Origin of the sequence: Rhizobium sp. ZPR4 (genome assembly GCF_040215725.1) — a bacterium.
GTDB lineage: Bacteria > Pseudomonadota > Alphaproteobacteria > Rhizobiales > Rhizobiaceae > Rhizobium > Rhizobium rhizogenes_D.
This window is the reverse complement of record NZ_CP157967.1, coordinates 2650271-2707081: the sequence shown is the minus strand read 5'-3', so window position 1 is coordinate 2707081 and position 56811 is coordinate 2650271. Positions and strand designations below refer to the sequence as shown.

53 protein-coding genes (2 of these 53 only partly in view) are annotated in these 56811 nt (G+C 60.5%); 31 read left to right on the top strand and 22 right to left on the bottom strand.

The annotated features are described in order from the left end of the window. Positions 1 to 31, bottom strand: the 5' end (the start) of a protein-coding gene (gene lysS, locus ABOK31_RS13250) for a lysine--tRNA ligase (RefSeq protein ID WP_349956330.1). It extends 1466 nt beyond the left edge of the window; 31 of the gene's 1497 nt are visible here — the first part of the coding sequence; its start codon is at positions 29 to 31; the stop codon falls past the left edge of the window. Between the two features lie 15 nt (positions 32 to 46). Next, on the bottom strand, positions 47 to 1504 hold the full coding sequence (gene gltX / locus ABOK31_RS13245) for a glutamate--tRNA ligase (RefSeq protein WP_349956329.1): 1458 nt from the start codon (positions 1502 to 1504) through the stop codon (positions 47 to 49). Positions 1505 to 1863: 359 nt separating this feature from the next. Here gltX and ABOK31_RS13240 point away from each other — a divergent pair, with 359 nt between their 5' ends. After that, a complete protein-coding gene (locus ABOK31_RS13240; protein ID WP_174176996.1) occupies positions 1864 to 2274 on the top strand; it encodes a hypothetical protein in 411 nt (136 codons plus the stop codon). 46 nt (positions 2275 to 2320) lie between these two features. Here ABOK31_RS13240 and ABOK31_RS13235 read toward each other — a convergent pair whose 3' ends face one another. The 3 genes from ABOK31_RS13235 to ABOK31_RS13225 form a co-directional block, all read right to left on the bottom strand. After that, positions 2321 to 3064, bottom strand: coding sequence for a TerC family protein (locus ABOK31_RS13235; RefSeq protein WP_349956328.1), 744 nt, complete (start codon positions 3062 to 3064; stop codon positions 2321 to 2323). A 131-nt stretch (positions 3065 to 3195) separates the two neighbouring features. Beyond that, the gene (locus tag ABOK31_RS13230; protein WP_349958945.1) at positions 3196 to 4035 is read right to left on the bottom strand and encodes an AraC family transcriptional regulator; all 840 of its coding nucleotides are present in this window, start codon (positions 4033 to 4035) and stop codon (positions 3196 to 3198) included. Between the two features lie 109 nt (positions 4036 to 4144). Continuing rightward, positions 4145 to 4831 carry a TetR/AcrR family transcriptional regulator gene (locus ABOK31_RS13225; protein WP_174177187.1) on the bottom strand — a complete coding sequence of 229 codons (687 nt, stop codon included), beginning with the start codon at positions 4829 to 4831 and terminating at the stop codon, positions 4145 to 4147. A 163-nt stretch (positions 4832 to 4994) separates the two neighbouring features. Between ABOK31_RS13225 and ABOK31_RS13220 the strand changes: the two genes are divergently transcribed. The 5 genes from ABOK31_RS13220 to xylA all read left to right on the top strand — a co-directional run bounded on the left by ABOK31_RS13220 (position 4995) and on the right by xylA (position 12038). Further along, positions 4995 to 6215, top strand: coding sequence for an HlyD family secretion protein (locus ABOK31_RS13220; RefSeq protein WP_174176990.1), 1221 nt, complete (start codon positions 4995 to 4997; stop codon positions 6213 to 6215). A 24-nt stretch (positions 6216 to 6239) separates the two neighbouring features. Continuing rightward, positions 6240 to 7844, top strand: coding sequence for a DHA2 family efflux MFS transporter permease subunit (locus tag ABOK31_RS13215; protein ID WP_174176988.1), 1605 nt, complete (start codon positions 6240 to 6242; stop codon positions 7842 to 7844). Between the two features lie 150 nt (positions 7845 to 7994). Next, a complete protein-coding gene (locus ABOK31_RS13210; RefSeq protein WP_349956327.1) occupies positions 7995 to 9020 on the top strand; it encodes a LacI family DNA-binding transcriptional regulator in 1026 nt (341 codons plus the stop codon). Positions 9021 to 9057: 37 nt separating this feature from the next. Next, positions 9058 to 10515: a xylulokinase gene (gene xylB / locus ABOK31_RS13205; RefSeq protein ID WP_349956326.1), complete on the top strand. Its 1458-nt coding sequence runs from the start codon at positions 9058 to 9060 to the stop codon at positions 10513 to 10515. A gap of 212 nt (positions 10516 to 10727) precedes the next feature. Further along, the gene (xylA, locus tag ABOK31_RS13200) at positions 10728 to 12038 is read left to right on the top strand and encodes a xylose isomerase (protein WP_349956325.1); all 1311 of its coding nucleotides are present in this window, start codon (positions 10728 to 10730) and stop codon (positions 12036 to 12038) included. On the opposite strand, the gene ABOK31_RS13195 is transcribed toward xylA, so the two are convergent. Together ABOK31_RS13195 and ABOK31_RS13190 are read right to left on the bottom strand one after the other, a co-directional pair. Beyond that, positions 12029 to 12433 (bottom strand): VOC family protein, encoded by a 405-nt coding sequence (locus tag ABOK31_RS13195; protein WP_349956324.1) that lies wholly within the window; start codon positions 12431 to 12433, stop codon positions 12029 to 12031. The genes xylA and ABOK31_RS13195 overlap by 10 nt on opposite strands. A gap of 12 nt (positions 12434 to 12445) precedes the next feature. After that, the gene (locus ABOK31_RS13190; protein ID WP_349956323.1) at positions 12446 to 13471 is read right to left on the bottom strand and encodes a LacI family DNA-binding transcriptional regulator; all 1026 of its coding nucleotides are present in this window, start codon (positions 13469 to 13471) and stop codon (positions 12446 to 12448) included. Between the two features lie 167 nt (positions 13472 to 13638). Between ABOK31_RS13190 and ABOK31_RS13185 the strand changes: the two genes are divergently transcribed. The 5 genes from ABOK31_RS13185 to ABOK31_RS13165 all read left to right on the top strand — a co-directional run bounded on the left by ABOK31_RS13185 (position 13639) and on the right by ABOK31_RS13165 (position 20046). Then, positions 13639 to 15162, top strand: a complete 1524-nt coding sequence (locus ABOK31_RS13185) for a sugar ABC transporter ATP-binding protein (RefSeq protein WP_174176976.1) — start codon at positions 13639 to 13641, stop codon at positions 15160 to 15162. A 61-nt stretch (positions 15163 to 15223) separates the two neighbouring features. Beyond that, positions 15224 to 16234, top strand: coding sequence for an ABC transporter permease (locus tag ABOK31_RS13180; RefSeq protein WP_349956322.1), 1011 nt, complete (start codon positions 15224 to 15226; stop codon positions 16232 to 16234). A gap of 66 nt (positions 16235 to 16300) precedes the next feature. Further along, the gene (locus ABOK31_RS13175) at positions 16301 to 17248 is read left to right on the top strand and encodes a substrate-binding domain-containing protein (protein WP_174176972.1); all 948 of its coding nucleotides are present in this window, start codon (positions 16301 to 16303) and stop codon (positions 17246 to 17248) included. A 265-nt stretch (positions 17249 to 17513) separates the two neighbouring features. Then, positions 17514 to 18569, top strand: a complete 1056-nt coding sequence (locus tag ABOK31_RS13170) for a sugar phosphate isomerase/epimerase (protein WP_174176970.1) — start codon at positions 17514 to 17516, stop codon at positions 18567 to 18569. Positions 18570 to 18858: 289 nt separating this feature from the next. Then, entirely contained in the window at positions 18859 to 20046 is a 1188-nt protein-coding gene (locus tag ABOK31_RS13165; protein WP_174176968.1) for a Gfo/Idh/MocA family oxidoreductase, read from the top strand. A 47-nt stretch (positions 20047 to 20093) separates the two neighbouring features. On the opposite strand, the gene ABOK31_RS13160 is transcribed toward ABOK31_RS13165, so the two are convergent. Further along, entirely contained in the window at positions 20094 to 20498 is a 405-nt protein-coding gene (locus tag ABOK31_RS13160; protein ID WP_174176966.1) for a DoxX family protein, read from the bottom strand. Positions 20499 to 20755: 257 nt separating this feature from the next. On the opposite strand from ABOK31_RS13160, the gene ABOK31_RS13155 reads away from it, so the two are divergent. The 3 genes from ABOK31_RS13155 (at position 20756) to ABOK31_RS13145 (ending at position 25156) form a co-directional block, all read left to right on the top strand. Next, entirely contained in the window at positions 20756 to 22129 is a 1374-nt protein-coding gene (locus ABOK31_RS13155) for a GH1 family beta-glucosidase (protein WP_349956321.1), read from the top strand. A gap of 156 nt (positions 22130 to 22285) precedes the next feature. After that, the gene (locus ABOK31_RS13150; protein ID WP_349956320.1) at positions 22286 to 22834 is read left to right on the top strand and encodes an NADPH-dependent FMN reductase; all 549 of its coding nucleotides are present in this window, start codon (positions 22286 to 22288) and stop codon (positions 22832 to 22834) included. Positions 22835 to 22945: 111 nt separating this feature from the next. Further along, positions 22946 to 25156 carry an EAL domain-containing protein gene (locus ABOK31_RS13145; protein WP_349958943.1) on the top strand — a complete coding sequence of 737 codons (2211 nt, stop codon included), beginning with the start codon at positions 22946 to 22948 and terminating at the stop codon, positions 25154 to 25156. A gap of 61 nt (positions 25157 to 25217) precedes the next feature. Here ABOK31_RS13145 and ABOK31_RS13140 read toward each other — a convergent pair whose 3' ends face one another. Together ABOK31_RS13140 and ABOK31_RS13135 are read right to left on the bottom strand one after the other, a co-directional pair. After that, positions 25218 to 26159, bottom strand: a complete 942-nt coding sequence (locus ABOK31_RS13140) for a rhodanese-related sulfurtransferase (protein WP_349958941.1) — start codon at positions 26157 to 26159, stop codon at positions 25218 to 25220. A gap of 185 nt (positions 26160 to 26344) precedes the next feature. Further along, a complete protein-coding gene (locus ABOK31_RS13135) occupies positions 26345 to 26830 on the bottom strand; it encodes a MarR family winged helix-turn-helix transcriptional regulator (protein ID WP_349956319.1) in 486 nt (161 codons plus the stop codon). A gap of 49 nt (positions 26831 to 26879) precedes the next feature. Here ABOK31_RS13135 and ABOK31_RS13130 point away from each other — a divergent pair, with 49 nt between their 5' ends. Then, positions 26880 to 28394, top strand: coding sequence for an FAD-dependent oxidoreductase (locus ABOK31_RS13130; protein ID WP_349956318.1), 1515 nt, complete (start codon positions 26880 to 26882; stop codon positions 28392 to 28394). 52 nt (positions 28395 to 28446) lie between these two features. Here the strand turns inward: ABOK31_RS13130 and ABOK31_RS13125 are convergent, their stop codons facing one another. Both ABOK31_RS13125 and ABOK31_RS13120 read right to left on the bottom strand, forming a co-directional pair. Continuing rightward, entirely contained in the window at positions 28447 to 29358 is a 912-nt protein-coding gene (locus ABOK31_RS13125; RefSeq protein ID WP_349956317.1) for a CHAD domain-containing protein, read from the bottom strand. Continuing rightward, positions 29336 to 29821, bottom strand: a complete 486-nt coding sequence (locus ABOK31_RS13120) for a CYTH domain-containing protein (RefSeq protein ID WP_174176953.1) — start codon at positions 29819 to 29821, stop codon at positions 29336 to 29338. Before ABOK31_RS13120 ends, ABOK31_RS13125 begins: the two co-directional genes overlap by 23 nt. Positions 29822 to 29981: 160 nt before the next feature. On the opposite strand from ABOK31_RS13120, the gene ABOK31_RS13115 reads away from it, so the two are divergent. The 3 genes from ABOK31_RS13115 (at position 29982) to ABOK31_RS13105 (ending at position 31876) form a co-directional block, all read left to right on the top strand. Then, positions 29982 to 30620, top strand: a complete 639-nt coding sequence (locus ABOK31_RS13115; RefSeq protein WP_349956316.1) for a 2-dehydro-3-deoxy-phosphogluconate aldolase — start codon at positions 29982 to 29984, stop codon at positions 30618 to 30620. A gap of 133 nt (positions 30621 to 30753) precedes the next feature. Further along, positions 30754 to 31467, top strand: coding sequence for a tellurite resistance TerB family protein (locus ABOK31_RS13110; protein WP_174176952.1), 714 nt, complete (start codon positions 30754 to 30756; stop codon positions 31465 to 31467). Positions 31468 to 31660: 193 nt separating this feature from the next. After that, positions 31661 to 31876, top strand: a complete 216-nt coding sequence (locus ABOK31_RS13105; RefSeq protein WP_174176951.1) for a hypothetical protein — start codon at positions 31661 to 31663, stop codon at positions 31874 to 31876. 38 nt (positions 31877 to 31914) lie between these two features. Here ABOK31_RS13105 and ABOK31_RS13100 read toward each other — a convergent pair whose 3' ends face one another. From ABOK31_RS13100 to ABOK31_RS13090, 3 genes are all read right to left on the bottom strand, one after another. Beyond that, positions 31915 to 33027: a nickel/cobalt transporter gene (locus tag ABOK31_RS13100; RefSeq protein ID WP_349956315.1), complete on the bottom strand. Its 1113-nt coding sequence runs from the start codon at positions 33025 to 33027 to the stop codon at positions 31915 to 31917. Continuing rightward, positions 33021 to 33680 (bottom strand): DUF1007 family protein, encoded by a 660-nt coding sequence (locus tag ABOK31_RS13095; RefSeq protein ID WP_174176949.1) that lies wholly within the window; start codon positions 33678 to 33680, stop codon positions 33021 to 33023. Before ABOK31_RS13095 ends, ABOK31_RS13100 begins: the two co-directional genes overlap by 7 nt. Before the next feature lie 90 nt (positions 33681 to 33770). Continuing rightward, a complete protein-coding gene (locus tag ABOK31_RS13090; RefSeq protein ID WP_349956314.1) occupies positions 33771 to 34664 on the bottom strand; it encodes a LysR family transcriptional regulator in 894 nt (297 codons plus the stop codon). Between the two features lie 528 nt (positions 34665 to 35192). On the opposite strand from ABOK31_RS13090, the gene odc2 reads away from it, so the two are divergent. Next, positions 35193 to 36326 (top strand): ornithine/lysine decarboxylase, encoded by a 1134-nt coding sequence (odc2, locus tag ABOK31_RS13085; RefSeq protein WP_112335175.1) that lies wholly within the window; start codon positions 35193 to 35195, stop codon positions 36324 to 36326. 113 nt (positions 36327 to 36439) lie between these two features. Next, entirely contained in the window at positions 36440 to 37030 is a 591-nt protein-coding gene (locus tag ABOK31_RS13080) for an N-acetyltransferase (RefSeq protein WP_349956313.1), read from the top strand. A 58-nt stretch (positions 37031 to 37088) separates the two neighbouring features. Here the strand turns inward: ABOK31_RS13080 and ABOK31_RS13075 are convergent, their stop codons facing one another. The 6 genes from ABOK31_RS13075 to ABOK31_RS13050 form a co-directional block, all read right to left on the bottom strand. After that, positions 37089 to 38471: a cytochrome c peroxidase gene (locus ABOK31_RS13075; protein ID WP_349956312.1), complete on the bottom strand. Its 1383-nt coding sequence runs from the start codon at positions 38469 to 38471 to the stop codon at positions 37089 to 37091. 19 nt (positions 38472 to 38490) lie between these two features. Continuing rightward, positions 38491 to 40119 carry an alkaline phosphatase family protein gene (locus ABOK31_RS13070; RefSeq protein ID WP_349956311.1) on the bottom strand — a complete coding sequence of 543 codons (1629 nt, stop codon included), beginning with the start codon at positions 40117 to 40119 and terminating at the stop codon, positions 38491 to 38493. A 301-nt stretch (positions 40120 to 40420) separates the two neighbouring features. Then, positions 40421 to 41236 (bottom strand): serine O-acetyltransferase, encoded by an 816-nt coding sequence (gene cysE / locus ABOK31_RS13065; RefSeq protein ID WP_349956310.1) that lies wholly within the window; start codon positions 41234 to 41236, stop codon positions 40421 to 40423. Positions 41237 to 41252: 16 nt separating this feature from the next. Further along, positions 41253 to 42242: a WD40 repeat domain-containing protein gene (locus ABOK31_RS13060; RefSeq protein ID WP_349956309.1), complete on the bottom strand. Its 990-nt coding sequence runs from the start codon at positions 42240 to 42242 to the stop codon at positions 41253 to 41255. Continuing rightward, the gene (locus tag ABOK31_RS13055) at positions 42242 to 43354 is read right to left on the bottom strand and encodes a GTP-binding protein (protein ID WP_349956308.1); all 1113 of its coding nucleotides are present in this window, start codon (positions 43352 to 43354) and stop codon (positions 42242 to 42244) included. Before ABOK31_RS13055 ends, ABOK31_RS13060 begins: the two co-directional genes overlap by 1 nt. Before the next feature lie 140 nt (positions 43355 to 43494). Next, complete coding sequence (locus tag ABOK31_RS13050; RefSeq protein WP_349956307.1) at positions 43495 to 44286, bottom strand: creatininase family protein; 792 nt, start codon at positions 44284 to 44286, stop codon at positions 43495 to 43497. An 86-nt stretch (positions 44287 to 44372) separates the two neighbouring features. Between ABOK31_RS13050 and ABOK31_RS13045 the strand changes: the two genes are divergently transcribed. From ABOK31_RS13045 to ABOK31_RS13035, 3 genes are all read left to right on the top strand, one after another. Beyond that, positions 44373 to 44885, top strand: coding sequence for a MarR family winged helix-turn-helix transcriptional regulator (locus tag ABOK31_RS13045; protein ID WP_174176934.1), 513 nt, complete (start codon positions 44373 to 44375; stop codon positions 44883 to 44885). 118 nt (positions 44886 to 45003) lie between these two features. Continuing rightward, complete coding sequence (locus tag ABOK31_RS13040; RefSeq protein ID WP_174176932.1) at positions 45004 to 46023, top strand: substrate-binding domain-containing protein; 1020 nt, start codon at positions 45004 to 45006, stop codon at positions 46021 to 46023. A gap of 125 nt (positions 46024 to 46148) precedes the next feature. After that, positions 46149 to 47117, top strand: a complete 969-nt coding sequence (locus ABOK31_RS13035) for a 2-hydroxyacid dehydrogenase (protein WP_349956306.1) — start codon at positions 46149 to 46151, stop codon at positions 47115 to 47117. A 119-nt stretch (positions 47118 to 47236) separates the two neighbouring features. Here the strand turns inward: ABOK31_RS13035 and ABOK31_RS13030 are convergent, their stop codons facing one another. Continuing rightward, positions 47237 to 48007, bottom strand: coding sequence for a gamma-glutamyl-gamma-aminobutyrate hydrolase family protein (locus ABOK31_RS13030; protein WP_349956305.1), 771 nt, complete (start codon positions 48005 to 48007; stop codon positions 47237 to 47239). Between the two features lie 291 nt (positions 48008 to 48298). Between ABOK31_RS13030 and ABOK31_RS13025 the strand changes: the two genes are divergently transcribed. The 8 genes from ABOK31_RS13025 to ABOK31_RS12990 form a co-directional block, all read left to right on the top strand. Next, positions 48299 to 49405, top strand: coding sequence for a TRAP transporter substrate-binding protein (locus ABOK31_RS13025; protein ID WP_349956304.1), 1107 nt, complete (start codon positions 48299 to 48301; stop codon positions 49403 to 49405). Between the two features lie 230 nt (positions 49406 to 49635). Next, positions 49636 to 51951, top strand: a complete 2316-nt coding sequence (locus ABOK31_RS13020; RefSeq protein WP_349956303.1) for an EAL domain-containing protein — start codon at positions 49636 to 49638, stop codon at positions 51949 to 51951. A 230-nt stretch (positions 51952 to 52181) separates the two neighbouring features. Next, complete coding sequence (locus ABOK31_RS13015) at positions 52182 to 52406, top strand: aa3-type cytochrome c oxidase subunit IV (RefSeq protein ID WP_174176922.1); 225 nt, start codon at positions 52182 to 52184, stop codon at positions 52404 to 52406. Positions 52407 to 52516: 110 nt separating this feature from the next. Next, positions 52517 to 53680 (top strand): Re/Si-specific NAD(P)(+) transhydrogenase subunit alpha, encoded by a 1164-nt coding sequence (locus ABOK31_RS13010; protein ID WP_174176920.1) that lies wholly within the window; start codon positions 52517 to 52519, stop codon positions 53678 to 53680. 1 nt (position 53681) lies between these two features. Continuing rightward, positions 53682 to 54080, top strand: coding sequence for an NAD(P) transhydrogenase subunit alpha (locus ABOK31_RS13005; protein ID WP_349956302.1), 399 nt, complete (start codon positions 53682 to 53684; stop codon positions 54078 to 54080). Between the two features lie 10 nt (positions 54081 to 54090). Beyond that, complete coding sequence (locus ABOK31_RS13000) at positions 54091 to 55485, top strand: NAD(P)(+) transhydrogenase (Re/Si-specific) subunit beta (RefSeq protein ID WP_174177183.1); 1395 nt, start codon at positions 54091 to 54093, stop codon at positions 55483 to 55485. 116 nt (positions 55486 to 55601) lie between these two features. Further along, on the top strand, positions 55602 to 56006 hold the full coding sequence (locus ABOK31_RS12995; protein WP_174176916.1) for a YciI family protein: 405 nt from the start codon (positions 55602 to 55604) through the stop codon (positions 56004 to 56006). Next, positions 56003 to 56811: the 5' portion of an RNA polymerase sigma factor gene (locus tag ABOK31_RS12990; RefSeq protein WP_349956301.1), read on the top strand. The gene runs 448 nt beyond the window's last position; only the first 809 of its 1257 coding nucleotides appear in the window; its start codon is at positions 56003 to 56005; its stop codon lies beyond the right edge, outside the window. Before ABOK31_RS12995 ends, ABOK31_RS12990 begins: the two co-directional genes overlap by 4 nt.

Sequence of the window (56811 nt, the reverse complement as noted above, 5' to 3'; positions counted from 1 at the left end):
AGAGGGTGGCGGTTTCGGTCTTGTCGTTCATGGTTCTACGTCCGGTTCAATTCTTCGGGCCGACGAGGGTCGCAACGGTCTGGGCCGCCAGTTTCAGCCGCTGGCGCACGACCGAGCGGCCGAGGATCGCCATGCTATCGAAAAGCGGCAGGGAGCGCGAGGAGCCCGATACGGCGACGAAAAGCGGGGCAACGATGACCTTCAGCTTCTTGCCCATGCGGTCGGCGATGGCGCGCAGCTCGGCTTCGATCGTCTCGACATTCCATTCGAGGATCTTTTCGAGATCGGGCTGTACCGTGTTCAGGATCTCAAGCAGTTCCTCAGGCGTCGACTTGATCCTGGCGAAAGCCGAGGGATCGAGATTGAGGTCGGACTTGAACAGGAAGCCGGTGAGATCTGGCAGTTCACCAAGTTTGGTGATACGCGACTGCGACAGCTTCAGGCCTTCCTGCAGGCGGCTGTTTTCCATTGCCCAAGTCAGAACGCGGTGCTGGAATTCTTCTTCCGAGAGCTTTTCGCGGATCCAGCGGCCGTTCAGCCAGTCCAGCTTCTGGATATCGAAGATCGCGCCGGCCTTGGAGAGGTTTTCCGGGTCGAACTTTGCGGCGAGCTCGTCCATGCTCAAAAGTTCTTCGCCTTCGGCGATCTGGATGAAGAACAGGCCGAGGAAGTTCATCAGCGCCTCGGGGATATAGCCGAGTGCCGTATAATAGGAGATCGATGTCGGGTTCTTGCGCTTCGACAGTTTCGACTTGTCGGCATTGCGCATCAGCGACAGGTGCATGAAAACAGGCGGTTCCCAGCCGAGATACTGATAGATCAGGATATGCTTCGGCACCGAGGCAAGCCACTCTTCGCCGCGCGCGACATGGGTGATCTTCATCAGATGATCGTCAACGACGTTTGCCATGTGATAGGTCGGCATGCCATCGGCCTTGAGCAGAACCTGCATGTCGACGGCGTCCCACGGGATTTCGACATCGCCGTAAACGCCGTCATGGAATTTGCACGAGCCTTCGGTCGGGATCTTCATGCGCACGACATGCGGCTCGCCGGCGGCAACGCGCGAGGTCACTTCCTCGGCCGACAGGTTCAGACAGTGGCCGTCATACTTCGGCGGCAGGCCGGCGGCACGCTGCGCCTCGCGCATCTTTTCCAGGCGCTCCGGCGTGCAGAAGCAGCGGAAGCCGTGACCAGCCGTGACGATCTGCTCGACGTAGGGCTTGTACATGTCCTTGCGGTCGCTCTGGCGATAGGGGCCGTAGGGGCCGCCGATATCCGGACCTTCGGACCATTTCAGGCCGCACCATTTCAGAGCGTCGAGAACCTTCGTCTCGAATTCCGGAGTGGAGCGGGTCGCGTCGGTATCCTCGATGCGCAGGATGAACTCGCCGCCGTGTTTCTTGGCGAAGAGATAGTTGAACAGCGCGATGTAAGCAGTGCCGACATGCGGCTCGCCGGTGGGGGAGGGTGCGATGCGGACGCGAACGCCTGAAGTGGTCATTTTGTTTGCCCGTCATAAAAGGCCGGGCCGCGCTCTGGATAAGCGCCGTCCAGCCGAAAATGTCTATCTGGATCAGGAAACCGGCCGGAAAAGGGCGTCTTGCCGCTTCTGTCAGCGTTTTCCGTATGGCTGGCCTTAGGCCATATTCAACGGGTGACGTCAAGGGAAACTGCGCCGCGAGAGCCGGCCGAGACACCGGGACGCCGTGCTGCATCGAAAAGAGCCGACCTTTCAAATTCACGAAGCATCTTTACTCTCCGTAAGGGTTTGGGGACAAAAGCCTTAAGCTTGCCGAATTTGATTTGCAATTTTCGCGGCAGTGGCGAAATAGGTCTTCAATCGTTCATCGCGAGGATACTATGAAGAAATTGATTTTGAGCTTGTTATTGACGGTCTCGATGGTCGACGCCGCCGCAGCCCAATCGACCATCACGCGCGACAGTTCCGCCCGTCTGATCGAGTCCTACCGCGCCTATATCGGCAACGACGATCTCTATAATTCCAAGGGCGAGCGCCTGACGGCGCCCTGGCAGATCATCCGCCAGGACCGCGCCAATTATCACGTCTATCGCCGCCGAGACCGTGGCGACCAGGGGGACAGCTTCTTCTCGCAGGCTTCCAATCGCCAGAATCTGGAAACCATGCTGGCCAACGGTAACATCGTCAACGGTGCCGGGAACCTCATCGTTCGCGGCAATGTCTGGATCAAAGTCGATATTTACGGACATGGCGACGTCGGCCAGTGGGTCGACATCCACGTCCAGGATTGATCAGTGTGATGAAAGCCGCATCTCATCAAAGGTGCGGCTTTCGCCATCAATGGCCGCCGGATGCCTTTTTCCGACGGTTGCGCGCCATCATGTTGAGCACTTCGACGAGGGCGGAGAAGGCCATGGCGGCGTAGATATAGCCCTTGGGAACATGCACGCCCATGCCTTCGGCGATCAGCGTCGTGCCGATCATCAGCAGGAAGGCCAGCGCCAGCATGACGATGCTCGGGTTCTTCTCGATGAAATTGGCGAGCGGGTTTGCTGCGACCAGCATGACCGTGACCGCAGCGATGACCGCGACGAACATGATCGGCAGGTGCGGCGTCATGCCGACGGCGGTGATGATGCTGTCGATCGAGAAGACCAGATCGAGCAGCAGGATCTGGCCGATGGCCGAGGCGAACGTAGAGGTCGTCGACTTGGCGATGAAATCCTCGCCCTGTTCCTGTGGATCGACATTGTGATGGATTTCCTTCGTCGCCTTCCAGACGAGGAAGAGGCCGCCGCCGATCAGGATCATGTCCTTCCAGGAGAAGCCCTGGCCGAAAAGTTCGAAGACGGGTTGGGTGAGCTGCACGATCCAGGCGACGGTGCCGAGCAAGGCAAGACGCATGACGAGGGCGAGACCGATGCCGATCTTGCGAGCCCTGTCGCGATGTTCCGGCGGCAGCTTGTTGGTGAGGATCGAGATAAAGATGAGGTTGTCGATGCCGAGGACCACCTCCATGACGACAAGCGTGATGAGCGCCACCCACGCGCCCGGGTCCTGTATCAGCCCCATAATATCCATTGACGATGCCCTCTTTGATCAGCATTCGCCGATGCTGACCCCCAGCCCGGCCTCTCCAGAATGGCCGTAATGTAAGGAGCGCCGTGGTTCGTACAAGCGCCGCCGCCATTTTCATGGCGGCGGGCGCATGTTCAGGCTTTCAGGGGTATCCAGATTTCGGTCACGCCCATGCCGGTGCGCGGATCGAAACGGTCGTCATAGCGTTCCATCATGTCGGGGGTGCCGGCATGATGCTGCCCGGATTGCGGCAGCCATTCGCCGAAGATCTGATGCACTGTGGCGGAGATGCCGGAGATATGACCACGATGCGTGAAGATCGCATAGCGCTGCTGCGGCAGTTTCGTCATCACGAACCCTTCGGGCAGGTCGTCTGCGGCGGAGACTTCGGTTGATGACATATAGCGGAAGCCTTCGCTGCCTTCGTCGGCCTGGGTGCAGACGCCATAGGCGACATTCCCGATCTGGCCGGGAATATGGCCGAAATGCTGATTGAATTTCTGCCAGAGCGAGGGGATCGCCTGTGTCGCTTCATAGGCATAGGTTTCCGCAAGGCCGGCAAGCAGCATTGCGGGGTGGGTCTCGAAACGCGGTGCGTCGAGCTTGGGAAGGCGGGTGTCGTCCATTCTGATCGGCTCCTGTAGAGCGAGGTTGCGAACGTGCCCTTGCTTGCGCAGGCTTTCCGGCGTCATGCCGAACTGCTCGCGGAATGCACGGGTGAAGGCCTCGTGCGAGCCGTAGCCGGCATCGAGGGCAACCTGGAGAATGGAGGAGGAGCCGTCGGTCAGTGCGAGAGCCGCCCCGCTGAGGCGACGGCTGCGGATATAGCTGCTGATCGAATGGCCTGTCGTCATGCCGAAGACGCGCGACAGGTGGTAGCGCGATAGCCCGGCTGTTTCGGCGATCTCTTCGAGCGAGATGTCGGATGAAAAATGGCTTTCGATAAACCATATCGCTCGTCCGATCGCGCTCATCATCAACTCCCCTGGTTGCCGGATCAGTCATAGGCTGCCGGCGGAAGCGATGCTTGATCGCCATTGCGGAGTTGGGGTGCCTCCGCTTGCCGGCAGTCTGGGAGGATCGTCAGCCTCGCTTCCGGTGATCGGTACCATAGGCCGCGAGAAAAACGCGCACGGCGCCGCGCACGACATAATCGATTTCCTCTATCAAAGGAGGGGCATCCATGTCGCCGAACAATCGCAATTTGAAATAGCCGCCACTCGCCATCTCAAGGAATTGGCGCGCGGCCAGGTCGAAATCCTGTATCTCCACGCTGCCTGCCTCGGCCTTGCGCTCCAGAAAGCCGCGCAGCACCGTGCGCAGGTTGTCGGGGCCGGTGAAGAAGCGTTGACAGAGCGATGGCATGCGTTCGCGCACACCGATCACCGTCCGCATGGCGCTGATGGTCTTATCGGATGTGATGTGCGTCGCAAATACCTTGCCGAATTCAAGGAGACTGGATGCAATGTCGGCGTCATCGGCAAGAGCGGCACGCACGATTTCGACGAAATGCGCGCGTTCGCTGTTTACGATGGCGGCGAACAGGTCTTCCTTGTTGGCGAAATAGACGTAGAGAGTGCCTTTGGAGACGCCCGCTTCGCGGGTGACGTCGTTCATGCTCGCCGCGTCGAAGCCCATTTTCATAAAGACGCGTTTAGCGCCTTCGAGAATCTGCTGGCGTTTGACCGGATCTTCGCCCGCCGCCCAACGTCCACCGGAACCTGGCGCGGGCGCGTTCAACACAGCGGCATTTTGCGATTCGTGTTTCATCGTCTCCTTCACTCGATCATTTTTTCTGAATCTTAAACAGATTCGCCAAATAAATCGAACCGCTCAGTTCGATATCTCTTGATATGGAATGAAAAAGGCTCTATGTCAATTGAACCGAACCGTTCGGTTCGATTATTTTACCCAGATTTTCGGTGGTAGGGAAATGTCGTCAAGTCATGGAAACAATGTAGCGCGTATCGTGAGCGAGCCCGCTGATGCAGAGGCGGAAGCTCGGGAAACCGGTGCACCTGCGGATGCTCCTGCTGCCGAAACGCGCGGCAATCCCGCTCCCGCCCAGGCTGCGCCTGCTGCTCCGGCCCCCGCGGCCCCACCGCCGCCGGAAAAGAAGCGGCGCAGCCTGGTTTTTCCGATCATCATCGTCGCAGCTCTCGCAGCCGGCGGCTGGTATGGCTATGACTGGTGGACGAACGGCCGCTTCATGGTCTCCACCGACGACGCGTATATCGGCGGCGATATCGCGACTATTCAGCCGAAGGTGACGGGCTACGTCGCCAAGGTGAACGTCGTGGCCAACCAGCAGGTCAAGGCCGGCGACGTGCTCGCAACCCTCGATGACGGCGACTATAAGCTTGCGCTGGGGCAGGCTCAGGCGTCACTCGATACCGAACAGCTCTCGCTCCATACCATCGATGCACAGATCGCTGCCGGCCAGGCGGCCCTTGCCCAGTCGCAGGCGCAGAAGGTTGCCCTGGAAGCCACGGTCCGCGGCGCCCAGATCACCCAGACGCGCGCTGCCGAACTGCAATCGAAGTCGGTCGGCACCACGGCCGCTTTGGACAGCGCCAATATCGCGCTTGATCAGGCCAAGGCCAATCTGGTCGGCGGCGACGCCGCCATCGCATCCGCACAGGCCAATATCAACCTGCTGCAGGCCCAGCGCCGCCAGGCCGAAAGCACGATCAAGGGCCTCGAAGCCGCTCGCGACAAGGCTGCCCGCGACCTGTCCTTCACCGTGCTGAAGGCACCCTATGACGGCATTGTCGGCAATCGCTCGGTGCAGGAAGGCGATCTCGTCTCTCCCGGCCAGAAACTGATGGCGATCGTGCCGATCCGCCAACTCTATATCGACGCGAACTTCAAGGAAACGCAGATCCAGCACCTGGTTCCAGGTTCCAAGGTCAATGTACACGTCGATGCCTATAGCGACCATCCGATCGTCGGCACCGTCGAGTCGATCTCGCCGGCTTCCGGCTCGGTCTTCTCGCTGCTGCCGCCGGAAAACGCGACGGGTAACTTCACCAAGATCATCCAGCGCGTGCCTGTCCGCATCGCACTGCCGCAGGATGCGCTCAATACCGGCCGTCTGCGCGCAGGCCTCAGCGTCGTCGTCGACGTCGATACCCGCACGGCGCCGGACAAGTAAGCGATCAAGCTCGGGAGAGACGAAATGTCGTCCGCCAGCACTACAGCCGGGTCGCCACCACGCGCGGCCGGTCCCGCCGCGCCTGCGGCTGATCATATCGATACGAAGAAGCTCATCGCCTTTCTGGCGATGGTGCTGGGCATGTTCATGTCGATTCTCGATATTCAGATTGTTTCCGCTTCGCTCAGCGAAATCCAAGCCGGCCTCAGCGCCGGCTCCGACGAAATCGGCTGGGTGCAGACGGCCTATCTGATCGCCGAAGTCATCATGATCCCGCTGTCGGGAACGCTGGCGCGCATCATTTCGACGCGCTACCTGTTCGCGATCTCGGCCGCCGGCTTTACCATATCGAGCGCGCTTGCCGCGACCGCCACCAACATCGACCAGATGATCATCTACCGCGCCCTGCAGGGCTTCATTGGCGGCGGCATGATCCCCTCGGTCTTTGCGGCTGCCTTCACGATCTTCCCGCCGTCCAAGCGCAACGTCGTCTCGCCGATCATCGGCCTGATCGCCACGCTCGCGCCGACCATCGGCCCGACCGTCGGCGGCTATCTGTCCAACGCCTTCTCCTGGCACTGGCTGTTCCTGGTCAACATTCCGCCTGGCATTGTCGTTGCCATCGTCACCTGGAACTTCATCGATTTCGACAAGCCCGAACTATCGCTGTTTAAGAAATTCGACTGGTGGGGCCTGATCTCGATGGGCGTTTTCCTCGGCGCGCTCGAATATGTGCTCGAGGAAGGCAATACCAACGACTGGTTCAACGACAATTACATCGTCGCCGGCGCGATCGCCTCCGCCATCGCTGCCGTGATCTTCTTCTACCGTGCCTTTACGGTCGAATTCCCCGTCGTCGATTTGAGGGCGTTCACGAACAAGAACTTCTCCTTCGGGTCGATGTTCTCCTTCGTCATGGGCATCGGCCTCTATGGCCTGACCTATATATACCCGCTCTATCTCGCGCGCATTCGCGGCTACGATTCGCTGCAGATCGGCGAGACGATGTTCGTATCCGGCCTCACCATGTTCTTCACGGCGCCGCTTGCCGGCTTCCTGTCGAGCAAGGTCGACCTGCGCATCCTGATGATCATCGGTTTCACCAGCTTCTCGGCCGGCACCTACATCATGATGCATCTGACGGTGGACTGGGATTTCTGGGAGTTGATGATCCCGCAGATCCTGCGCGGCTTCGGCCTGATGCTCTGCATGGTGCCGATCAACAATATCGCGCTTGGAACCATGCCGCCCGCCCGCATGCGCGGTGCATCCGGCCTGTTTAACCTGACGCGTAACCTTGGCGGCGCCGTCGGTCTTGCGATCATCAACACGCTGCTGACGAACAGGCAGGACCAGCATTATTTCAACCTGCGCGACCATATCCATTGGGGCAATCAGGTGGCTGTCGACCAGCTGAACAACATGGCCGCCAGCTTCAATGCCGCCGGCCTGAACGGCGATCAGGCTGCGCTCCGGCAGATGGTCAACATGGCGACGCAACAGGCGGTCGTCATGTCCTTCGGGGATATTTTCCTGATGCTGACCGTATTGTTCCTGGCGATGATCCTCGGTGTTCTGATGCTTAGCAAGCCGGGTGCCGCAGGCGGCGGCGGGGGCGGAGGCCACTGAGCCGGCTCTTAACAAGAATGCTCCCAAGGCATGGCCCCTCCTCGTGAGGGGCCTTTTTTATTTGTGGTCGCGGCTGGAAAATCCGGCAGTTGGAAGTTTTTGATTTACGTACATCAGAAATGGCGGTAAGGGTTTCTGCAGGAGGAGCCGATGAGACCGACCGTGCATGACATAGCCGCCGCCGCGGGCGTCAGCCTTGCTACCGTGGACCGCGTCTTGAACCAGCGGCCGGGCGTGCGGCTGGTGACGCGGGAAAAGGTCGAAGCCGCCATTCGTCAGATCGGCTATATCCGCGATGTCGCTGCCGCCAATCTGGCCAAGGGCCGCATCTATCCTCTCGTTTTCATCGTGCCGACAGGCGATAATTCCTTCATGCACGGGCTGCGGTTCGAGGTGCATCAGGCAACCTTGCGGGCCAGCATAGAGCGCACCGACATCCGCATTGTCGAAGTGCCGCCTTTCGATGTGCCGGCGCTGGTTGCTGTACTGGATGCCTTGCAGGGGCAGGATATTGCGGGCATCGCCCTGGTGGCGACGGATGCGCCTGAGGTCAGAGTTGCCGTCGACCGCCTCGTGTCGGAACGCATTCCCGTCGTTACGCTGGTCTCTGACCTCACCGATTCCACCAGGCATCACTATGCCGGCATCGACAACATCGCCGCGGGCCGCACCGCTGCCAGGCTGCTTGGGCGGTTCCTCGGCGGCCGTGAGGGCGATCTCACTGTTCTTGCCGGTTCCATGCTGGTGCGGGACCATCGCGAGCGCCTGCAGGGCTTTTCCGCCGTGATGGCGGAAGAGTTTCCCAAGCTGCGGCTGCTGCCTGTGCTGGAAGGGCGTGACGATCCCGAGCGAACGAAAACGCTCGTTTCCAAGGCGCTCTCGGAAAGCAAGGATATCATCGGCATCTACAGTTTGGGCGCCGGCAACAGGGGTCTGATCACAGCCTTGAAGACCGTCCGGCCTGCGCGCGAACTGACTGTTGTCGTGCATGAGCTGACGCAGCATACGCGGGCAGCGCTGATGGATGGTACGATCGATGCCGTCCTCAATCAGGATGCCGGCCACGAGGTCCGCAGCGCCATCCGCGTCATGAAGGCAACCGCCGACGGCCAGGCTGTCATTGCCGATCAGGAGCGCATACGTCTCGACATTTTCTTGAAGGACAATCTGCCCTGAACATTCGAACGCGGCAGAGCATAGGGAGTAACATCTGATGTATTTGGGTCTCGATCTCGGAACCTCCGGCGTCAAAGCCATGCTGATCGACGGCAATCAGAAGATCATCGGTTCCGCCCATGGCGACCTCGATGTCTCGCGCCCGCATCCGGGCTGGTCGGAGCAGGATCCTGCCCACTGGATCCGTGCGACCGAAGAGGCTGTTGCCGGGCTGAAAGCGGCGCATCCGAAGGAGCTGGCGGCCGTGCGCGGCATCGGCCTTTCCGGTCAGATGCATGGCGCGACGCTGCTCGATGCCGACGACAAGGTGCTGCGTCCCTGCATCCTCTGGAACGATACCCGCAGCTATCACGAGGCGGCAGCGCTTGACGCCGATCCGCGCTTTCGGGCTCTGACCGGTAACATCGTCTTCCCCGGCTTCACCGCGCCGAAGCTTGCATGGGTCGCCAAGAACGAGCCGGATGTCTTCGCCAAGGTGCGCTGGGTGCTGCTGCCGAAGGATTATCTGCGTCTCTGGCTGACCGGCGAGCATATGTCTGAAATGTCCGATTCCGCCGGCACGTCCTGGCTCGATACCGGCAAGCGCAAATGGTCTGCCGAGCTTTTGGCGGCGACCAATCTCGATGAGAAGCAGATGCCGACACTCGTCGAAGGTACCGAAGTTGCCGGCAAGCTGCGTGGCGAGCTGGCCTCGAAATGGGGTATCGGCGGCGATGTCGTCGTTGCCGGCGGGGCAGGGGACAATGCAGCCTCGGCTTGTGGCATGGGCACGGTCAGCCATGGCGCCGCCTTTGTTTCGCTCGGCACGTCTGGCGTGCTCTTTGCGGCCAATGGTTCCTATCTGCCGAAGCCGGAAAGTGCTGTTCATGCATTCTGCCACGCGCTGCCGAACACCTGGCACCAGATGGGCGTTATCCTGTCGGCGACCGATGCGCTCAACTGGCATTCGCATGTCACGGGCAAGTCAGCGGCTGAACTCACCACCGAGCTTGGCGAAACGCTGAAAGCGCCGACGAGCGTCACCTTCCTTCCCTATCTCTCGGGCGAGCGCACGCCACACAATGACGCGACGATCCGCGGCGCCTTCATTGGCCTCGGCCATGAAAGCGGCCGCGCCGTGCTGACGCAAGCCGTGCTCGAAGGCGTGTCCTTCGCTATTCGCGACAATCTGGAAGCGCTGCGCTCGGCCGGCACCGATATTGCACGCGTGACGGCGATCGGCGGCGGCTCGCGCTCGCGCTACTGGCTTGCCTCGATTGCAACCGCGCTCGGCGTGCCTGTCGACCTGCCGGCGGACGGCGATTTCGGTGCGGCCTTCGGCGCTGCGCGTCTCGGCCTGATTGCGGCTACCGGGGCTGACCCCGTTGCAGTCTGCACCCCGCCACAGACGGCCGGCACCATCGATCCCGTGGCGCCGCTGACGGATGCCTATGCGGATGCCTACAAGCGCTATCGGGCGGTTTACCCGGCGATCAAGCCGCTGTCGGCGCATTGAAATAGCGTTTGGGTGAGCCCCTCATCGGCCTGTCGGCCACCTTCTCCCCGTTGGTACGGGGAGAAGGGGATGGGCGTACCTCCACCGTCCCTCTCGCCTCTGAAGCACGCGAGGGTATGGAGGTCGTCTCCTCTCCCCACGAGCGGGGAGAGGGGCAACGCCGCACGGTACGAACAACAACATGCGAATACCAAAACCCAAGGAGACACACTATGAGCACCGGATTTTTCGGCGATATCAGCAAGATCAAATACGAGGGCCCCGACAGCACCAATCCGCTGGCCTTCCGTTACTACAACAAGGACGAGGTCGTTGCCGGCAAGCGCATGGAAGACCATTTGCGTTTCGCCGTTGCCTATTGGCACACCTTCACCTGGCCGGGCGGCGATCCCTTCGGCGGCCAGACCTTCCTTCGTCCCTGGTTCAACGAGACGATGGAAGCAGCCAAGCTGAAGGCTGACGTCGCCTTCGAATTCTTCAGCCTGCTTGGTTCGCCCTACTATTGCTTCCACGATGCCGACGTGCGTCCGGAAGGCAAGAATTTTGCCGAGAACACCAAGAACCTCAACGAGATCGTCGACTACTTCGCGCAGAAGCAGGCCGATACCGGCGTCAAGCTTCTCTGGGGCACGGCGAACCTTTTCTCCAACCGTCGCTTCATGTCGGGCGCCGCGACCAATCCCGATCCGGACGTCTTCGCCTTCTCGGCTGCGACCGTGAAGACCTGCATGGACGCCACGCACAAGCTCGGCGGCGAAAACTACGTCCTCTGGGGTGGTCGCGAAGGCTATGAGACGCTGCTCAATACCGATCTGTCGCGCGAGCTGGACCAGATGGGCCGCTTCCTCAATCTCGTCGTCGAGTACAAGCACAAGATCGGCTTCAAGGGTACGATCCTGATCGAGCCGAAGCCGCAGGAGCCGACCAAGCACCAGTATGATTACGATGTCGCCACGGTTTACGGCTTCCTGAAAAAGAACGGCCTCGAAAACGAAGTGAAGGTCAACATCGAGCAGGGTCACGCGATCCTCGCCGGCCATTCCTTCGAGCACGAGCTGGCGCTTGCCAATGCACTCGGCATCTTCGGTTCGATCGACATGAACCGCAACGACTACCAGTCCGGCTGGGATACCGACCAGTTCCCGAACAACGTTCCGGAAATGACGCTGGCCTATTACCAGGTTCTGGCAGGCGGCGGTTTCAAGTCGGGCGGTACGAACTTCGACGCCAAGCTGCGCCGTCAGTCGCTCGACCCGGAAGATCTGCTCATCGGCCACATCGGCGGCATGGATTGCTGCGCTCGCGGCCTGAAGGCTGCTGCCAAGATGATCGAGGACAAGGCGCTCTCCAAGCCGCTCGCCGATCGTTACGCCGGCTGGGATTCCGCCGAAGGCCAGAAGCTTCTGCGCGGCGAATATTCGCTCGATCAGATCGCCCAGTGGGTCGAAACCAAGGACGTCAACCCGCAGCCGAAGTCCGGCAAGCAGGAACTGCTCGAAAACATCGTCAATCGCTACGTTTGATCGACAGGTTCGGGAGGCGGTGCTTCATCGTCTCCCGATTTCAGTCTGAAGGCACGGCTGGAAATGGCTATGGGATTCCCTGAGGGGGCCTTGGCATTGGCGAAGACATAACCGTCAGCCTGGTGCAAGGGGCCGAATACGAGCCCGTCATCGGCGCATCTCGCGTGGAAAACTTCGACGTGCTCGACGTCGAAGACCAGTTTTACCAGTACCTGGCCCATTTTCTGCGCTTTGCCTGCCGGATGGATCAGCAGATTGGCACCGCCATCCTGCGCCAGCAGCTCGACGATCCGATCGCCCTCCAGACGCAGTGGCTTGAAGCCGAAATATCTCTCGTAAAAACTCAGCGTTGCTTCGACATCGCGGACGTAGAGGGTGATTCTGCCGAGCGGCATCGCGGCGCCTGCCTATCGCCGGAGGCGTGCCGGAGCCGCAACCGAGTTTCGCACGACCAGATCCGGCCGCAGCAGGATCTCCGTCTCGGGTGGTTCGCCATCCGAAAGCAGTTCCAGCAGCAGCGCCATCGCATGCTTGCCGATGGCGGTACGCGGCTGCCGGATCGTCGTCAGCGACGGCGTCATGAAGACGGCCTGCGGCACGTCGTCGAAGCCGGTCACCGAAAAATCCTCGGGAATGTCGTAGCCGCGTGTCTTCAGGCCGATCATCACGCCGATCGCGGTCTGGTCGTTGACGCACATGAAGGCTGTCGGCAGCGTGTCGCGCATGAAGAGCTGCTCGACGGCAAGCCGTCCGCTTTCGATGGTGCCATCTCCTTCGAGCACGATGCGTAGATCGCGGCCGATGCCGGCGGCATCCAGCCCGGCTTCATAGCCCATGCGCCGGCGGCTGTAGGCAAGACGGGTGCGGGAATCGCCGATGAAGGCGATCTTGCGGTGACCTTCGGCAATCAAAAGGTCGACGGCCTTGCGCGCGCCGGCGATATCGTCGACGCCGACATAGGGAATGCCGCCATTGAAGACCGGTTCGAAGACGCCGACGCTCGGCGGCAGCCGTGCCGTCATCGTCTGGTGCCCGAAGGGCAGGATGCCGGTGAAGAGGATCAGCCCCGCCGCCTGGTTGGAGTTCAGGAACTTCAGATATTCCAGTCCGCGCTGCGCATCGTTCTGGGTGTGGCCGATGAGGATGCCATAGCCGTGCGAACGTGCCTCGTTCTCCAGGCCGATGAGAATATTGGAGAAATTGGGGTCGCCGATATCGGGGGCGACGACCAGAATCATGTTCGAACGGCCGAGCCTCAGGCTGCGCGCCATGGCATTGGTGGTATAACCGGTCACGGCGATGGCCTGATTGACCTTCAGCCGCGTCGAATTGGCGACTTTCTCCGGTGTGTGGATGGCCCGCGAAACCGTTGCTATCGAAACATTGGCAATGCGGGCGACGTCTTCGATAGTTGCGGGCGTGGAATTCGACACTGCGCTCTGCCTTGGGGTCTCGTCTCGGGTTGGAGACTACACAGACTTACGTGGAGGTCAAAGGTAACGGCGAGAAATTGTGCGATATCCAATGATGTAAACCTTTACACAGGTTATGTAAAGGTTTACACAGCATGAAAAGCGGGTGGGACCGCAGGGAGGATTCAATGAGTTCGGAAGCCGTCGACGGTGCTGTCGTGCTGTCTGCGAGAGGGGTATCCAAATCCTTCAGCGGCGTGCAGGTGCTGTTCAGCGTCAACTTCGATCTTCGGGCCGGCGAAATCCATGCGCTGATGGGCGAAAACGGCGCCGGCAAGTCGACGCTCGTCAAGGTCCTGTCCGGTTTCGAGCAGCCGACATCAGGCGAAATCCTCCTTGACGGCAAGCCGGTGAAGCTGCCGCCGAATGGTGCTGCGGAAGCGCTCGGGATCGTCATCATCCACCAGGAATTCAATCTCGCTGAGCATCTGACCGTCACCGAAAGCCTGTTTCTCGGCCGTGAAGTCACGCGCTTCGGCGTGCTCGATCGCAAGTACATGCGGGCGGAAACGCGGCGCGTGCTCGATCTGCTTGGCTCGCATGTTGACGAGAATGCGATGATCAGCTCACTCTCGATCGCCGACAAGCAGATGGTCGAGATCGCCAAGGCGATCAGTCGCGATGCACGCATCGTCTTCATGGACGAGCCGACTGCGGTTCTCTCGCGCGAGGAAACCAATTTCCTCTTCAAGCAGGTGCGCAAGCTGCGCGATCAAGGAACGAGTTTCGTCTTCGTTTCCCACAAGCTCGATGAGGTCATGGAGTTGACCGATCGCGTTACGGTCTTGCGCGATGGCCAGTGGGTGAAAACATCGCCGACCTCATTGCTCGACGGCGAATCGATCGCCCAGCTGATGGTCGGGCGCGAACTTTCCAGCCTCTATCCCGCCAAGAACGAGCCCGATGTTGACGAGAACGTCGTGCTCAGCGTCAGCTCGCTTTCGACCGGCTATGTCCATGATGCGAGTTTCGAGCTGCGCAAGGGTGAGATTCTTGGCTTTTCCGGCATGATCGGCTCGGGCCGGACGGAGCTGATGGAGGCGATCGTCGGGCTGCGCTCGCGCGCATCCGGGGAAGTCATCGCCAACGGTCAGACCGTGCCGCCGCATGATGTGCATGCGGCGATCGGCGCCGGTCTTGCCTATATGACGAAGGATCGGAAATCCAAGGGTCTGCTGCTGAATTCGGGCATGGCCGTCAACCTGACGCTGCAATCGCTCGATCGGCATGGCAAGTTCGGTTATCTCAGCGCCTCCAGCGAGGCCAATGCACTGACGCGGGCGCGCCGTCGCTTCGACATCCGGGTGCGTGACGGCAATATCGTTGCCGGCCGCATGTCCGGCGGCAATCAGCAGAAGCTGCTGCTGGCGAAGGTCATGGAGACCGAGCCGCAGATCATCATCATCGACGAGCCGACGCGCGGCATCGATGTCGGCACGAAGCAGCAGATCTATCATTTCATTTCGGCGCTGGCGCGCGACGGTCATTCGATCATCGTCGTCTCTTCGGAGATGCCTGAAGTCATCGGACTGTGCACGCGGATCGCTGTCATGCGTGAGGGGCGGATTGTTGGTGTGCTCGAAGGCGAGGAAATCTCCGAGCAGGAAATCATGCGTTATGCGGCGGGCCTGAAGAAAAAGACGGCTGCCTGAAAGGGCGGCGGAGAGCAGGGCGAATTCCCTGCAATCATGGGACGGGAGGTTGGTTTTGGTTATGAGCGTGGGCGAAGACAGCAGCGGCAAGGCCGGTCGGCGAGGGCGTTCCTGGCGGGATGTCGATCTTAGGGCCGTTGCGCCGTTTGCAGCCCTGGTGCTGCTTCTGATCGTGGGCGCACTGGTCAATCCGAATTTCATCGGCATTACCAATCTTACCAATGTCGCAACGCGATGCGCTTTCATCGCCATCATCGCGGTCGGCGCGACCTTCGTCATTTCGGCCGGCGATCTCGATTTGTCCGTCGGCGCGATGGTCGCCTTTGTCGCGAGCCTGATGATCCTGTTCATGAACTCGGGCGTCATCGCCGACCCCACCATGATGCTGGCGGCAGCCGTGTTGTTCTCGATCATTGCCGGTCTCCTGTGCGGCCTCGCCAACGGGCTGATTACGACCATGGGCAAGATCGAGCCATTCATCGCGACGCTCGGCACCATGGGCGTCTATCGTGGCTTGACGACCTGGCTGTCACAGGGCGGCGCGATCACCCTGAGGCCGGCGGATATTCAGGCGCTCTACAAGCCCGCCTATTACGGCACGGTGCTCGGCGTTCCGGTGCCGATCGTGGTCATCCTCGTCGTCACCTGCATCGCCGCCTTCATTCTCTACCGCACCCGCTATGGACGGCATGTGATTGCCGTTGGCTCCAACCGTGACGTTGCCCGTTATTCCGGCGTGGCGGTCAACCGCGTGCGCACGGTCGCCTTCGTTATCCAGGGTCTTTGCGTGGCGGTCGCCGTGCTTCTCTATGTGCCGCGGCTTGGTTCGACCTCGGCGACGACGGGCAGCCTGTGGGAGTTGCAGGCAATCACCGCCGTCGTCGTTGGCGGCACGGCGCTGAAAGGCGGCGCGGGCAGGGTATGGGGCACGATCTGCGGCGCCTTCATTCTCGAGCTCGTCGGCAACATCATGCTGCTTTCCAATTTCATCAGCGAGTATCTGCTCAGCGCCATCCAGGGTGCGATCATCATCATCGCCATGCTGGTTCAGCGCTCGCTGGCTCGCAAATAGCGAATAACCGGGTTAGGGGGCGCCCGGTCGTCAGAACAAGGCCCTGTTTCTTTGTGGGAGGATAACATGCGAAAAAGACTATTGGGCGTGGCTGTCGTAATGGCGGCTCTGGCCGGTACCGTGCATGCCGCAGACAAGAAGGTGACGATCGGTGTTTCCATTCCGGCAGCCGATCATGGCTGGACCTCGGGCGTGGTGTTCCATGCCGAGCGTGTCGCCAAGCTGCTGATGGCGGAGCATCCGGGGCTGAACGTTATCGTCAAGACCTCGCCGGACGCGGCAAGCCAGGCCAACGCGGTTCAGGATCTCGAGACCCAGGGCATCGATGCTCTCGTGATCCTGCCGTCCGATCCGGACCCGCTGGTCAACGCCATCAAGGAAGTCAAGGACAAGGGCAAGTTCGTGACGCTCGTCGACCGTGCGCCGAGCAACAACGACAATTCCGTCCGTGACCTCTATGTCGCCGGCAACAATCCGGCGCTTGGCCAGACCGCCGGCGAATACATCAAGAAGAACACTCCGGACGCTCAGGTCGTCATAATCCGCGGCCTGCCGATCCCGATCGACCAGCAGCGTCAGGACGGCTTCGACAAGGGCATTGCCGGCTCGAACGTCAAGGTTCTCGACCGCCAGTATGGCAACTGGAACCGCGACGATGCCTTCAAGGTCATGCAGGACTACCTGACGAAGTTCCCGAAGATCGACGTCGTCTGGTGCCAGGATGATGATATGGCCGTCGGCGTGCTGCAAGCGATCGAGCAGGCCAAGCGCACCGACATCAAATATGTCATCGCCGGTGCCGGCTCGAAGGACATGATCAAGAAGGTCATGGACGGCGACAAGCTGATCCCCGTCGACGTGCTCTATCCGCCGGCAATGGTCGGCACCGCCATGGAGCTGACGGCTGCCAACTTCTACGACCAGGTTCCGGTTCGCGGCAATTACATCCTCGATGCGACGCTCGTCACCAAGGACAATGCCAAGGACTTCTACTTCCCCGATTCACCGTTCTGATCGGTCATTCGGTTGATTACGCGAGGCGCTCGCCGGTTTCGGCGGGCGTTTTTTAAGTACGCTGCCGGCTCGTCTCAACGCGGATGGAAATTTTGCGGCACGTACCTCTTGCTGTTGGCGGCGTGCCGTGATTAGGTCGCAAGGCATTCGACTTTCATCCTGACGACCCTATAGTTTTTTGAGGCTACGGCACCAAAGCCGCCTCGGATATGGGTCCGAAAGGCATCGGAAACGTTTACAGAACGCGATTAGGGAGGAATTACAGATGAAGACGATCAAGGGTCCAGGCCTGTTTCTTGGCCAGTTCGCCGGCGATGCGGCACCGTTCAACTCGTGGGATTCGATCACCAAGTGGGCGGCCGATGCCGGCTATATCGGCGTGCAGGTTCCGACCTGGGCAAGCCAGCTCATCGACCTGAAGAAGGCGGCTTCCTCCAAGGATTATTGCGATGAATTCGCCGGTGTCGCCCGCGCCAACGGCGTCGAGGTCACCGAGCTTTCCACCCACCTTCAGGGCCAGCTCGTTGCCGTGCATCCTGCCTATGACGAAGCCTTTGACGGCTTTGCTGCGCCGGAAGTGCGCGGCAATCCGAAGGCGCGCCAGGAATGGGCGGTCGAGCAGGTGAAGATGGCGTTGACCGCTTCCAAGCATCTCGGCATCAAGGCGCATGCGACCTTCTCCGGTGCGCTTGCCTGGCCTTTCATCTATCCCTGGCCGCAGCGCCCGGCCGGCCTCGTGGAAACCGCCTTTGAAGAACTTGCCCGCCGCTGGACGCCGATCCTCAACCATGCCGACGAAAACGGCGTCGACATCTGCTATGAGATCCATCCGGGCGAAGACCTGCATGACGGCATCACCTTCGAGATGTTCCTCGAGCGCGTGAAGAACCATCCGCGCGCCAACATGCTCTACGATCCCTCGCACTATGTCCTGCAGTGCCTCGACTATCTCGACAACATCGACATCTACAAGGACCGCATCAAGATGTTCCACGTCAAGGATGCGGAGTTCAATCCGACCGGGCGTCAGGGCGTCTATGGCGGTTATCAGGGCTGGGTCGAGCGTGCTGGCCGCTTCCGTTCGCTCGGCGACGGCCAGGTCGATTTCGGCGCCGTCTTCTCGAAGATGACCGCCAATAATTTCGACGGCTGGGCCGTGGTCGAATGGGAATGCGCGTTGAAGCATCCCGAAGACGGCGCCCGCGAAGGCTCCGAATTCGTCAAGGCACACATCATCCGCGTCACGGAAAAGGCCTTCGACGATTTTGCCGGCAGCGGCACGGATCAGGCGGCGAACCGCCGCATGCTGGGGCTGTCGTAGTTTCCTCTTCTCCCCAGCGGGGAGAGAATGCCGCCCAGGCCGCCCTCGTCCTTCGAGGCTCCACCCCTTCGCAGAGCTCAGGAGGCTCCGCACCTCAGGATGAGGGCGGAGCGGGCTCTCGCGAAACTTCATAAGAGCCATCTTCGGCATCGCTAGGTGGAAGGATGTGGTGCTGGCGCGGTAGATCAGCCTCACCCTGAGGTGGCCCGCAGGGCCCTCGAAGGGCGGGGCGGGTGGCTTGGGCGACAGTCATCAAGAATGCGAGTTCAATTTTATTCAGGAGGACAAAATGGCAATCGAAGGATCATCGGAACAGACGCGGGAGCCGCGCATTCGGCTTGGCATGGTCGGCGGAGGTGCCGGCGCATTCATCGGCGCAGTGCATCGTATTGCTGCACGCATTGACGATCAGTTCGATCTTATTGCGGGTGCGCTTTCGTCTTCGCCGGATAAGGCAGTGGCATCTGGTCGTGATCTCGGTCTCGATCCCTCGCGCACCTATTCGAGCTATCGCGACATGGCGATCCGGGAAGCAAAGCTGAAGAACGGCATCGAGGCGGTGTCGATCGTCACGCCGAACCATGTCCACTATGACGCCGCCAAGGAATTCCTGCGCCGCGGTATCCACGTCATCTGCGACAAGCCGCTGACCTCCAACCTTGCCGACGCCAAGAAACTGAAGAAGGTGGCTGACGAGAGCGGCGCGCTTTTCATCCTCACGCATAACTATACCGGTTATCCGATGGTCCGTCAGGCGCGCGAGATGGTCGAGAATGGCGAGCTCGGCGATATCCGCATCGTGCAGGTGGAATATCCGCAGGACTGGCTGACCGAGAATATCGAGCAGTCCGGCCAGAAGCAGGCGGCATGGCGCACCGATCCGGCCCAGTCCGGCGCTGGCGGCTCTACGGGTGATATCGGCACGCATGCCTATAACCTCGCTTCCTTCGTCACCGGCCTCGAGCTCGACAGCCTCGCCGCCGATCTCGACAGCTTTGTCGAAGGACGCCGTCTGGATGATAACGGCCATGTGCTGCTGCGCTTCAAGGCAAAGGGTAAGGAAAAGCCGGCGAAGGGCATGCTCTGGTGCAGCCAGGTGGCGCCCGGTCATGAGAATGGCCTGAAGCTCCGCGTCTATGGCACCAAGGGTGGCATCGAGTGGACGCAGGCCGATCCGAACTATCTGTGGTACACGCCGTTCGGCGATCAGAAGCGGCTGATTACCCGCAATGGAGCCGGCTCGGGTGCTGCCGCGGCGCGCGTCTCGCGAATCCCGTCGGGCCATCCGGAAGGTTATCTGGAAGCCTTTGCCACGATCTACACCGAAGCCGCGCGTGCCATCAATGCCCGTAAGAAGGGTGTGGCGGTCGACCCGGCCGTGATCTATCCGACTGTCGATGACGGCGTGAAGGGTGTGGCTTTTGTCGAGGCCTGCGTTGCCTCGTCCAAGCGCAACGGCGCCTGGGTCAAGCTCTAGGCTTTAGATGAGGTCCGAGGCGGTGAACCCGCCTCGGACCTGCTTGTTCAGGCCGCAGCTTGCTGCTTGCGCTTCGTCAGCGCATCGACGCTCAGCGGGCCACCGCCGGCGCTGGCGAGAAACAGGAAGATGAAGCAGAAGAGGATGGCGGAGACGCCGCCGTTCTGCGCGGGATAAAAGCTCTTCGGCGCGTGAGCCAGGAAATAAGCGAAGGCCATCAGGCCTGACAGGATGAACGAAGCAATCCGCGTCTGAAAGCCGATCAGCACGAGGAAACCAAGGGTCAGCTCCAGCAGACCGGCGATCCAGGATAGCGACCCTACGGGCGGCACCGTTTCAGCTGCCGGGAAATGCAGCACTTTCTGCGTTCCGTAGCTGAACAGCACGAGCGAGGCGACGATGCGCAGGAGGCTCAGCAGATGAGGATGGAGAGCGTGGATTGCAGGGAGCATTTGTGTCCTTCCGTTGTCAAGTTTGAGCGCTACCCTCAATTGATCCGCGCGGGAAAGACAAGTCACGACTGTTGACATTGATGTTATCCAGCCGTGCGAAGATTGTTGCTGCCGCCGGAGAAAATTCTGGGATGCCCTTAGCCGGCTCGGTTTACAGGTACCTGCAACGTTGCAGTTTTCCACTGTGGCCCCTGTACTTTGAGGGGCGGCTTGGTTAAACCGCAGCCAACGAAGCCAAAACAGACGGGATTTTCACCATGATCGATCCGAAGCTTCTTGCCGATCGCTTCCCCGGCGATTTCACATTCGGCGTTGCCACCGCTGCATTTCAGATCGAAGGCGCCACCAAGGCAGACGGCCGCAAGCCGTCCATATGGGATGCCTTCGCCAACATGCCCGGTCGTGTCTATCAGCGCAACAATGGTGATGTCGCCTGCGACCACTATAACCGGCTGGAGCAGGATCTCGATCTGATCAAGGAGATGGGCGTCGAAGCTTATCGCTTCTCGATCGCCTGGCCGCGCATCATCCCCGAAGGCACCGGCCCGGTAAACGAAGCCGGCCTCGATTTCTACGATCGTCTCGTCGACGGCTGCAAGGCGCGTGGGATCAAGACCTTTGCCACGCTCTACCATTGGGATCTGCCGCTGGTGCTTGCCGGTGATGGTGGCTGGACGGCACGCTCGACGGCACATGCCTTCCAGCGCTATGCCAAGACCGTCATGGCCCGCCTCGGCGATCGTCTGGATTCGGTCGCGACTTTCAACGAGCCCTGGTGCATCGTCTGGCTGAGCCATCTCTACGGCGTCCACGCGCCGGGCGAGCGCAACATGCAGGCGGCGCTCTATGCCATGCACTACATGAACCTTGCCCATGGTCTTGGTGTCGAGGCGATCCGCTCCGTCGCGCCGAAGGTGCCTGTCGGCATCGTGCTCAATGCCGCGTCCGTCCTGCCGGGCTCCGACCGTGCCGAAGATCTGGCTGCCGTCGAGCGTGCCCATCAGTTCCATAACGGCGCCTTCTTCGATCCGATCTTCAAGGGTGAGTATCCGAAGGAATTTGTCGAGGCGCTTGGCGACCGCATTCCTGTCATCGAGGACGGGGATCTGAAGACCATCAACCAGAAGCTCGATTGGTGGGGTTTGAACTACTACATGCCGATGCGTGTTTTCGATGACGCCTCCAAGAGCGGCGATTTTCCCTGGACGAAGGAAGCGCCGCCGGTCAGCGACGTGAAGACCGATATCGGCTGGGAAATCTATGCGCCGGGCCTGAAGCACGTCGTCGAGGACCTCAACAAGCGCTACGAACTGCCAGAGTGCTACATCACCGAGAACGGCGCCTGCTACAATATGGGCGTCGTCAACGGCGAAGTCGATGACCAGCCGCGTCTCGACTACTACATCGAGCATCTTGGCGTCGTCGCCGATCTCATCAAGGACGGCTATCCGATGCGTGGCTACTTTGCCTGGAGCCTGATGGACAATTTCGAATGGGCGGAAGGCTATCGCATGCGCTTCGGCCTCGTCCATGTCGATTACGAGACCCAGGTGCGCACCATCAAAAAGAGCGGCAAATGGTATAAGGAACTTGCTGCGCAGTTCCCGAAGGGCAATCACAAGGCGGATTGATGCGGTTCCAGCCCCCATTGGGGGAGGTCGCACGAAACGCTTGGGGGTGACCTTCGATGTCTGCAATGGTCACCCGCCTCGGACCTTCGGTCCGACCCTCCCCTTGAGGAGAGGGTATTTGTCGCCCGAATCGGCAGGGCCTGATAGACATCATGTATGATCCAGCGGTCGGTTTCCCTTTATGCGCTTTGCGGCAGCCAGCGGCAGGCTTCGACCAGCCGGAGGCTGCTGGAGGCTCTGCAATTCGCCTGCCCGGAAGGCATCACCATTGCGATTTGCGATCTGATCGGCGATTTGCCGATCTTCAATCCGGACAATGAGGGTGAGCGAACACCAGCCGTCGTCGAGAGATTTGCGGCCGAGATCCATAAGGCAGACGGTTTGATCGTGTCCTGCCCGGAATATGCCCATGGCATACCCGGCGGCTTCAAGAATGCGCTCGACTGGCTGGTGTCGCGTGACGAGGTGCCGTTCAAGCCGTTGATGTTTGCTCATGCCTCACATCGCGGCGATCTCGTATTGGCACAACTCACCGATGTCTTGCAGACCATGTCGCTGCATATCGTGGAGGACGCTTTCTTGCGCCTGCCGGTTGCGGGCAAGAGCGATGAGACACAGGCGGCAATGCTGCTGGAAGCGCGCGAAAGCGGCCTTTTATCTACCAGTCTTAATCGTTTTAGACAGGCGATTGCCGCTAGTGCGTGAATTCTTCCCATTTTGGCAAATTTACAACTCCTTCCTGTAGGAATCTCCGATTCGCCTTAACCGTTTGTTGAAGACCTGACGTCAGACTTCTCCGTCAAGGAGAAAAAGGTGTTGGGAGCAATTTTCAAGTCACTGCGGAAGAATGCGCAGCTCGGTCGTCATTCCATCGTGACGGCCGTTTTGATTTGCTTTGCACTGATCGTTGCCATCGTGACCTTGATGGTGCTTACCGCAATCGGGCGTGTTGCCGATTACTCCAACAAGCTGGATGACGAGCGCTCCTGGGAAACGACCGTCGGGGCGTTGAAAACCTTTCAGGGGCAGCTGGAAGCGACGCTGCATGACCATTCCGCCCGCAACGACGCGGCACGAAACGTCTATGGGACTGATAATCAAGGTTGGATCGTCGGCAATTATGGCGACATTTCCTCCAACGGTGCGCTGTTCGACACTGCCGTCATTGTCGACGACAACAACAAGCCGATTGTTGCTTACCACGATGGTCAGCCATTGACCGGGAATATCGAGGATGTCCTCGGTGCCGCCATATGGGCGCTTGTCGATCAGGCGCGAACAACGCGTGTGACGGGGGTGCCGGAGGCCTCGGGCTATATCATGACCAGGGATGGTATCGCTGCTGCCGGGGCTGCGACGATCCGCGAAAGATCCGGCCGTATTCCGGTGCCGGAAGGTCATCGGCGCTATCTGATCCTCGTCCGCTACCTTGACGCCGGCCGGATCAAGATGCTCTCCAATACCTATGTCATCAGCGGCTTGACGCTGGTGCCGCCGGATACGGTCGCTCGATACGCCGTCTCCATTGTCGATCCGCTCGGCAAGTCGCTGGGACGACTGGTTTGGGGCTCGCGTCAGCCTGGGGACATGAGCTATCAGCAGGTCCGGCCGTTGGTGCTCGGCGCGCTTGGTCTTGTGGGTCTGTTTTTCGTAGTGCTTTTGATCCTGGGATCGCTGGCAGGGCGCCGGTTGCGGGCGGAGGAAGTCCAGGCACGTCAGGTTTCGCTTCGCGACCGACTGAGCGGGCTCCTCAATCGCGAAGGATTGCGGCTCGATGTGGATCGTCTGGTTGATCGGGCGCGCTCCGACGGCACCAACGTCCTGCTTCTCTATCTTGATCTCGATGGCTTTAAGGAAATCAATGACGCCTATGGGCATGGCACCGGCGATCAGCTCATCCGCGCGGTTGCCGCCGGGCTCAAGGTGCTTGTGCCGCCACAGGCGGCTTTGGCGCGCCTTGGAGGCGATGAATTCGCCATCGTTTTCCCGACAAAGGAACTCAATGACGCCCCGGCTTTGCGGCTGGCCGAGCAGATCCTTGATTTCCTTGCCGAGCCTCTGGAAATCGGCCGCCGGGTGGTCGTGGTCGGTGCCAGCATCGGCATCGCGAGCTCGCCAGAAGGCCGCATCGACCGGGAGGAACTGGTGCGCCGCGCCGATCTGGCCATGTACAAGGCCAAGGAAGCCGGCCGCGCCCGGATGACCTGCTACGAAACTGCCATGGATGCGCATCGCGAGGAACGCAATGCGCTGGAACTCGATCTGCGTCGCGCGATCGAGATGGAAGAACTGACGCTCGCCTATCAGCCGCTGGTCGACGCATCGAGCTGCGAGATGATCGGAGTCGAAGCGCTGGTGCGATGGAACCGCCCCGGTCACGGGCCGATTTCGCCGGAAGTGTTCATTCCGATCGCCGAAACCAGCGGCCTGATCGAAGCGCTAGGCCTGCTCGTGCTGCGCAAGGCTTGCGAGGCGGCGCGGCAATGGCCGGATCTGCGAATTGCGGTCAACGTTTCACCAGGTCAATTCCGCAATCCCGCCTTCGCCGATTATGTCCGCAGCGTCCTGAACAGCACCGAGATCGAAGCGGATCGGGTGACGCTGGAAATCACCGAAGGCTATATCATTCAAAATCCCGAGCGTACCCGGCAGTCGATCGAGCGGCTGAAGAGGCTCGGCGTCAAGGTGGCGCTCGACGATTTCGGCTCCGGTTTCTCTTCCATCGGCTATCTGCGTCAGTTCGGTTTCGATCGCATCAAGATCGATCGCTCGCTGACCATGAATGTGCTGGAAGACAACCGCGCCCGCGAAATGGTGAAGGCGACCGTGGCGCTGGCCCGCTCGCTCGATATTCCCGTTACGGCCGAAGGCATCGAATCCGAGGCGCAGGGAAGGGCACTGGAAGACTTCGGCTGCGACGAGCTGCAGGGCTACTTCTACGGCAAGCCGATGCCGGACGCCGAGATCAGCAAGCGGCTTGCGGTGCAGATGGCAACCGCGCTGGACGAAGAGCACGCCGCCGCCTGATACGCGCGGAGCACCCGCGCATTCCTGGGGGAAGACCGCAGCGCAGTTTTCCGAAAATGCTTTAGCCGATATGCTCGTGGCCACGCTTGCGGGCAAGCACGATCTGCCGCTGCCTTTCGCGATAGCGCTCGCGGTCGTCTTCAGTGCGTTCGTGGTAGCAGTGGCTGCAGGAAACGCCGGCCTCGTAGAAGGGTGAAGTCACTTCCTCGGCGGTGATGGGATTGCGGCAGGCGTGGCAGAGCCTGTGATTGCCCTCTTTCAGACCATGCTCGACGGAGACGCGCTCGTCGAAGACGAAGCAGGCGCCTTCCCAGAGGCTTTCTTCAGCCGGCACTTCCTCCAGATATTTCAGGATGCCGCCCTTGAGATGATAGACCTCGTCGAAGCCCTGCTGCTTCATGAAGGCGGTCGCCTTCTCGCAGCGGATGCCGCCGGTGCAGTACATGGCGATCTTCGGCTTGTTGTGCAGGCCGGTATTGTCGCGCACCCAATCGGGAAATTCGCGGAAGGTCTTGGTCTTCGGATCGACCGCGCCCTTGAAGACGCCGATGGCGGTCTCATAATCGTTGCGGGTGTCGATGACGATGGTGTCGGGGTCGGAGATCAGCGCGTTCCAGTCCTTCGGCGCGACATAGGTGCCGACGACTCTCGTGGGGTCGATATCCTCGACGCCCATGGTGACGATCTCTTTCTTGAGCTTCACCTTCATACGCACAAACGGCATTTTCGACGCGCGGCTTTCCTTGTGCTCGAGGCCGGCAAATTCCGGCTGCGCGCGAAGGAAGGCAAGCACTGCGCCGATGGCGGCATCCGTGCCGGCGATGGTCCCGTTGATCCCCTCATGCGCGAGCAGCAGCGTGCCCTTCACGCCCTTTTCCTCGCAGAGCGCAAGTAGCGGCTCGCGCAGGCTTTCGAAGCGCGGGAAGGAAACGAAATGATAGAGCGCAGCAACGAGGAATGCGCCGGTCGCGTCGCGCCGTGAATCTGAAAGCATGTCGGTCATGCCGGGGAAATACAATTTTGTGGGCATTCAGGCAATCGGGATTTACGCCGCAGCCCTATCCTATGTCGGCGGAAGCGGCGAAAGGCGTCGAAATACCATTGCCGACAAGCCGAAACGCTGCTCGGCCGGTGCCTTCCCGAGCGGGCATTGTCCCACAAGTTCCGGGCATGCTGGCCATCCGATGTTCATCGGGTAACCGGCGCATCATCCTTGATGTCGTCGGCGAACCTGCGCATGAGCCGCACAAGGTTCTCGATGTCCTGCTCGTCCCATTTGGCGAAAATAGACCGTGCGATCCTCTCGCGCGCCTCATCGATGCGATCGGTCATCGCCTTGCCTGTCTCGGTGATGACGGCCTCGCGAAGGCGGCGGTCGACCGCATTTTCCTGCCGGGTGATCAGCCCGAGCCCTTCCATTTTCGCGACCTGACGGCTGACGGTGGTGTAGTCGCGCCCGACACGATCGGCCAGTTCGACAACGCCGATGGGGCCGAGCCGTTCCACCAAAACCAACAGGGAAAACAGCGCGCGGTCGAGGGAGATGCCTGCCTCTTGGATCATTGCCTCGTCGCGCTGAGGTCGATTCATAACGCCGACGATTTCGACGAGCGCACTATGGAGTTCGCGCAGCCGACCGCTGATATGTGTATTTTGCAAGCTTTTTGTTGACACAGGACCGCCTTTCTCGTAATATGTGCATATTACACATATGGAGACAGAAATGACAGAGCAATTTGCAGCCGATGTGCTGATTTGCGGTGCGGGCGCGGCCGGCCTGGCATTGGCGATCGATTTGGCAAGGAGAGGGATCTCCTTCCGTCTGATCGAGAAGATGGACGAGCCGTTCCATGGATCGCGCGGCAAGGGTATCCAGCCGCGGACCCAGGAGATTTTCGAGGATCTCGGCATTCTCGAGCGGATCGTCGCGACCGGCGGCCTCTATCCGCCTGAGCGGCGATATCGCGATGACGGCAGTTTTACCGAGTCCGACATTACCGAGCATCGGGATCCGACGCCGGCCGAACCTTATCATCTGCCGCTGATGATACCACAATTCCTGACCGAAAAGGTGATGCGCGAAAGGCTGCTCGAGCTTGGCCACAGGCCGCAATTCGGCTGCGAGCTGGTTGGTTTTGAGCAGGATCCGGGCGGCGTGACGGCGCGTCTCACAGGCAGGGCGGGGGAGGAAACTCTCCGGGTGCGTTGGCTCGTCGGTGCCGATGGCGGCCGCAGCTTCGTTCGTCACGCCCTTGGCATCGACTTTCCGGGTAAGACCCTCGGCGTTCGCGCCATCGTGGCCGATGTTATCCTGACCGGTCTCAAGCGCGATGCCTGGCACCGCTTCAACGAAGGCGACATGTCGCGGCAGATCATGTTTTGCCCGCTCGCCGGGACCGAGATGTTCCAGATACAGGGGCCGATCCCTCTCGACGGCGACATCGATCTTTCGGCCGAAGGGCTGGAGGCGATGGTGGCGGAGCGCACCAGGCGCGACGATATCCATATCCAATCCGTGTCATGGTCGTCGGCTTACAGCATGAACGCGCGACTGGCCGATCGATACAGCGTTGGCCGCGTTTTCCTCATCGGTGATGCCGCCCACATTCATCCGCCGACGGGTGGCCAGGGCCTCAATACCAGCGTGCAGGATGCCTATAATCTCGGCTGGAAGCTGGCTGCGGTCGCCAATGGAGCCGATGACGCACTGCTGGACAGCTATGAAGAGGAGCGTCAGCCGATCGCAGCAGCGATGCTCGGTCTGGCAACGAAGCTTCTCAATGCCCAAAAGCAGGGCGACACGCGTCGCGGGCGCGAGGTGCATCAACTCGATATCGGTTATCCCGGATCCTCGCTCGCGCTCGAAGCGCTTGGGCGCAGCGATCGCCTGTCAGCCGGTGACCGAGCTCCCGATGCGCCGATCCGTGGTGCCGCCGGCCAGCCGACACGGCTGTTCGACCTCTTCCGAGGAGCGCATTGGACATTGCTTGGTTATGGCGTGGAGCCCGGATCGGTGCCGCCGCGCCGAGGCTTGCATATTCATACCTTCGGCCCGTCAGGCGACATGGTCGATCCCGAGGGCCATCTTCGGGACATCTACGCCCTATCCTCGGGCGAATGGGTGCTGGTGCGTCCGGACGGTTATATCGGTGCCATCGTCGCAGCCGGTAATGTTGCGATGCTGGAGCGTTATTTCGCGCGAGTGGGACTTGGTTTGACGGATGCGCCGCGCGCTTGAGGCAATAGCGGGACAAGCCGATTGTACTGCCTGAGCGGGCGTAGGATTGATGTCAGCCCGCCGCTTCCAGCCATAGGTGCTTTATGGTTCGCGCCTCGTTCTCCGGCTTGTCGGCAAAGACCCAGCGCGCCCGGCTTAGTGCCTCCTCGCGGGCGGTCTGCTGCCGGGCAATGATCGCTTCCAGCAGGCGGGCGTGATCGTCGCTTCTGTCGAAGAGATGCGGCTCGCGGTCCGCGACATCGGCCAGTATCGACATGTCGAGATAGCGGCCGAGCACGTCGACCAAAGCCTTGGCTTCCAGCTGCTTGGCATGCATCGCCGCCGGCCAGACATCGCGCAGCAGCATGTGATGCATCCAGTAGTCCTGGCTGCGCTTGCGCAGGTCATGAAAGCTCTCGGCATGAGCCGCTTCTGCATGGCATTCGGACAATGCCCGCATCGCCTTGCGGGCATTCTTGCGCCAGCCTTTCTGAAAAAGACGGGCCGTATCACGCCGGCCACAGCCGAAGGATGCATCCTTTAATGCCTCGCGCGCTTCGGCACATGTGGCGACTGCCGCCTGCGCCTTGTCTTCGAGGTCGGTTTCCGCCGCCGCGAGACGGTCGCGCCTGGCGGTCAGCAGATCGCTGACGCGGGTCAGCGCATGCAGTTCTTCGGCGGATGCAGCGGTTGCCTGCAGGTAGTGGCTGATCTCGATCAGCGCGGTTGCGTCGCGAACGCTGGAAAGCGTGCGTGCGATATTCCGAAGCCGGTCATTTTCCCGCTGCTGAAATTCGCGTGCGATCGGCGCTATCAATCGGTAGAGCGCCCGCACGCGCTTGATGTTCTTGCGGGCGGCGTGAACCGCTTCGTGCAAGCCCTGCGGTCTGTCCGTCAGTTCGGCCATCGCCCTGCCGAGTTGATGCGCGGCGGCTTTGTGCACCTCGTCATCAAGAGCCCGGTCAGGCCGTATGCGATAGCTCATCGTACTCCTGCTCGAACTGCGTCGCGAGGGCCTGATTGGAATAGCGGTATTCGCCAGTTACCTCACGTCCGATCCAGTCCGGCAGTTCCGGATTGTCGCTTTCCTTCCCCATCTCAACCTCGGCAATCACGAGGCCGCGATGAGCGCCGCGGAAGACATCCACTTCCCAGGTAAATCCCTTGAAAGGCACCTTGTGGCGGGTCTTTTCGATGACGAGGCCGATCGCTGTTCCCAGCAGTTCCTCCGCTTCATCGACGGGGATCTCATACTCGAATTCGTCTCTGGTCATTGCCTTGCCGATCTTGATCGTCAGGGTCGCCTTCTTGTCGTTCGTCAGCCGTATGCGCACGGAACGACCTTCCATGGAGGCAATATATCCCTGTCGCAGGATCAGCCTCTCCGAAACGGAATCACGCCAATGATCGCCGCGCACCAGAAACTTTCGCTCGATCTCTTTTGCCATGCGTTTGACATGCTCCACCGGCACAGATTGAAGTAGACTATAGCAAGTTGCCGCGATTTCCTACCCGTCGTATTTAAAGCGAGCTTTTGTCTCGACAAGCACCTTCGGGAAGGCTATTCGAAAGCCGGATTTCAATCGTTTTAAAGGGAGTGCACCGACCATGGGCGAGAAAACCGAGAAGCTTCTTTCCATCCTGAAACTGCAGCCCGTCGTTCCGGTGCTGATCGTCGACGATGCGAAATCGGCCGTGCCGCTCGCCCGCGCGCTTGTTGCCGGTGGTCTGAAGGCCATCGAGATCACGCTGCGTACCGCCGGTGCGCTCGACGCGATCCGCGCCGTGGCCGAAGAGGTGGAAGGGGCTGAGGTCGGCGCCGGCACCATCCTCAATGTCAGCCAGTGGGATGCAGCGGTCGAAGCCGGCTCCAAGTTCATCGTCAGCCCCGGCACGACACAGGAACTGCTGGATGTTGCACGCTCCTCGCATGTGCCGCTGCTGCCGGGTGCCGCCACGGCCAGCGAAGTCATGGCGCTGCGCGAGGAGGGCTATACGGTGCTCAAGTTCTTCCCGGCCGAGCAGGCAGGCGGTGCCTCTTATCTCAAGGCCCTGTCCTCGCCGCTGGCAGGCACGATCTTCTGCCCGACCGGCGGTATCTCGCTGAAGAACGCTCTTGATTATCTGTCGCTGCCGAACGTCATCTGTGTCGGTGGCTCCTGGGTTGCGCCGAAGGAGCTGGTCGCTGCCGGCGACTGGGCTGGCATTACGAAGCTTGCCGCAGAGGCAGCATCGCTCAAGGGCTGAGAGCCGAGCCTATCGAATTCGATTTCAAAGGCGCGTGGAGCTTTCCGCGCGCCTTTTTGCATGATGTGGATTGGTATTTGCGGTTGCGCTTCCTATCTCCCCTTCACCATCACAAGGACGGAGGACCATCCATATGATCGACGCCCGCAAGCTTCTTGACCAATTCCTGGGATCGCAGGTTCCGGGGGTGCAAGGAACCGTGAAAGACAGGGCCACCCAGGCCATCAATCTCGCCAGGGACAATCCGATGGCGACCAGCGCGATTGCCGGCGTGCTGCTCGGTACGAAGACCGGGCGTCAGGTCGCCGGCAATGCGCTGGCGCTCGGCGGCCTCGCCGCCATCGCAGGCCTCGGCTATCAGGCCTACAAGAATTATCGCGATGGCAATCAGCCGCAGCCGGCGCCGCAATCCACCCCACAGGCCGAGCCGCAGTTCCTGCCGCCGCCGACGGATTCCGGCTTCAGCACGGCGCCGGCAGTTGCCAGCAATGATTTTACGCTTTCCCTGGTGCGGGCCATGATCGCGGCCGCTCGCGCCGACGGCCATATCGATGATACGGAACGTCAGCGCATTCTCGGCAAGGTGCAGGAGGCCGGCGTCGGATCGGAGGCGGAAGGTTTCTTCCAGCGCGAACTTGCCAATCCCGTCGATCTCGATGCCATCGTCGCCTCGGCAAAGACCGAGGAGCAACGCGTGCAGATCTACACCGCGTCGCGGCTGGCGATCGAACCGGATTCGCGCGCCGAGCGCGGTTATCTCGATTTGCTGGCCGGACGGCTCGGTCTGGCCGACGCTCTGGTCGATCATATCGAAGCGACGGTTGCGGGCGCCAAAGTTCAGCTGTGACGCGTGTGACGATAGGGCCGGTTGCCTTTCCTTGGCAGCTGGCCTAAGCATGTCGCGCAAAAGTGCGCAGCGGTTTTGCGACAATGACATTGCGTAAAATCAAGAGCTTAAGGCGCAAGGAGCGGATCTGAAGGATCCCGACGCGCGTTAAGCCTTCGCCGGAACTCGTGTCGGGGCGTCAGGGATGGCTACATTGATGGATAAAAAAAGCGAAACCCGCTCGGCGGCAATCGCGGCCGGTATTATCTTGCTGGTCGCAACCGCCGTGCTCTACCTGATGCCGAACGTCATCGTCTGGCTCGGAAATATCTCGCCATGGCTCGGCACCGGTTTCGGCGTGCTTGTCATCCTGGCCTTCTTCTTCGTGTTCTGGCTGCGCGCCCGCTATCAAAGGCGTAAGGGGCAGTAGGCTCCAGCACGGGGCCGATCGTCTCGTTGCTACTTTGTCTAGTTTTGCAGCGAGGCGCCGAGCAGGATGATGCCCGTGCAAATGACAAGCAGTGCGCCGAGGATCTCGATGCTGTTGCCTACCCAAACCGAAAGTCTGGAGCCCTTGCCGGTGAAACGGACGGCAGTGCCTTTTGCGAAGACTGCAATGGTGGCAAGCAGCGACACGGTCAGTGCCGTGCCGATCGACATGGCGAGGACCGATAACAGGCCGCCAAGATAGAGCCCGTTCAGCATCGAAAAAGTCATGACAAGCAATGCGCCCGAGCACGGACGCAATCCGACCGCGGCAATGGCAGACCAGGCCTCGCGAGCGCTGAACTTTTCGTTCGACAGCATCTTCGGATCGGGAAGATGGGCGTGGCCGCAAGCCTCGCAGTAGGCGCCGTCGCCGGTCGCATGGGCGGGATCGTAGCATTGATAGCCGCCGGCAGCGGGTATCGCGGCGCTGCTGCGCGCAAAACTTCTCGCTGAATCTGTGCCCGTCGCTGCCCCCTCGAACAGCGAGAGGCTGATTGGCCCCGCCGATGTCGCGAGCTGCATTTCCTGACGTTGCGCCCGGCCTTGCATCATCGCCCGCAGCTTGCGGAACAAAAGCCAGCTGCCGAACAGGATGACCATGACGAAGCTCGTGATCTCCATGGCATTGGTGGCCATCGTCATGGTGATGCCAGAGCCGCGCAGAATGAAATAGGCGACACCGACGACGAGAACGGCAACCAGCCCCTGAATGAGTGCGGAGACGAACGAGATGCCGATGCCGCGCTTCAGCTCGATCTCGTTGGCGACCATGTAGGAGGAAATGACGGCCTTGCCGTGGCCGGGGCCGGCGGCATGGAAAATGCCATAGGCGAAAGAAAGGCCGATCAGAGTCCAGAGCTGCCAGGGGTCCTGGCGCATGGCTTCGATGGATTTGGTGAGCGCGCGATAGAAGGCCTGCTGTTCGTAGTTTACATAGAGGAAGATCGGTGCGAGCGGCCCGCCCATCGGCTGGAAGCTCGGCTCCGCCGTGCCGATGCCAAGTGGCGAGCCGGCAGCATGGGCAAGACCGGCTGCCGCCAGAAGGGCGATAGCTGCAGCCGGCACGAGCTTCCTCATTCCCGAAATCAGCATTGGACATCTATCCGCGTTGCGAAGAGTTTCGACATGGTCGTCCCCGTCGGATCGTTGAAGAAGGCATCCGTCAATGTCGACCTGTTCTCGGCGATGACCTCATCCGGATTGGGCCGGACGACCTTCTGTGTACAGCTTTTGAAGGCGTCGCCCTCGGTCACCAGCTCGTTGTCGCTCGGGAAATCGATCGAGGTGTAGAGCGTCGGGTCGTAGATGCCGAAGCTCAGCTTGTTGCCCTTGGCAAGCGGCATCGGCTCGGCCGGCTTGACGGCGAAGAACATCAGGAGCTGGCCATCGCGAAAGTCGACATTGATGACGTCGGGCTTCTCGACCTTGATGGTTTTGCCATTGAGCGTCAGGTTCGCATAATAGTCGTAATCGGCCAGCGACTCGCGCACGGTCTTGCCGACTTCCTTCAGCTCATCAGGATCGAGCTTCAGATTGGTGTTCTTGTCGAAATCCATGAGCACCGAGGAGGAGAAGACCTCATCGAACCGCCAGACGTTGCGCAGTTCCTGCACATTGCCATCCGGGCCGGCCAGTACCTCCAGGCGGGCTTCCACGAAAATATGCGGATGCGCGGATGCCACGGCCGGCACGAGCAACAGGCCGCCGGTCAGGGCAACAGCATGGGCGATCGTGGATTTTCTCATGCGTCCGATGTGTTTCGTGAGCATTGATTCACTTCGTTTTCTGGTCAGGAAATGAGACGGAATTGGGACCGGTCGGTCAACCTCGGGCATTCACCCGTTCTTGCGGAACCAGTTGTGCAGGTAGTCCACAAAGATACGCACCTTTGCGGGGAGATAGCGCCGGTGCGGATAAACGGCATAGATGCCGCGGTCGGTCGGCAGGTAGTCGTTGAACAGTGTCAGCAGCAGCCCGCTTTCGATTGCCTTGCGGCCGATGAAATCCGGGACGATGGCAACGCCGAGATCTGCGAGTGCTGCGCGAAGCGTCGCATGCGGGCTGTTGACCTCGAGCGTGCCGTTGATCGCGACGTTGAAGGTCGTGCTGTCGGCATCGACGAAACGAATATTGCCTTGCGAGCGGGTGTTGGTGTCGATGATGAAGGGCACTTGCGCCAGATCTGTCGGATGCTCCAGCGTCGGATAGCGCTCGAGGAACGTCGGGGTTGCGCAGAGATGGATGCGGAAGTCGGAGATCTTGCGGGCGATCATGCCGGAATCCTCGAGCTTGGTAATGCGCACGGCGACATCGAAGCCTTCCTCGATCAGATCCACGAAACGGTCGTCGGCGGAGATTTCCAGCGCGAGATCGGGGTTCTCTCTAGCGAAGTCGATCAGCGACTGCCCGACATCGGCGTCGACGAAGGTGCGCGGCACCGAAACGCGCAGCCGACCCTTCAGCTGCTGGTTGTTCTCGCGCACGAGGTCGGCAAGGTTGTCGATCTCCTTCAGGATGTCGGAGGCGGTGCGATAATAGGTATGGCCGGCCTCCGTCATCGAAAACTGGCGGGTCGTGCGGTTGAGCAGCAGCGCACCAAGCTCATCCTCCAGCTCGCGGACATATTTCGACAGCAGCGCCTTGGAACGGCCGGTCCTGCGCGCGGCAGCCGAAAATCCCTCGGCCTCGACCACGTCGATAAAGGCGCGAATCCGGGTCAAAGTATCCATGGCGAAGCCTCCCGCTAACTGTTTCCGGATGTTGAACAAAATGCTTTGATTTGTTCAATTATTTTTTTCGGGCATGGCTGAAAAATTTTCTTGATTATTACGGCGAATATTCCTATTTCCCGAACAGCCCAAAGTCGCACGTGCCCGTGGGTGTCCGCCGACCCTCGATTAGGTGAGGTCATCGGTAAGGTACCTGGAATTAACCCCTCCAGTCGCTATTCCGGCCAACCGGAAAATGCGAGGACATCTGAAGCAACGACGGTGCGGGCCTTTTTGTTCTCTCCCGGCTTTCCATCAGCCGGGGTTACTGAAGAGGCACACCTTCATTGCCGGAAGTGCGGTTGGGATCTTCCCTCCAATCCATGGCAGACAAAGCGAATTAGCGCCGCTTGCGGCACTGGTTCATTATCCGCGCTTCGCGCATTTGTACGGTACCGGGGTCTCCACCGGCTGGTTCCTAAGCGAATGAGCGTTGCCCTTTGTCCTCTGGGTTTTCCCCGGAGCCTTTGGAATTGAAAGGGAATTGACATGACCACGCAACGTATTCGCGATTTCCTCGCTACCCGACGTCCGGACGGTCCTTGCCTGGTGGTCGATCTCGACGTCGTCCGCGACAATTTTCACGCCTTCCGTCATGCCATGCCGGACAGCGCCATCTATTATGCTGTCAAGGCCAACCCGGCTCCGGAAGTGCTGCGCCTGCTCGCAAGCCTCGGTTCCAACTTCGATTGCGCGTCCGTCGCTGAAATCGAAATGGCGCTCGATGCCGGCGCGACCGCTGCCCGCATCTCCTTCGGCAACACCATCAAGAAGGAGCGCGATATCGCCCGTGCGCATGCACTCGGTATCAACCTCTTCGCCGTCGACAGCCACGAGGAAGTCGAAAAGATCTCCCGTGCCGCTCCGGGCGCCCGTGTGTTCTGCCGCGTCCTGACGGATGGCGAAGGTGCCGAATGGCCGCTGTCGCGCAAGTTCGGCTGCGTTCCGCAGATGGCCGTCGACGTTCTCGTCTACGCTCACCAGCTGGGTCTGGAATCCTACGGCGTGTCTTTCCACGTCGGCTCGCAGATGACCAAGGTCGATGCCTGGGACGATGCGCTTGCCGATGCCAAGCGCGTCTTCGTTTCGCTCGCCAAGCAGGGCATTCACCTGCAGATGGTCAACATGGGCGGCGGTTTCCCGACCAAGTACCTGCGCGACGTTCCGTCGGCCGAAGCCTATGGCAAGGCGATCTTTGCGTCTCTGCGTGCCCATTTCGGCAACCAGATTCCGCACACGATCATCGAGCCGGGCCGCGGCATGGTCGGCAATGCCGGTGTGATCAAGGCTGAAGTCGTCCTGATTTCCAAGAAGTCGGACAACGATGCCGCTCGCTGGGTGTTCCTCGACATCGGCAAGTTCGGCGGTCTCGCCGAGACCATGGACGAGGCGATCCGTTACCCGATCCGCACCACGCGCGACGGCGACGAGATGGAGCCCTGCGTCATTGCCGGCCCGACCTGCGATTCGGCCGACGTGCTCTATGAGAAGAACCTCTATCCGCTGCCGGTGTCGCTCACCATCGGCGACGAGGTCCTGATCGAAGGCACCGGCGCCTACACCACGACCTACTCGGCTGTGGCGTTCAATGGTTTCGACCCGCTGAAGGCCTACATCATCTAAGGTCCGGTCTGGATCTGAAGTTCGACAAAGCTGCCCCCGTAGCCAGCCGGGGCGGCACCCTCACAATAGTTTGTCACCACCGCTGATAACGGTATTGGGCACGGGAGGCCGAGATGGCCGCTGTTCTTGATTCTGTCCGCGCATTCTTTGCGCCGTCCACATTCACTCTCGACCTGGAAAATGCAGGCGATGTCGTTGCGCGCGAAAACCTGCTGGATCGCGCCATGGGTCCCGACCGCCGCAAGAAGTCGTCCGAAAAGCTGCGCCAGGGCCGTGTGCCGGCCGACGGCCTGGCGCTGGTCGCGCGCGATCGCGCCGGCCATGTCATCGGCACCGTTCGCCTCTGGAACGTCGAAGCCGGCGTCGATCGCGAGACGCGCCCGGTCGAGGCATTGCTGCTCGGTCCGCTGGCGATCGATCCTGCCTATGAAGGCAAGGGCATCGGCTCGGCGCTGATGCGCGCTGCCATCATGGAAGCTAAGAAGCGCGGCCATGGCGCGATCCTGCTCGTCGGCGATGCGCCCTATTACGAGCGCTTTGGCTTCTTTGCTTCCAAGGCACGCCATCTCATCATGCCGGGTCCGTTCCAGCGTGATCGTTTCCTCGCGCTCGAGCTGAAGGACGGCTGGCTTGATGGTGCTGTCGGCATCATCGTTGCCAGCGGCCGTAAGCTTGCCCAGCCGCCGATAGCAAAGGTCGCGTAAAGCGCGAGAACAGTCCTGAAGTATCAAAAGGCCTTCGCCCATTCGGGCGGAGGCCTTTTTATTTGGCTGCCTTCACGTTGTCCTTGGCTGGATCGTAGCCATCCGTCAGCGTTTTCAGGAAGGCGACGACGTCGGCGATCTCGGCATCGTTCAGGGCAGGGGCATCGCCGAGCTTGCGATTCATCGGTACGTCGATGACATCGATATTGGCCTGATACTGTGCCGGCAGGTCATCGTATTTCAGCACCTTGCCGCTTGCATCCTTCGGATAGACCTCCTCGGGATTGGTGTCGCGCTTGACGTAGAAGCGGGTGACATCCTCAAGGGTCCGGTAGACGCCATTATGGAAGAAGACGTGGCGGGTGGCGACATTGCGCAGCGTCGGCGTTTTGAACAGCCCGCAATTCTGCTGTTGGGCGGAATAGGTATCGTTGCGCAGCGGGCCGCAAATGCCGGTATCGTAATAATGGGCATCGGCATTGGCCGGAATGGCCGGGTTGCGCGGCGCGCCGAGGGCTTCGAATTCGAAATCGGTGAAGTTCGGCATCTGCCCGTCGCCGGTCATCTTGTCGAGATGGCACGAGGCGCAATTGCCCTTGTTCGCATCGTCGAACAGCTTCAAGCCCCTCGCTTCCGCATCCGTCAGGACCGCCTTGCCGCGCAGGTAGTAGTCATACTTGCTCGTATAGGGATGGAAGGAGAACTCCTCGATCTGGTAGCGGGCGAGCGCGAAACCGATCTCGGAAATCATCATGTCCTGATCGTTGGCGACGTTGTCGCCGAAGAGCGCGGAAATTTCCTTGCCGTAGCCCTTCTTCAATTTGGCATAGACGGTCGCAGCATCGGCATTCGCCATTTCGAAAGGCGAGATCATCGGCTGCAGGGCCTGTTCTTCCAGCGAATCGACGCGTCCATCCCAGAACATGCCGCCTTGCGGCACGAGGTTTGCCGCAGCGGCCGCATCGGCCTTGACGACGGCCTGCGCCGTCAGCGGACCAGCAACGGTAGCGGGAGCATTGGCCAACGCCACGCCCGATGCCTCGGTCATCGGCGAGGCTTCCGCCGCCTCGTCGGCGGGGCTTTCTTCTCCGATGGAGAAGGACGGCGTCGACATCTTGTAGGCGAGGCTCGGAACCGCGCGGATGCCGGGCTGGTCGAGATGTGGCCCACCGAGCTGGACGGCGAGGCCGTTGGCGGGTGCATAGTGGTTGGCCGGATCGTGGCAAGTGGCGCAGGACATCTGGCCGCCGCCGGAAAGCGAAGGGTCGAAAAACAGCTTCTTGCCAAGCTGGGCCATGGCACTTAGCGGGGCTTGATCGTCATAGCCATCCGTCGCCGAAGCATCGGTGGCCGGTTCGCTTGCCATGCCGACAGCCGCACCCGCGAGCGAGAGGCCCGCGAGTGCGAGGAGCGGCAGGAGACGGCGGTAGGTCAGGGGCATTTCCGTCTCCCTTGTGATGTTAGGATGCCTGATTGCCGGTCTTCGAATCGAGGATCAGCTTCGGCGCGTCACCCTTGGACCAGTCGAACATGTTGTTCAGCGAGCCCGAAAGCACATCGAAGGAGCCGCCGCCAAGGCGGGCACCGGCCATCCAGTTGTCCTCGATGAAACGCATGACGGAGGTCTGGTCGGTGAGCGTATGGTCGACGAAGTTGACCTTGGCGTAGGGCGAGATGACGAGCAGCGGCTGGCGCGTGCCATAGCCGCAACGTCCCTGTGCCGGCTGGCCGTTGACGCCCGGCAGCGCCGTGCCGGTCGAGCAGCTGTCGCCGCTCAGCACGTCGTAGCCCTTGACCGGAAGTTTCGATGGATTGACGACCGCATGGGCATGGTCATACCAGCCGTCGGAGTCGTCGTAGAGGAGGATGACGGCGGTATCCTTCCAATCCGACGAATTCTGCACGGTGTTGACCACCTGCGTCACGAATTCCTGCTCGTCGAGCGGATCGGAATAGCCGGCATGGCCGTCCTGATAGGCCGGTGCCTTGAGGAAGCTGACCGTCGGCATGTTGCCGTTCTTCAGCGCCGCATAGAAGTCGGTCATGTCATACTGGTGATTGGCCGCATCCGTGGTGCCGATCGCCGCCACGGAAGACGGGCGTGCGTGCGTCGGATTGGCGGTCGAGGCGTAGTATTGGAACGGCTGGTGATGCGGGATGTAGTCGGCGCTGTTGACCTTGGTCACGGTCGAGGTGGTTGCGCGCTTGCAGGCCGTCGTGCCGTCCGGATTGGTCTGGGTCAGATCGAAGCCACCTTCGAAGAAGCCCCAGGTGATCTTGCGCTCGTTCAGCATGTCGCCGATGTTCTTGCCGTACATCAGGGCCGTCTGGCCGACCGAGCAGGCGTCGCCCGTCGGATCGAAGTCGCTGATCGCGGTCCAGCCGCCATTGCCGTCGGGCACGATGCGACCCTTGGAATAGGTGCCGTCGCTTTCCAGCGTGTAACCGGGCGGCAGGATGACGCCGTTGGTCTGGCCGGAGATCAGGTTCAGCGCGCCAGGGGTCGAGGGGCCGAAATTGGTGGAGAAGGAATTGTCGCTCAGCGCGTAGTGCTGAGCGTAGTTCCAATAGGCCGTGACGGTGTTGCCGTCATAATAGCCCATGACCTGGCCCTTCGTGCCGAAAGCACCGGCCGCACCCTTGGTGCCCTTGCCGGTATTGGCGGGGAAAAGGTCCATGGCGAAGTTGTTGTAGGCGGCCTGCTCGGCGGTATAGCCATGGTTCTGCGACTGGGTTGCTGCCTGCGTGCGGTCGAGCCGGAAGGGGGCCGCCGCATCGGCGCCGTTTGCCGTGTTGGTCTTGTTCGGATTGTTGTCGAGAAGACCGGCATTGGCGAGCGTGTTGATATCGGTCGGCGTGTTGTCGGCGGCCTTGAATGCCGGTTCGCCATCAACATTTGCGGCCTTGGGGTAGGTCGCGAAATAATGGTCGAAGGAGACGTTTTCCTGAAAGATAACGACAAGATGCTTGATGGGGGTCGCGGTATTCGGGGCCGGCGCTACATCGGCGGCACCGGCGGTGGAACAGAGCAAAACAAGACTAAGCGCGCTGCCGGTTGCAAGGGCGGCGCGACGTGAAAAACTGGTCATCGTCATATCCTCTTCGAGTGGGGGCATTGCTCCGGCGCATTTGCGCCACGCCGGGCATAGAGAACCTCTTCGAGCTATCAACGGAGTATGACAGTTCCATGAAGGGTGCGGTGAAGGGCTTCCGCTTTTGTCGAACATGGGGGCGACAAAAGGCTGATTCTGCAGTGGCGGCCGATAACCGACGGAGAGCGCCTGTCGGGAAAAGTCGCTATGCTACCTTATGTCACGGGCTAAACAGGAAAGAGAGTTCCCTCATCCGCCCCTGTGATTCGAGGCGGCCTCTGTCACCTAAAGACGAAGACTAAATATTCTGATCCATCGTCTCGGCCGGTATCTCGTCGGCGCGGTGGATGCGGACGACTACGGCGGGCACGCCGGCGACGGTGCAATGTGGGGGAACGGGCTTCACAACGACGCTGCCGGCGGCAACCTTACTGAAGGCACCGACCTCGATATTGCCGAGGATCTTGGCGCCGGCGCCGATCATCACGCCGTGGCGGATCTTCGGGTGACGATCGCCGCTTTCCTTGCCGGTACCGCCGAGCGTGACATTCTGCAGGATGGAGACCTCATCCTCGATGACGGCAGTTTCGCCGATGACGATGCCGGAGCCGTGATCGAGCATGATCGAGGTGCCGATCTTCGCCGCCGGATGGATATCCGGGCCGAAGACGAGCGAGACGAGGTTGGAAAGCCAGCTGGCGATTTCCCTGCGGCCTTCGGTCCAGAGCGCATGGGCGATGCGGTGCGTCTGCAGGGCATGGAAACCCTTCAGGTTCAGAAGCGCATGCAGATAGGTGGTGCAGGCGGGGTCGCGGGTTCGCACGGCAACGAGATCCGCTTCGGTCGCCCGCAGGATAGCAGGATATCGCGCCAGCACGTCTGACAGTAGCGAGAGCATGTTGCCATGCTCGATCCTGACGACGCAAAGCCGGGCGGCCAGTATATTGGCAAGGCTTTCGGCATCGGAGCTTCCGGCAAGCAATTGCGCCTTTAGCAGCGGGGCGAGCGTCAGCTCGCGCGTCGCCAGCTCGGCGGCTTCGCAACGGATCACATCCCAGACATTTTCGGCTGGGGCAGCAGAATTTCCGGCAACGGCCGATCCTGACTGAGACATGATCCTGTCTTTCTATTTAACCGGAGACATCGACGACGCCGCAATCGCCGGCTTCGGAGGCGAAGGCGAGCAGTTTGCCGGACTTGCTCCAGCTCATCGATGTGATCGCACCCTTGCCGGGTCGGCGCAAGAGCGCTTCCTTGGCATCGCCGAGGCGCACCGCAAGGATCATGCCGTCGATGAAGCCTATGGCGAGGATATCCTCGGCGGGATGGAATTTTACCGAGGTCGCCATGATGTTGGCGCGCGTGCCAAGTTCGAGCGGGGCCTTGCCCATCGGGCCGTCCTTGCCCTGGAAGGGCCAGACGATCGCGGCCGGCGCACCAGAAGAGGCAAGCCATTTGCCCTTATTGGACCAGGAAAGCGACTTCACCTTGGCGGGATAGCCGGTCATGCGCATGTGTCGGGCTTCCGCGCCCGGCTTGGTATCCATCTTCCAGCCGTGCAGGGCATTTTCCTGCATGGTGGTAACGACGAACTGGCCGTCCGGCGAGAAAGTGACGCTGGTATGGGCGCCCTTCCATTCGAGATTGATCGGCGGGGCGCTCATGCCGACCCAATGCAGCGACACGCCATTATAACGGGCAACCGCAACGCGCAGGCCCTTGGGCGCGAAGGCGATGCCTTCGACGGTGCGCTCCTCGGCAAATTCTTTCGTCGTGCCGTCGGCGAGGCGCACGAAGGTGCTCTTGCCATAGGAATAGGCGACAGCTCCCTGCGGACCGGCGGCAAGCTGGCTGATCCATTTGCGTGGCGCTTCGGCAAGCACCGTCGTGCTGCCGTCGGATGCGATCCGCAGCACCTTGCCGTCTTCGCCGCCCGAAATCAGGCTCTCGCTGTGGGGATCGCGGATGCACGTCAGCATCCCATGATGGGCTTCGGTGACCTTATCGCCGCCTTCGAGGCGGTGGATCGCACCGGCGGCGCTGGCGAAGAAGGGGGTGTCACCTAAAAATTCGACGGCCAGAACGTGGCCGTCGATATCAAGCGGAGCGACAGTCGGCATCAGGCGGACGCCTCGCACGCCTTGAAGCTGGCTTCCAGCTTTTCGCGGTCGAGCTCGCGGCCGATGAAGACGAGGCGGCTCTCATGCTTTTCGCCATCCTTCCAGGGGCGCTGATGATCGCCTTCGATGATCATGTGCACGCCCTGGACGACGTAGCGCTCCGGATCGTCCTTGAAGGCGATGATGCCCTTGAGGCGCAGGATGTTCGGCCCTTGCGTCTGCGTAACCTTCTGGACCCAAGGAAAGAAGCGCTCCGGGTTCATCTCGCCGCCCCGCAGCGAAACCGACTGTACGGTGACGTCATGGATCGGCGACGGGGCGTGGTGGTGATGGTCGTGACCGTGGTCATGATCATGGTGGTGATGATGATCGTGGTCGTGGTCATGATGGTGGTGATCATGGCCGTGATGGTCGTGATCGCAATCCGGACCGCAGACATGATCGTCATGGCCCTGGTCGAGGAAATGCGGATCGTTTTCGAGCGCGCGTTCCAGATTGAAGGCGCCCTGGTTCAGCACGCGGGCGAGCTCAACGCCGGAGCGGGTCGTCTTGTAGACGCGGGCTGCCGGGTTGATGGCGCGAACGACGTCCTCGATCTGGGCCAGCTCTTTCGGAGAAACGAGATCGGATTTGTTGATGACGACGACGTCGGCAAAAGCGATCTGGTCTTCGGCCTCGCGGCTGTCCTTCAGGCGCAGCGGCAGATGCTTGGCGTCGACCAGTGCGACGACGGCATCGAGTTCGGTCTTGGCGCGGACATCGTCGTCCATGAAGAAGGTCTGGGCGACCGGAACCGGATCGGCAAGGCCTGTCGTTTCAACGATGATGCCGTCAAAGCGGCCGGGGCGGCGCATCAGGCCTTCGACGACGCGGATCAGGTCGCCGCGAACGGTGCAGCAGACGCAGCCATTGTTCATTTCGTAGATTTCTTCGTCGGATTCGACGATGAGGTCGTTGTCGATGCCGATCTCGCCGAACTCGTTGACGATGACGGCGTATTTCTTGCCGTGGTTTTCAGAGAGGATGCGGTTCAGCAGCGTCGTCTTGCCGGCGCCGAGATAGCCGGTGAGAACGGTGACGGGAACGGGCTTTTGCGTGGCTGTTTCGGTCATGGGAGCCTCGAAATATGGAAGGTTGCCCCGGGGAGCAGACATTGGTCGGGTTTCATATAAGGAGTTGGAGACGCCAGTTCAAAGGCTTTTATATGTTATAAGATCACATTGGGTTGCGGAGAGGGGGTTTGGCCGCACGGTCACGACAGCGTCGACATATCGAAGCTGTCGACATCCTCCAGCAGCTCGACAAGCCCCTTGACCGCATGCGCGATGAGCAGCTCGCCCTTTTCAGCCGTCGCCGCGCCGGCATTGCCGGCGACGCCTTGAGTGCTTAGATCGGACATCTTCCAGCCGAAGGCGTGAGGGCCGTAGGCGCGCAGGTGCTTGAAGCCCCTGATGAACTCCGATTGCCGGGATGGGAAGTTTTCCGCCTTCGACATGTCGACCTTTTCAGGATGCAGGGCGAGCATCACCGATGTCTCGATATCGCCGCCATGAATGTCGATGGCTTTTGCCTCTGGGGTGATCAGCCCGTCCGGCACGCCGAAGCGCGTCCAGCTGGTTGCGACCGCGAGCATGTTGAAGCGCATGCGCGCTTCCGTTACGACGATGGTCATCAGCGGAGAATTGCCGCCGTGAGCGTTCAGCATGACGAATTTACGGATGCCGAGGCCACTTAGCCGCTCAGCTATGGCAAGCCAGCGCTCGATCGCTTCCTTGAAGGTCAATGTCTTCGTGCCGGCAATATCCATATGTTCGACGGAATAGCCGACAGGCTCGACGGAAAGGAAGGTGACGGGTAGATTTGCCGGCACGGCAACCTTGAGGCGTGAGGCGATTCCCTCGGCGATGAGCGCGTCGGTTTCGAACGGCAGATGCGGGCCGTGTTGCTCATAGGCGCCAAGTGGTAGCACGGCGATCCATTTTCTTCGCTCTTCGGGTGTCAATGTTTCATCATTGTCATCGAAACATGGCAAAGGATGCGCCATCTGAGGGTGTGCCTCTTGTTTATGTCAGTAACCTGCGCAATGTCATAGCGTGATGACTTAGCGGCGAAAAGGTCAACGGAATCACGATGGGCAAAAAGAACAAGGTCGGGAAGAAAAGTAAGTCAGGTAAGAAGAAGGATCACCGTGACTACACGCTTGCCGATCTGTCGCCGGCGTTGACGCAGGCGGCGCGGTCCATGCGGACGGTGATGACGCGCAGCCTGACGGCGAGCGGCCTTTATGCCGGGCAGGACGGTGTCATTCTGGCCCTGGCGGCAAGCGATGGTCTTCCGGCCGGTACGCTGGCGCAGAAGCTCGGCGTCAAGGCGCCGACGATGACGCGCACGATCGGCCGCATGGAAGCGCAAGGCTTTGTCGAACGACGGCCGGATGCCGACGATGCCCGCCTGACCAAGGTCTATCTGACCGAAGCAGGGCGAAACAGCGTCAGCGAGATCGAAAGTTCGGCGGCGAGCTGCGATGAGCTTGCGACGCGCGGCTTCTCGGAAAAAGATATCCGCTCGCTCGTGCGTCTGCTCAAAACGATCGAGCATAATCTCCAGGCTGGCGATGATGACGAGGATGAAGACGAATTCTGAGAATCTCCGAGAATTCGTGTTGCGCGGCGTGATTAAAGCTTTTAATTAAAGATTTTAAATTCCGGAATCGTAAAACGAACGGAATACGTTACGGCTGCGTTTCACGGGGAGGGAGCGCGTGGCGCAAAAGATAAAGCTTTCTACGATTGCGGAAACGCTGGGTATTTCAACGGCAACAGTATCTCTGGCCTTACGCGATAGCCCGTTGGTGGCGGTCAATACACGCGAGAAGATCAAGGACCAGGCCCGCGCGCTGGGCTATATCTACAATCGCCGTGCGGCCAGTCTCAGGACATCGCGATCGGGCATCATCGGTGTCGTCGTTCATGACATCATGAATCCCTTCTATGGAGAAATCCTGAAGGCGATCGAAAGCGAGCTCGACCGCAGCCGCCACACCTTCATCCTTTCCAACCACTATGATTCCGTTGAGAAGCAGCGCACTTTCGTCGAGACGCTGCTGCAGCTGGGCGGCGACGGCGTCATCATGTCGCCGGCGATCGGGACGCCGCCGGAGGATTTCGAACTGGCCGAAGAAAACGGCATGCCGGCCATCCTGGTGGCACGCCAGATCGATGCGCTGGACCTGCCGACCTATCGCGGCGACGACAGCTATGGGATTTCGCTTGCGACCAACCATCTGATCAGCCTTGGCCACCGCACCATTGCGATGATCGGCGGCACGGACCAGACCTCGACGGGGCGCGACCGCTATCAGGGCTATGTCAATGCGCTGCGCAAGGCGGGCATCGAGGTCGATCCCAATCTGCGCATTCCCGGCGCGCGCTCCAAGCAGGGTGGTTTCGAGGCGGCGGTGCACTTCCTGTCGCTGCCACAGAAACCGACGGCGGCGGTCTGCTGGAACGATCTGGTCGCCATCGGTCTCATGAACGGCATTTCACGCGCTGGCCTCGTCCCCGGGCGGGATATTTCCGTCACCGGCTATGACGATCTGGAGGAGGCTGCGATCGCAACGCCGGCCCTGACGACCGTCTGGAACGGTCAGGCCGAAGTCGGAAGGCTTGCGGCGCGCGCGCTTTTGGATAGGTTGGCAGGAAGCCATGAGCCGGATGGTATCCATCTTATCAAGCCGGAAATGCGCATCCGCCAGTCCACGGCGCCCTACAAAGCTCGCTAGAGCGTTTCAGCGTTTCACTGAGCCGCTCTTCTCATTGATTTAACGCGATTCCGGACGGAAAGCCGCCGCGCACATTTCCGGAATTGTTTTCGTCGCGACGAACCGTATCTCAAGAGGAAAGATCCATGTCCGATAACCGCATCGCCGTCCTCGTTCCGGGGAAGATACACCCGCGTGTCCTCGAAAGGCTCGGAAAGCAGTTCGATATCGTTTCGGTCGAACGCGATGGCGGTCCGAAGGTCGATGTGGAAACCGCAGCTCGCATCCGCGGCGTTGCCGTTGCGGGTGGCTTCAATGCCGGGTGGATCGATGCCTTTTCGAATCTTGAATTCATCGCCAATTTCGGCGTCGGCTATGACGGCATCGACGTCAAGCATGCCGCCTCGAAGGGCATCGTCGTCACCAACACGCCTGATGTCCTGAATGACGAGGTCGCTGATACCGCAATCGCCCTGCTGCTGAACACGCTGCGGCAGTTTCCGAAGGCGGAAAGCTGGCTGCGCGAGGGGCGCTGGGCCAAGGAAGGAGCCTTCCCGCTCTCGCCCTTTTCGATGAAGGGACGCCGCATCGGTATCAACGGCCTTGGCCGCATCGGCCTGGAAATCGCGAGAAGGCTGGAGCCGTTCAAGGTAAAGATCGGCTATCACACGCGCTCGCCGCGCGACTCCTTGCCTTACGACTACTACCCGACGCTGAAGGAAATGGCGCAATCGGTGGATACGCTGATCTCCATCGTGCCGAAGACGCCCGAGACGCACAAGGTCGTCAACGCCGAGATCCTGTCTGCGCTCGGGCCGCAGGGCGTGTTCATCAATGTCGGCCGCGGCTGGTCTGTCGATGACGACGCGCTGATCGCCGCCCTGGGGAATGGAACGCTTGGTGCCGCGGGCCTCGACGTCTTCTACGACGAGCCCAATGTCCCGGCCGGCTATCTCTCGTTGCCCAACGTTTCGCTGCTGCCGCACGTGGCCTCCGCCTCCGTGCCGACGCGCGACGCCATGGCCGATCTCGTCGTCGATAACGTCATCGAGTGGTTCGCGAAGGGCCAGCCGCTCACACCAGTACCGGAAACACCGGTCAAGCCGCGCGGCTGATCAGACGGCCTTTTGCTGATAGGCATTTCCAGGAAAAGTGCGTCGCGGTTTTCCGTCCGGAATGCATTGCGACACAAGAAGATAGAGCGTTTTGCCTTTTGAAGGAAAGCTAAAACGCTCTATTGTGCGGCTGCGAGCGGTTCCTTGCTCGCAGCATAGTCGCGCACGGCATCGCCGAAGGCGGTGAAGAGCTTCAGCGACGGGGAATCCGTTTCCGCCCAATATTCCGGATGCCATTGCACGCCGACGGCAAAGGCCTTGGCGCCGATGACGGAGACGGCCTCGATCGTGCCGTCTTCGGCGAGTGCCTCCACCTGCAGTCTCGGCGCCGTATCGGCGATTGCCTGGCGATGCAGCGAGTTGACGCGCACCTCACCAGGCCCGACAACGCGCGCGATGCAGGAGCCTTCCTTGACGAAAACGCTCTGCCGGATCGAATACATCGTATCGCGATCGACATTCGGTGGCTTGCGGTGGTCCCAGATGCCGGGCTGGTCCTGGATCTCGCTGGCGAGCGTGCCGCCAAGCGCAACGTTCAGCTCCTGAATGCCGCGGCAGATGGCGAGCATCGGAATGGCGCGGTCGATGGCGCGGCGGATGAGCGGCAGCGAGGTCGCATCGCGCGCCGGGTCGAAGGGGCCGTCGCTGTCTTTTGCTTCCTTGCCGTAGAGGGACGGATGCACATTGGTCGCCGAACCGGAGACGAGCAGCCCGTCGACACGGTCCAGAATGGCGTCGGCATCATTGTCATCCTCTAGTGCGGGGACGATCAGCGTCATCAATCCCGCAGCCTTCACGGCGGCGCGCACATATTGCAACTGCACCGCATGCCAGCTCGTGCCGTCGAACTCACGGATATCGGCGGGAATGGCGACGATCGGTCTGGACATGCAAGGCTCCGGAAGCTGCAAATATTCGCTCGTTGAACCTCTGGACGATTACGATGTCGATCCGAGGGCGGATTTACGCCTTACGAACTTACGCGAATACGGCTCGGCCGGCAACGCGCAGTGGTTTTCACAAGGCTTGGTTTCGGCTCGTTACGCCGATGTACAGGAATCGCCATAATGCGGTGCGAGAGCAAACTTGAAAGACCGTGTGCGGCATGGTTAGTTCCATCGCTTGCGCTGTGACGGGGAGCGTGCCGCTTCCCAGCAATGCCGTCCGTATGGGAGAATTCGATGGATCGCCGTTCCTTCATCAGGCGGGCAGGGACCGTTGGCGCAGGTGCTGCAGCCTCCGCGCTTGCAAGCCCGGCCCTGGCACAGGAATCTCCGAAGATCACCTGGAAGATGACCTCTTCCTTTCCCAAGAGCCTGGATACGATCTACGGCGGCGCGGAAGATATTGCCGCGCATGTTTCGGATGCGACGAACGGCAATTTCGTCATCCAGACCTATGAAGCCGGCGAAATCGTGCCTGGCGCTCAAGCCGCCGATGCGGTCAGCGCCGGCGCCGTCGATGCGGCGCATACCTGCTCCTACTATTTCTGGAACAAGGATCCGACCTACGCGATAGGTACGGCGTTGCCGTTCGGCCTCAATGCCCGGCTGACGAACGCCTGGTTCTACCAGGGTAACGGCAACAAGCTGATGAACGAGTTCTATGCCACGCAGGGCATTTTGGGTCTGCCGGCGGGGAATACCGGCGCCCAGATGGGTGGCTGGTTTCGCAAGGAAATCAACACGCTCGACGATCTCAAGGGTTTGAAGATGCGCATCGCCGGCCTGGCCGGCAAGGTGATCGAAAAGATCGGCGTCGCGCCACAGCAGGATATCCCGGTCAATGGTGTCTATGATGCGCTGAACAAGGGTACGGTCGACGCAGCCGAATGGGTCGGCCCCTACGACGACCTGAAACTCGGCCTGCAGAAGATCGCCAAATACTATTATTATCCCGGCTGGTGGGAAGGCGGCGCCGTGGTGCATGCCTTCTTCAATCTCGAAAAATGGAATGCCTTGCCGAAGAACTATCAGGCAATCCTCGGCGATGCCTGTGCCTTCGCCAACACCAACATGCTGGCGAAATACGATGTCAAAAATCCCCAGGCGCTGAAGGATATCGTGCAGCAGGGTGTGACGCTCAGACCTTTCAGTCAGGAGATCATGGAGGCCTGCTTCCAGGCAGCCAGCGCGCTCTATGCCGATCTCTCCAAATCAAACGATTACTTCAAGCGCATCTATGAGGACCAGGTCGCCTATAAGAAGGATGCCTATCTTTGGATGCAGCTTTCCGAGTATACTTTCGATACTTTCATGATGATCCAGCAGCGTGCGGGCAAGCTGTGATCGTATTTCATAAGTCTTTGCCGATATATTGTTTTCTTTATTAGTGATTTAAATATTATATCGGCGGCAAGGGAAGCTGGGAATCATTGCGCCAGCGCAGGGATGATCATAATCCAGCTTCAACTTAAGCTGCCGCTTTGATTGGAAAATCTGTCAAAATGGGCTCTGTTCGGGCAAGTAAATTTTAAAGGGTTTCCACTAGGGTGTCCGCCGCATCAGGGGAAGTCTGAATGAAGCCTCCAAGCCCGGACACCGTGCCGACGGATATTTATCTGTCGTTCGTCAGTTCGCTTTTCGGAAACCGCAAAACGCTCATCACGGGCGCGTTCGTTCACATCCTGACATATCTCCTCGTTTTCCTGGGCACGCATGCCGGCATCTATCTGGCCTTTTGCATGGCGTTTGCGGTTGTCTTTGGCTTACGCATCCATTTGTTCCGGCTGTTCGACGCTGCAGACAAGAGTAATTTTACGCGTGCCGATATTGCCGGCTGGGAAACACGCTATGTGATCGGCGCGGCGGCGACGGCGGCCATCCTCGGCATCGGCAGCGGCTATGCCATCCTCATCCTGCAGAATCCGCTGGCCGAATTCATCTGCATTGCCGTCACGATGGCGTCGATGGTGTCGATCGTCGGCCGCAATTATGGTTCACCTCGGGCGGTCGATCTTCAGATTCTGGCCTGCTGCGTGCCGATCGTCCTTGCCTGTCTGCTGGCGCAGCAGCCTTACAAGGCAATCGCTTCCCTCATGCTCATTCCGTTCGGGCTGACGACGCGCGCCATGGCGAATGGCATGCGCGAATTTCTCTACAGGAACATCATCGCTTCACGCGAGATATCGCTGATCGCCGACAGATTTGATACTGCGCTGAACAACATGACGCACGGGCTGTTCATGCTGGATGCCGAGAACCGCATTCTGGTCGTCAATCGCAAGGCATGTGAGCTCCTCAATTTTGCCCATCCGGAGCGGCTCAAGGACTGCGAATTCGATGTCGTTCTGCGCTATGGCGCGCGTCACGCCTTCATCGATGGATCGTTGCCCGGACTTATCCAGCGGCAGCTGGCACAGCTCGTCAGCGGCACGCTGTCGCGAACGCTCATTCAATTCAACGAGGATCAGTTCCTGGAATTTTCGGCCAGTCGCCGCGCCGACGGAATCGTGATCCTGATTTTCGAAGACGTGACAGTGCGTATTCGGGCGGAGCGCAAGATCCTGCATATGGTGCGCTATGACCCTTTGACCGGGTTGCCGAATCGCGAATATTTCATGGACCTGGTCAAGGAAAGGCTGGCTGCGCGCAAGCGGGAAAGCCGCATCGGAATTCTGGTTCTCGATATCGATGACTTCAAACACGTCAACGATACCAAGGGGCATGTTGCCGGGGACCGCCTGCTGGTCGCCATAGCCGAGCGCCTGAAGCAGCTTGCCGGCACCGCAGCGATTGCCGCTCGTCTTGCTGGCGATCAATTCGTGCTGTTCTTTCCGAATGAAGATGATGCCCCGGATATCGATGCCCGCATCCGCACCGTGCATGCGGCAATGGCCGGCACCTACAGCGTGGAAGACAGCAGTTTCCGGATTTCCGTCAGCGGCGGATACATGACCATGTCCAGCCGGGAATTCCGCCCCGAGGAGTGGCAGATCAAGGTCGATCTCGCGCTCTTCGACGCCAAATCGCGGCTGAAGGGCGGCTGTAGTGCTTTCGAGCAGGAGATGGACGCGCGCTATGTCGAGCGGCAGAAGCTGAAGGACGATTTGCGCGAGGCGGTGGAGACCGGCAGGCTTCAGGCCGTCTATCAGCCGATGTTCACACCGGATGGCTCGCGCATCGAATGCTGCGAGGCGCTTGCGCGCTGGATTCATCCGGAAAAGGGCTCGATCCCGCCCGATCTTTTCGTGCAGGTTGCCGAGGAAATGGGCATCGTTGCCGGCATCACTCGCTTCATGGTCAACCAGGCCTGCAGGGATTGTGCTTCATGGCCTGCGCCGCTTGCGGTTTCCGTCAATCTCTCGGCACAGGATCTGCGCAATGGCGAGATTGTCAAAATCGTCATGGCGGCGCTTGATGCCTCGGGATTGGAGCCATCCCGCCTGCATCTCGAGGTTACTGAAAGCTGCCTGATGGATGAGGTGGCGACCGTTCGCTCCATCCTCGCCGATCTGCGGGCCAAAGGCATCACGATTGCGATCGACGATTTCGGAACGGGATTTTCGAGCCTCAGCTATCTCGATACCCTGCCGGTGGATGTCGTGAAGATCGACCGGTCTTTCGTTCGTGACATCACGACCGACAGCCGCCGCTTCAAGCTGCTATGCGGCATCGTCGATCTTTCGCGCGCGCTCAGCCTTCATATCGTGATCGAAGGTGTCGAGACGCTGGAGCAGCTGGCACTGGTCGTCGAGCGGAACCTGGCGGATATCATCCAAGGCTATGTATTTTCGCCGCCGGTGCCGCAGGAGCAGGTCGCCGAGAAGGTGGCCAGTCTCAGCCGGCGGCAGCAGGGCGCCGGCAGAAACCTGCCGTCTGATGCCACGACCTAGCCGGCGTCGTCGTTTCGATGCGGGCGTATTCGAAATCCGCTGGCGATTCCGTCAGCTCATGCCCGACTGCGACCTTCTCGTGCATTGCATTTTTCCTTGCTTTGTGTAACCCCTCGGTGGAGGAAATTGGTTGCGGTATCTCCTTGCGGGTTACCACAGCTTTTGAGGACGAACTCCAGCCGCCGGTTCATATCGTCTGTCGGGGGAGAGGATCGAGGGGAGAATTCTGAATGGCCGAACATCACACTGGACCCGCTGAACTGGGTGCTCCCATGGACTACAAGGAGCATGAGAAGACCTATAATCTTTTCATTTCGGGCGCCAAGGTCGGATCTGCGATCGTTGCCGCGTTGTTGATCGCCATGGCGGCCGGTTTCTTCGGTCATGCCGGTTTCCTCGGCGGCGTCCTGATATTCATCGTTCTGACCATCGCCAGCGTCGTCCTGTTGCGCTGATATTGCAGCGCTGACCGATGCCGGGCCAATCGCCCGCGCTTTCCCATGATTCTGCAGGCTACAGCGCCGCTGCATTCAGGAGCGGCGCCGTCTGATGCGAGGTGTCGTCGTTGAGCAATCTGGTTTTCGTGGCCAAGGAAAGCGTGGCGGAGGAGACGCGTGTTGCGGCTTCCGTCGAGACTGTAAAGAAAATGAAGAACCTCGGTTTCGACGTGGTGATCGAAGCCGGTGCAGGGAGTTCCTCGCGTATTCCGGATGCCGAATATGAAGCCGTCGGCGCCCGGATCGGCTCCATCAAGGATGCGAAGGCGGCGGATGTCGTCCTCAAGGTCAGGCGTCCGACGAGCAAGGAGATTTCCGGCTACAAGAGCGGTGCCATCGTCATCGCCATCATGGATCCCTATGGCAACGAGGCTGCGCTCGCCGAGATGGCGCGTGCAGGGCTGACGAGCTTCGCCATGGAACTGATGCCGCGTATCACCCGCGCGCAGTCGATGGACGTGCTGTCGTCGCAGGCCAATCTCGCAGGATATCAGGCCGTGATCGAGGCTGCCGCCGTCTATGACCGGGCTCTGCCGATGATGATGACGGCAGCGGGCACGGTGCCGGCGGCAAAGGTGTTCGTCATGGGCGCCGGTGTTGCCGGGCTGCAGGCGATCGCGACCGCACGGCGTTTGGGTGCGCTCGTTTCAGCGACGGACGTAAGGCCGGCGGCAAAGGAACAGGTCGCCTCGCTCGGCGCGAAATTCGTCGCTGTCGAGGACGAAGAGTTCAAGGCGGCGGAGACCGCCGGTGGTTATGCCAAGGAAATGTCGAAAGAGTATCAGGCGAAGCAGGCGGCACTTGTCGCCGACCACATCGCCAAACAGGATATTGTCATCACCACGGCGCTCATCCCCGGTCGGCCGGCGCCGCGCCTCGTCAGTCGCGACATGCTGAAAGCGATGCGCCCCGGCGCTGTCGCCGTCGATCTGGCGGTGGAGCGCGGCGGCAATATCGAAGGTGCCGAATATGGCAGGGTCGCCGAGGTCGAAGGTGTCAGAGTGGTCGGCTATCCCAACATGGCCGGGCGGATCGCGGCCAGCGCCTCGGCCCTCTATGCCAAGAACCTTGTCACCTTTCTGGAGACGATGGTCGACAAGGATACGAAGAGCCTCGGCCTCAACCGCACAGATGAGCTGATCAAGGCGACGATGCTGACCGACGGCGGCGAGGTCGTGAACCCGAATTTCGTCGATCCCGACCAGGCGACTGTCAACAAGGGAGATCTCTGAGATGGCCAGCCAAACAATGGACCAGGCACTCCAGCAACTGAATGATGCCGTCACCGCCGTCAGGACCGCCGCGGCACAGGCGCCCGAAGTTGCCAGTGCTGCAACCGGTGGAGCGATCGATCCCTTCGTCTTCCAGCTTGCAATCTTCGTGCTGGCGATCTTCGTCGGCTATTACGTCGTCTGGTCGGTGACACCGGCCTTGCATACGCCGCTGATGGCGGTCACGAACGCCATTTCCTCGGTCATCGTCGTCGGTGCGTTGCTGGCTGTGGGCATTTCGGCGAGCGGTCTTGCCATCGGCTTCGGCTTCGTGGCGCTGGTGCTCGTTTCGGTCAATATCGTCGGCGGCTTCCTTGTCACCCAGCGCATGCTGGCGATGTACAAGAAGAAGGACAAGTGAGGGCGGCATGCTGAGCAATATCGCGGCTTTCCTCTATCTCGTCTCCGGCGTGCTATTCATCCTGGCACTGCGCGGGCTCTCTCATCCAGCCACCAGCCGGCGCGGCAATCTCTACGGCATGATCGGCATGGGCATTGCCATCGCCACCACGCTGGTGCTGGCAACCCCGTCCTTCGGCGGCTTCGTGCTGATCGTTCTCGGCCTCGCGATCGGCGGCGGGGCAGGCGCCTATATCGCCCGCGTCATCCCGATGACGTCGATGCCGCAGCTCGTGGCGGGTTTCCACTCGCTGGTCGGTCTCGCAGCCGTCCTCGTGGCTGCTTCGGCGCTCTATACGCCGTCCTCCTTCGGTATCGGCGAGATCGGTCAGATCCACACCGAAGCCCGCATCGAAATGGCGATCGGCGTCGCGATCGGCGCGCTAACGTTCACCGGCTCGATCATCGCGTTCCTGAAGCTCGACGGGCGCATGTCCGGAAAGCCGATCCTGCTGCCGAACCGGCACATCATCAATGCTGCCCTGCTTGTGCTGATCGTGGTCTCCATTATCAGCCTGGCGGCGAATGAAAGCCATTTCGCCTTCTGGGCGATCGTTGCTCTGTCGCTGGTCCTCGGCGTGTTGCTGATCGTGCCGATCGGCGGCGCCGACATGCCCGTCGTCGTGTCGATGCTCAATTCCTATTCTGGCTGGGCAGCTGCCGGCATCGGCTTCACGCTTGGCAATCTCGCGCTCATCATCACCGGCGCGCTTGTCGGGTCCTCCGGTGCGATCCTGTCCTACATCATGTGCAAGGGCATGAACCGCTCCTTCATCTCGGTCATCCTCGGCGGCTTCGGCGGCGAGACGGCTTCGGGCGGAGCGGACAATTCCGACAAGACTGTAAAGCTCGGCTCGGCCGAGGATGCCGCCTATCTGATGGCGAACGCCTCCAAGGTCATCATCGTGCCCGGTTACGGCATGGCAGTTGCGCAGGCCCAGCATGCGCTGCGCGAAATGGCCGACAGGCTGAAGGCGCATGGCGTCGAGGTGAAATACGCGATCCACCCCGTTGCCGGTCGTATGCCAGGCCATATGAACGTGCTGCTCGCCGAAGCCAACGTGCCCTATGACGAGGTCTTCGAACTCGAGGATATCAATTCGGAATTCGCCCAGGCCGATGTCGCCTATGTCATCGGCGCCAACGACGTCACCAATCCGGCGGCGCGCGACGACAAGACATCGCCGATCTACGGTATGCCGATCCTCGATGTCGACAAGGCCAAGACCTGCCTCTTCGTCAAACGCTCGCTCGGCTCCGGCTATGCCGGCATCGACAACACGCTGTTCTACAAGGATGGCACGATGATGCTTTTGGGCGACGCCAAGAAAGTGACCGAGGAAATCGTCAAGGCGATGAACGAGTAAGCACCCAGCCGCTTCAACGCTCTGCAAAAAATCGAATCTTTTTTCGAGCCTCCGTCGATTCTGCCGGGGCTCGTTCGTCGTGTGGTATGTTCTAACCAACCAAGGAGACAGAACCTATGCGATTCATGATGCTGATGATCCCCGGCGGCTATGCTTCCGCTGCTCCCGACACCATGCCCGGTGCGGAAGCCGTCGAGTCCATGATGAAATACAATGAGGCGCTGAAGAAGGCCGGTGTGCTTTTGGCGCTCGACGGGCTGCATCCACCGTCCTCCGGGGCTCGCGTGAGCTTCAAGGGCGGAAAGCCTGCCGTCGTCGATGGTCCGTTCGCCGAGGTCAAGGAAGTGCTGGGCGGCTATTGGGTCATTGACGTCCGTTCGCGCGACGAGGCCATCGAGTGGGCGCGCCGCTGCCCGGCAGGGGAAGATGACGTCATCGAGGTTCGCCGTATCTTCGAGATCAGCGAATTTCCGGAGGATGTGCAGAAGGTGGCTGAAGGCTTCGATGAGCTGAAGGGGTGACCACGTCGGGTACCATAGAAGCGGTCTGGCGGATCGAGCAGCCAAAGCTCGCCGCCAGGCTGAACCGCTTGCTGCGGGATATCGGCCTTGCCGAGGAGATCGCGCAGGATGCCTTCGTGCTGGCCCTCGAACGCTGGCCGCGCGACGGCATGCCGCGCAACCCGGCTGCCTGGCTGATGCAGGTCGCCAAGAATCGTGCGCTTGACCGGCTGCGACGCACCACGCTGATCGACGGCAAGAATCGCGAATTCGCCATCGATTTTGCCGCACTCGAACGTGAGACACCGGATATCGAGTCCCTGTTGGATGAAGATATCGACGACGATCTGCTGCGGCTGATTTTCACCGCCTGTCACCCGGTGCTGCCGGCCGAGCAACGCGCGGCGCTTGCCTTGCGGCTGCTGGGCGGGCTGTCCACGCAGGAGATTGGCCGCGCGTTCCTGTTGCCTGAACCGACGATTGCCCAGCGCATCGTGCGCGCCAAGCGGACGCTGCGCGAGGCCGGCATTGCTTTCGAGACGCCGCGCGGCGAGGAGCGGCAGGAGCGTCTCGCTGCAGTGCTGGAAGTGGTCTATCTGATCTTCAATGAAGGATATGTCGCGACGGAAGGGCCGCAGTGGCTGCGCGCCGATCTGTGCGGCGAGGCCTTGCGCCTGGGACGCTCTCTGGCGGCGCTGATGCCGCACGAGCCGGAGGTGTTGGGGCTGGTTGTGTTCATGGAGCTGCAGGCGTCTCGCTTTGCTGCCCGGGTCGACGGATCGGGCAATCCGATCCTGCTGCTTAATCAGGACCGTAGCCGGTGGAA

Coding starts and splice junctions, on each gene's coding strand:
- ABOK31_RS13160 (WP_174176966.1), bottom strand. CDS start 20,498: ATGCTCCCTGCAATCCACGCTCTCCATCCTCATCTGCTGAGCCTCCTG.
- ABOK31_RS13140 (WP_349958941.1), bottom strand. CDS start 26,159: ATGACCGACATGCTTTCAGATTCACGGCGCGACGCGACCGGCGCATTC.
- ABOK31_RS12995 (WP_174176916.1), top strand. CDS start 55,602: ATGCGATTCATGATGCTGATGATCCCCGGCGGCTATGCTTCCGCTGCT.
- ABOK31_RS13080 (WP_349956313.1), top strand. CDS start 36,440: ATGGCCGCTGTTCTTGATTCTGTCCGCGCATTCTTTGCGCCGTCCACA.
- ABOK31_RS13155 (WP_349956321.1), top strand. CDS start 20,756: ATGATCGATCCGAAGCTTCTTGCCGATCGCTTCCCCGGCGATTTCACA.
- ABOK31_RS13025 (WP_349956304.1), top strand. CDS start 48,299: ATGGATCGCCGTTCCTTCATCAGGCGGGCAGGGACCGTTGGCGCAGGT.
- ABOK31_RS13075 (WP_349956312.1), bottom strand. CDS start 38,471: ATGCCCCTGACCTACCGCCGTCTCCTGCCGCTCCTCGCACTCGCGGGC.
- ABOK31_RS13035 (WP_349956306.1), top strand. CDS start 46,149: ATGTCCGATAACCGCATCGCCGTCCTCGTTCCGGGGAAGATACACCCG.
- ABOK31_RS13235 (WP_349956328.1), bottom strand. CDS start 3,064: ATGGATATTATGGGGCTGATACAGGACCCGGGCGCGTGGGTGGCGCTC.
- ABOK31_RS13050 (WP_349956307.1), bottom strand. CDS start 44,286: ATGGCGCATCCTTTGCCATGTTTCGATGACAATGATGAAACATTGACA.
- ABOK31_RS13100 (WP_349956315.1), bottom strand. CDS start 33,027: ATGCTGATTTCGGGAATGAGGAAGCTCGTGCCGGCTGCAGCTATCGCC.
- ABOK31_RS13055 (WP_349956308.1), bottom strand. CDS start 43,354: ATGACCGAAACAGCCACGCAAAAGCCCGTTCCCGTCACCGTTCTCACC.
- ABOK31_RS13185 (WP_174176976.1), top strand. CDS start 13,639: ATGAGTTCGGAAGCCGTCGACGGTGCTGTCGTGCTGTCTGCGAGAGGG.
- ABOK31_RS13060 (WP_349956309.1), bottom strand. CDS start 42,242: ATGCCGACTGTCGCTCCGCTTGATATCGACGGCCACGTTCTGGCCGTC.
- xylB (WP_349956326.1), top strand. CDS start 9,058: ATGTATTTGGGTCTCGATCTCGGAACCTCCGGCGTCAAAGCCATGCTG.
- ABOK31_RS13110 (WP_174176952.1), top strand. CDS start 30,754: ATGATCGACGCCCGCAAGCTTCTTGACCAATTCCTGGGATCGCAGGTT.
- ABOK31_RS13180 (WP_349956322.1), top strand. CDS start 15,224: ATGAGCGTGGGCGAAGACAGCAGCGGCAAGGCCGGTCGGCGAGGGCGT.
- cysE (WP_349956310.1), bottom strand. CDS start 41,236: ATGTCTCAGTCAGGATCGGCCGTTGCCGGAAATTCTGCTGCCCCAGCC.
- ABOK31_RS13210 (WP_349956327.1), top strand. CDS start 7,995: ATGAGACCGACCGTGCATGACATAGCCGCCGCCGCGGGCGTCAGCCTT.
- ABOK31_RS13020 (WP_349956303.1), top strand. CDS start 49,636: ATGAAGCCTCCAAGCCCGGACACCGTGCCGACGGATATTTATCTGTCG.
- ABOK31_RS13095 (WP_174176949.1), bottom strand. CDS start 33,680: ATGAGAAAATCCACGATCGCCCATGCTGTTGCCCTGACCGGCGGCCTG.
- ABOK31_RS13015 (WP_174176922.1), top strand. CDS start 52,182: ATGGCCGAACATCACACTGGACCCGCTGAACTGGGTGCTCCCATGGAC.
- ABOK31_RS13165 (WP_174176968.1), top strand. CDS start 18,859: ATGGCAATCGAAGGATCATCGGAACAGACGCGGGAGCCGCGCATTCGG.
- xylA (WP_349956325.1), top strand. CDS start 10,728: ATGAGCACCGGATTTTTCGGCGATATCAGCAAGATCAAATACGAGGGC.
- ABOK31_RS13125 (WP_349956317.1), bottom strand. CDS start 29,358: ATGAGCTATCGCATACGGCCTGACCGGGCTCTTGATGACGAGGTGCAC.
- odc2 (WP_112335175.1), top strand. CDS start 35,193: ATGACCACGCAACGTATTCGCGATTTCCTCGCTACCCGACGTCCGGAC.
- ABOK31_RS13240 (WP_174176996.1), top strand. CDS start 1,864: ATGAAGAAATTGATTTTGAGCTTGTTATTGACGGTCTCGATGGTCGAC.
- ABOK31_RS13030 (WP_349956305.1), bottom strand. CDS start 48,007: ATGTCCAGACCGATCGTCGCCATTCCCGCCGATATCCGTGAGTTCGAC.
- ABOK31_RS13070 (WP_349956311.1), bottom strand. CDS start 40,119: ATGACCAGTTTTTCACGTCGCGCCGCCCTTGCAACCGGCAGCGCGCTT.
- ABOK31_RS13045 (WP_174176934.1), top strand. CDS start 44,373: ATGGGCAAAAAGAACAAGGTCGGGAAGAAAAGTAAGTCAGGTAAGAAG.
- ABOK31_RS13090 (WP_349956314.1), bottom strand. CDS start 34,664: ATGGATACTTTGACCCGGATTCGCGCCTTTATCGACGTGGTCGAGGCC.
- ABOK31_RS13120 (WP_174176953.1), bottom strand. CDS start 29,821: ATGGCAAAAGAGATCGAGCGAAAGTTTCTGGTGCGCGGCGATCATTGG.
- ABOK31_RS13130 (WP_349956318.1), top strand. CDS start 26,880: ATGACAGAGCAATTTGCAGCCGATGTGCTGATTTGCGGTGCGGGCGCG.
- ABOK31_RS13170 (WP_174176970.1), top strand. CDS start 17,514: ATGAAGACGATCAAGGGTCCAGGCCTGTTTCTTGGCCAGTTCGCCGGC.
- ABOK31_RS13150 (WP_349956320.1), top strand. CDS start 22,286: ATGATCCAGCGGTCGGTTTCCCTTTATGCGCTTTGCGGCAGCCAGCGG.
- ABOK31_RS13215 (WP_174176988.1), top strand. CDS start 6,240: ATGTCGTCCGCCAGCACTACAGCCGGGTCGCCACCACGCGCGGCCGGT.
- gltX (WP_349956329.1), bottom strand. CDS start 1,504: ATGACCACTTCAGGCGTTCGCGTCCGCATCGCACCCTCCCCCACCGGC.
- ABOK31_RS13195 (WP_349956324.1), bottom strand. CDS start 12,433: ATGCCGCTCGGCAGAATCACCCTCTACGTCCGCGATGTCGAAGCAACG.
- ABOK31_RS13220 (WP_174176990.1), top strand. CDS start 4,995: ATGTCGTCAAGTCATGGAAACAATGTAGCGCGTATCGTGAGCGAGCCC.
- ABOK31_RS13005 (WP_349956302.1), top strand. CDS start 53,682: ATGGCCAGCCAAACAATGGACCAGGCACTCCAGCAACTGAATGATGCC.
- ABOK31_RS13225 (WP_174177187.1), bottom strand. CDS start 4,831: ATGAAACACGAATCGCAAAATGCCGCTGTGTTGAACGCGCCCGCGCCA.
- ABOK31_RS13115 (WP_349956316.1), top strand. CDS start 29,982: ATGGGCGAGAAAACCGAGAAGCTTCTTTCCATCCTGAAACTGCAGCCC.
- ABOK31_RS13230 (WP_349958945.1), bottom strand. CDS start 4,035: ATGAGCGCGATCGGACGAGCGATATGGTTTATCGAAAGCCATTTTTCA.
- ABOK31_RS13175 (WP_174176972.1), top strand. CDS start 16,301: ATGCGAAAAAGACTATTGGGCGTGGCTGTCGTAATGGCGGCTCTGGCC.